General features: G+C 44.9%; 51 protein-coding genes (1 of these 51 running past the window's edge). 25 read left to right on the forward strand and 26 right to left on the reverse strand.

Going from position 1 to position 57,671, the window contains the following annotated elements; genetic code table 11:
- Positions 1-58: 58 nt before the first annotated feature.
- Genes H5073_RS10585 through H5073_RS10600 form a run of 4 tightly spaced genes read right to left on the reverse strand, consistent with a single transcriptional unit; the run spans position 59 to position 3,627 of the window.
- Positions 59-604: a hypothetical protein gene (locus tag H5073_RS10585; RefSeq protein WP_259394877.1), complete on the reverse strand. Its 546-nt coding sequence runs from the start codon at positions 602-604 to the stop codon at positions 59-61.
- Positions 605-653: 49 nt separating this feature from the next.
- Positions 654-1,040, reverse strand: a complete 387-nt coding sequence (locus H5073_RS10590) for a DUF2750 domain-containing protein (RefSeq protein WP_182679554.1) — start codon at positions 1,038-1,040, stop codon at positions 654-656.
- 47 nt (positions 1,041-1,087) lie between these two features.
- A complete protein-coding gene (locus H5073_RS10595) occupies positions 1,088-2,200 on the reverse strand; it encodes an anhydro-N-acetylmuramic acid kinase (RefSeq protein WP_182679555.1) in 1,113 nt (370 codons plus the stop codon).
- A gap of 8 nt (positions 2,201-2,208) precedes the next feature.
- The gene (locus tag H5073_RS10600; protein ID WP_182679556.1) at positions 2,209-3,627 is read right to left on the reverse strand and encodes a peptidoglycan DD-metalloendopeptidase family protein; all 1,419 of its coding nucleotides are present in this window, start codon (positions 3,625-3,627) and stop codon (positions 2,209-2,211) included.
- Between the two features lie 215 nt (positions 3,628-3,842).
- On the opposite strand from H5073_RS10600, the gene tyrS reads away from it, so the two are divergent.
- The gene (tyrS, locus tag H5073_RS10605) at positions 3,843-5,039 is read left to right on the forward strand and encodes a tyrosine--tRNA ligase (RefSeq protein ID WP_182679557.1); all 1,197 of its coding nucleotides are present in this window, start codon (positions 3,843-3,845) and stop codon (positions 5,037-5,039) included.
- A gap of 665 nt (positions 5,040-5,704) precedes the next feature.
- Here the strand turns inward: tyrS and H5073_RS10610 are convergent.
- The 13 genes from H5073_RS10610 to H5073_RS10670 form a co-directional block, all read right to left on the reverse strand.
- Positions 5,705-5,872 carry a hypothetical protein gene (locus tag H5073_RS10610; RefSeq protein ID WP_182679558.1) on the reverse strand — a complete coding sequence of 56 codons (168 nt, stop codon included), beginning with the start codon at positions 5,870-5,872 and terminating at the stop codon, positions 5,705-5,707.
- Positions 5,873-6,660: 788 nt separating this feature from the next.
- The gene (locus H5073_RS10615) at positions 6,661-7,134 is read right to left on the reverse strand and encodes a nuclear transport factor 2 family protein (protein WP_182679559.1); all 474 of its coding nucleotides are present in this window, start codon (positions 7,132-7,134) and stop codon (positions 6,661-6,663) included.
- A 1-nt stretch (position 7,135) separates the two neighbouring features.
- Complete coding sequence (locus tag H5073_RS10620) at positions 7,136-7,762, reverse strand: trimeric intracellular cation channel family protein (RefSeq protein ID WP_182679560.1); 627 nt, start codon at positions 7,760-7,762, stop codon at positions 7,136-7,138.
- A gap of 1 nt (position 7,763) precedes the next feature.
- Positions 7,764-8,153: a DUF2721 domain-containing protein gene (locus tag H5073_RS10625; RefSeq protein WP_182679561.1), complete on the reverse strand. Its 390-nt coding sequence runs from the start codon at positions 8,151-8,153 to the stop codon at positions 7,764-7,766.
- A 92-nt stretch (positions 8,154-8,245) separates the two neighbouring features.
- Positions 8,246-9,244 carry a cobalamin biosynthesis protein gene (locus H5073_RS10630; protein ID WP_182679562.1) on the reverse strand — a complete coding sequence of 333 codons (999 nt, stop codon included), beginning with the start codon at positions 9,242-9,244 and terminating at the stop codon, positions 8,246-8,248.
- A gap of 125 nt (positions 9,245-9,369) precedes the next feature.
- A complete protein-coding gene (locus tag H5073_RS10635) occupies positions 9,370-10,062 on the reverse strand; it encodes a 5'-methylthioadenosine/adenosylhomocysteine nucleosidase (RefSeq protein ID WP_182679563.1) in 693 nt (230 codons plus the stop codon).
- 99 nt (positions 10,063-10,161) lie between these two features.
- Positions 10,162-10,974, reverse strand: coding sequence for a sterol desaturase family protein (locus H5073_RS10640; protein WP_182679564.1), 813 nt, complete (start codon positions 10,972-10,974; stop codon positions 10,162-10,164).
- A complete protein-coding gene (locus H5073_RS10645; RefSeq protein ID WP_182679565.1) occupies positions 10,971-11,648 on the reverse strand; it encodes a CDP-alcohol phosphatidyltransferase family protein in 678 nt (225 codons plus the stop codon). Before H5073_RS10645 ends, H5073_RS10640 begins: the two co-directional genes overlap by 4 nt.
- 69 nt (positions 11,649-11,717) lie before the next feature.
- Positions 11,718-12,386 carry an ATP-binding cassette domain-containing protein gene (locus tag H5073_RS10650; protein ID WP_404948391.1) on the reverse strand — a complete coding sequence of 223 codons (669 nt, stop codon included), beginning with the start codon at positions 12,384-12,386 and terminating at the stop codon, positions 11,718-11,720.
- Between the two features lie 50 nt (positions 12,387-12,436).
- Complete coding sequence (locus tag H5073_RS10655; RefSeq protein ID WP_182679566.1) at positions 12,437-14,143, reverse strand: ABC transporter permease; 1,707 nt, start codon at positions 14,141-14,143, stop codon at positions 12,437-12,439.
- A 2-nt stretch (positions 14,144-14,145) separates the two neighbouring features.
- Positions 14,146-15,348 (reverse strand): ABC transporter substrate-binding protein, encoded by a 1,203-nt coding sequence (locus H5073_RS10660; RefSeq protein ID WP_182679604.1) that lies wholly within the window; start codon positions 15,346-15,348, stop codon positions 14,146-14,148.
- 164 nt (positions 15,349-15,512) lie between these two features.
- Positions 15,513-17,666, reverse strand: coding sequence for an FAD-dependent oxidoreductase (locus tag H5073_RS10665; protein ID WP_182679567.1), 2,154 nt, complete (start codon positions 17,664-17,666; stop codon positions 15,513-15,515).
- An 11-nt stretch (positions 17,667-17,677) separates the two neighbouring features.
- Positions 17,678-20,038, reverse strand: coding sequence for a TonB-dependent siderophore receptor (locus H5073_RS10670; protein WP_182679568.1), 2,361 nt, complete (start codon positions 20,036-20,038; stop codon positions 17,678-17,680).
- A gap of 236 nt (positions 20,039-20,274) precedes the next feature.
- Between H5073_RS10670 and H5073_RS10675 the strand changes: the two genes are divergently transcribed.
- On the forward strand, positions 20,275-20,688 hold the full coding sequence (locus tag H5073_RS10675) for a hypothetical protein (protein ID WP_182679569.1): 414 nt from the start codon (positions 20,275-20,277) through the stop codon (positions 20,686-20,688).
- 76 nt (positions 20,689-20,764) lie between these two features.
- On the opposite strand, the gene H5073_RS10680 is transcribed toward H5073_RS10675, so the two are convergent.
- Both H5073_RS10680 and H5073_RS18605 read right to left on the reverse strand, forming a co-directional pair.
- Positions 20,765-22,684: a cytochrome c/FTR1 family iron permease gene (locus H5073_RS10680; RefSeq protein ID WP_182679570.1), complete on the reverse strand. Its 1,920-nt coding sequence runs from the start codon at positions 22,682-22,684 to the stop codon at positions 20,765-20,767.
- A gap of 264 nt (positions 22,685-22,948) precedes the next feature.
- Positions 22,949-23,164 carry a DCC1-like thiol-disulfide oxidoreductase family protein gene (locus H5073_RS18605; protein ID WP_182679571.1) on the reverse strand — a complete coding sequence of 72 codons (216 nt, stop codon included), beginning with the start codon at positions 23,162-23,164 and terminating at the stop codon, positions 22,949-22,951.
- 173 nt (positions 23,165-23,337) lie between these two features.
- Here H5073_RS18605 and H5073_RS10690 point away from each other — a divergent pair, with 173 nt between their 5' ends.
- The 3 genes from H5073_RS10690 (at position 23,338) to H5073_RS10700 (ending at position 25,128) form a co-directional block, all read left to right on the forward strand.
- The gene (locus tag H5073_RS10690; RefSeq protein WP_182679572.1) at positions 23,338-23,628 is read left to right on the forward strand and encodes a putative quinol monooxygenase; all 291 of its coding nucleotides are present in this window, start codon (positions 23,338-23,340) and stop codon (positions 23,626-23,628) included.
- Between the two features lie 87 nt (positions 23,629-23,715).
- Positions 23,716-24,372, forward strand: coding sequence for a nitroreductase family protein (locus tag H5073_RS10695; protein ID WP_182679573.1), 657 nt, complete (start codon positions 23,716-23,718; stop codon positions 24,370-24,372).
- A 273-nt stretch (positions 24,373-24,645) separates the two neighbouring features.
- A complete protein-coding gene (locus H5073_RS10700; RefSeq protein WP_182679574.1) occupies positions 24,646-25,128 on the forward strand; it encodes a hypothetical protein in 483 nt (160 codons plus the stop codon).
- A gap of 79 nt (positions 25,129-25,207) precedes the next feature.
- Here the strand turns inward: H5073_RS10700 and H5073_RS10705 are convergent, their stop codons facing one another.
- From H5073_RS10705 to gltB, 3 genes are all read right to left on the reverse strand, one after another.
- Entirely contained in the window at positions 25,208-26,059 is an 852-nt protein-coding gene (locus tag H5073_RS10705) for a class I SAM-dependent methyltransferase (protein ID WP_220488037.1), read from the reverse strand.
- Positions 26,060-26,216: 157 nt separating this feature from the next.
- A complete protein-coding gene (locus tag H5073_RS10710; RefSeq protein WP_182679575.1) occupies positions 26,217-27,674 on the reverse strand; it encodes an FAD-dependent oxidoreductase in 1,458 nt (485 codons plus the stop codon).
- 4 nt (positions 27,675-27,678) lie between these two features.
- Positions 27,679-32,127, reverse strand: coding sequence for a glutamate synthase large subunit (gene gltB, locus H5073_RS10715; RefSeq protein WP_182679576.1), 4,449 nt, complete (start codon positions 32,125-32,127; stop codon positions 27,679-27,681).
- 628 nt (positions 32,128-32,755) lie between these two features.
- Here gltB and H5073_RS10720 point away from each other — a divergent pair.
- Positions 32,756-33,118 (forward strand): Hpt domain-containing protein, encoded by a 363-nt coding sequence (locus H5073_RS10720; protein ID WP_182679577.1) that lies wholly within the window; start codon positions 32,756-32,758, stop codon positions 33,116-33,118.
- 252 nt (positions 33,119-33,370) lie between these two features.
- The gene (gene oxyR / locus H5073_RS10725; RefSeq protein WP_182679578.1) at positions 33,371-34,276 is read left to right on the forward strand and encodes a hydrogen peroxide-inducible genes transcriptional activator OxyR; all 906 of its coding nucleotides are present in this window, start codon (positions 33,371-33,373) and stop codon (positions 34,274-34,276) included.
- A gap of 339 nt (positions 34,277-34,615) precedes the next feature.
- Here the strand turns inward: oxyR and H5073_RS10730 are convergent, their stop codons facing one another.
- The 3 genes from H5073_RS10730 to mutH form a co-directional block, all read right to left on the reverse strand.
- Entirely contained in the window at positions 34,616-36,415 is a 1,800-nt protein-coding gene (locus tag H5073_RS10730) for a P-loop NTPase fold protein (protein WP_182679579.1), read from the reverse strand.
- A gap of 589 nt (positions 36,416-37,004) precedes the next feature.
- On the reverse strand, positions 37,005-38,081 hold the full coding sequence (locus tag H5073_RS10735) for an adenylate/guanylate cyclase domain-containing protein (RefSeq protein ID WP_404948392.1): 1,077 nt from the start codon (positions 38,079-38,081) through the stop codon (positions 37,005-37,007).
- Positions 38,082-38,231: 150 nt separating this feature from the next.
- Entirely contained in the window at positions 38,232-38,903 is a 672-nt protein-coding gene (mutH, locus tag H5073_RS10740; RefSeq protein ID WP_259394878.1) for a DNA mismatch repair endonuclease MutH, read from the reverse strand.
- A gap of 730 nt (positions 38,904-39,633) precedes the next feature.
- On the opposite strand from mutH, the gene rppH reads away from it, so the two are divergent.
- The 9 genes from rppH (at position 39,634) to H5073_RS10785 (ending at position 47,693) form a co-directional block, all read left to right on the forward strand.
- Positions 39,634-40,152: an RNA pyrophosphohydrolase gene (gene rppH, locus H5073_RS10745; protein WP_182679608.1), complete on the forward strand. Its 519-nt coding sequence runs from the start codon at positions 39,634-39,636 to the stop codon at positions 40,150-40,152.
- A 29-nt stretch (positions 40,153-40,181) separates the two neighbouring features.
- Positions 40,182-42,506 carry a phosphoenolpyruvate--protein phosphotransferase gene (gene ptsP, locus H5073_RS10750; protein ID WP_182679580.1) on the forward strand — a complete coding sequence of 775 codons (2,325 nt, stop codon included), beginning with the start codon at positions 40,182-40,184 and terminating at the stop codon, positions 42,504-42,506.
- 33 nt (positions 42,507-42,539) lie between these two features.
- Positions 42,540-43,334, forward strand: coding sequence for a sulfite exporter TauE/SafE family protein (locus H5073_RS10755; RefSeq protein ID WP_182679581.1), 795 nt, complete (start codon positions 42,540-42,542; stop codon positions 43,332-43,334).
- 126 nt (positions 43,335-43,460) lie between these two features.
- Entirely contained in the window at positions 43,461-44,255 is a 795-nt protein-coding gene (gene thyA, locus H5073_RS10760; RefSeq protein ID WP_182679582.1) for a thymidylate synthase, read from the forward strand.
- Between the two features lie 126 nt (positions 44,256-44,381).
- A complete protein-coding gene (gene nhaA, locus H5073_RS10765; RefSeq protein WP_182679583.1) occupies positions 44,382-45,557 on the forward strand; it encodes a Na+/H+ antiporter NhaA in 1,176 nt (391 codons plus the stop codon).
- Position 45,558: 1 nt separating this feature from the next.
- Positions 45,559-45,939, forward strand: a complete 381-nt coding sequence (locus tag H5073_RS10770) for a hypothetical protein (protein ID WP_182679584.1) — start codon at positions 45,559-45,561, stop codon at positions 45,937-45,939.
- A gap of 26 nt (positions 45,940-45,965) precedes the next feature.
- Positions 45,966-46,874, forward strand: a complete 909-nt coding sequence (nhaR, locus tag H5073_RS10775; protein ID WP_182679585.1) for a transcriptional activator NhaR — start codon at positions 45,966-45,968, stop codon at positions 46,872-46,874.
- Between the two features lie 71 nt (positions 46,875-46,945).
- Positions 46,946-47,194 carry a succinate dehydrogenase assembly factor 2 gene (locus H5073_RS10780; RefSeq protein ID WP_182679586.1) on the forward strand — a complete coding sequence of 83 codons (249 nt, stop codon included), beginning with the start codon at positions 46,946-46,948 and terminating at the stop codon, positions 47,192-47,194.
- 43 nt (positions 47,195-47,237) lie between these two features.
- Complete coding sequence (locus tag H5073_RS10785) at positions 47,238-47,693, forward strand: protein YgfX (RefSeq protein ID WP_310734247.1); 456 nt, start codon at positions 47,238-47,240, stop codon at positions 47,691-47,693.
- 39 nt (positions 47,694-47,732) lie between these two features.
- Here H5073_RS10785 and nadB read toward each other — a convergent pair whose 3' ends face one another.
- Positions 47,733-49,346 (reverse strand): L-aspartate oxidase, encoded by a 1,614-nt coding sequence (nadB, locus tag H5073_RS10790; protein WP_182679588.1) that lies wholly within the window; start codon positions 49,344-49,346, stop codon positions 47,733-47,735.
- 214 nt (positions 49,347-49,560) lie between these two features.
- Here nadB and rpoE point away from each other — a divergent pair, with 214 nt between their 5' ends.
- From rpoE to recO, 9 genes are all read left to right on the forward strand, one after another.
- On the forward strand, positions 49,561-50,139 hold the full coding sequence (gene rpoE, locus H5073_RS10795) for an RNA polymerase sigma factor RpoE (protein ID WP_182679589.1): 579 nt from the start codon (positions 49,561-49,563) through the stop codon (positions 50,137-50,139).
- 24 nt (positions 50,140-50,163) lie between these two features.
- Complete coding sequence (locus tag H5073_RS10800; protein WP_182679590.1) at positions 50,164-50,787, forward strand: sigma-E factor negative regulatory protein; 624 nt, start codon at positions 50,164-50,166, stop codon at positions 50,785-50,787.
- A 102-nt stretch (positions 50,788-50,889) separates the two neighbouring features.
- Positions 50,890-51,822 carry a MucB/RseB C-terminal domain-containing protein gene (locus H5073_RS10805; protein ID WP_182679591.1) on the forward strand — a complete coding sequence of 311 codons (933 nt, stop codon included), beginning with the start codon at positions 50,890-50,892 and terminating at the stop codon, positions 51,820-51,822.
- 7 nt (positions 51,823-51,829) lie between these two features.
- Complete coding sequence (locus tag H5073_RS10810; protein WP_182679592.1) at positions 51,830-52,363, forward strand: SoxR reducing system RseC family protein; 534 nt, start codon at positions 51,830-51,832, stop codon at positions 52,361-52,363.
- Between the two features lie 127 nt (positions 52,364-52,490).
- On the forward strand, positions 52,491-54,281 hold the full coding sequence (lepA, locus tag H5073_RS10815) for a translation elongation factor 4 (RefSeq protein WP_182679593.1): 1,791 nt from the start codon (positions 52,491-52,493) through the stop codon (positions 54,279-54,281).
- 279 nt (positions 54,282-54,560) lie between these two features.
- Entirely contained in the window at positions 54,561-55,475 is a 915-nt protein-coding gene (gene lepB / locus H5073_RS10820; protein WP_182679594.1) for a signal peptidase I, read from the forward strand.
- A complete protein-coding gene (gene rnc / locus H5073_RS10825; RefSeq protein WP_182679595.1) occupies positions 55,475-56,155 on the forward strand; it encodes a ribonuclease III in 681 nt (226 codons plus the stop codon). The genes lepB and rnc overlap by 1 nt, the downstream gene beginning before the upstream one ends.
- Positions 56,152-57,156: a GTPase Era gene (era, locus tag H5073_RS10830; RefSeq protein WP_182679596.1), complete on the forward strand. Its 1,005-nt coding sequence runs from the start codon at positions 56,152-56,154 to the stop codon at positions 57,154-57,156. The genes rnc and era overlap by 4 nt, the downstream gene beginning before the upstream one ends.
- Before the next feature lie 63 nt (positions 57,157-57,219).
- Positions 57,220-57,671, forward strand: partial view of a DNA repair protein RecO gene (recO, locus tag H5073_RS10835; RefSeq protein WP_182679597.1) — the 5' portion only. The gene runs 265 nt beyond the window's last position; only the first 452 of its 717 coding nucleotides appear in the window; the start codon lies at positions 57,220-57,222; its stop codon lies beyond the right edge, outside the window.

Raw genomic sequence — 57,671 nt, forward strand, 5'->3', positions numbered from 1 at the left:
CATTAACCATTAACCATTAACCATTAACAACTATAGGTGCCGCCCTAAAAACTTGCGCTTAACTCATGATGTTAAAGTTCATTCTAGGTTTGAACCAAGCCTTCACTTTAGCATCAAAGCTTACCCATACCTGCAATAACGCTAGGCTGATCAATATACTAAATATCATCCAATCTGGTAGCTTAAGTTGCAATAGTCCTAAATCCACCAGTGTTGGTCCAACAATCAAGTTGTCGGGATCATACAAGAGCACGGGTAACGCACTCACCAAAGCAAGCTGACTGATGGTATATAAGCGTAATAGATACAGGGCCGAGCGCTGGCGGCCAAACACGGCTAACACCATCAACAAGGTCAAGATGCAAAACAGCACCCCTTGCTTAGCAATCAAGCCGCTCACCGAAATCACAGTGAAAAATACCATCAAAGCAATCAGGCGTTTAGCCAATACAGGCTTTGGCTGGCTGGCCGCTTGTTGTTCAAGCGTGGACAGCTGAGCTGCAGTTGCTGTCGTCAGCGCTGCAGCCGTACTGTTTAAGTTGTTGTCAGCGCTGCTGGCCGAGTCGCTGTCTGTGGCACGGGGGGAGGTACTTTCTGGTTTCATTGCAGCTTCTCTTTGCTCGTGCTCAACATTGGGTAAGTCTTAGCAGGTTTTAGTGCTGTGGCTTAGCTCTAGGCGTTAAGCGCTCGTTGAATTCAAACGGTGGGATAACCACGCCTAAGTCATCTTGAACAGGGAACACGGCCACAAATAAGTCATCATCGCCCATGCCGGGTACCCAGCGCTCTTGAAACTCATCGAGTGGAATCGCCAGTGGCTCACAATCGCTCCACTCATCAACAGCCCATAAAGAGGCGGCTTCTTCAGATGACCACATAGGGATGCAATCTTCATCATCAGTGGTTAGCATTACGCAACCGTCTTGATCTTGAAGTGTCCACAGGTGTTTTTCAGTTTTGATTTGCTCAACCAAAAAGTCATATCTGGCTTCTGGAGTCATATTGACTTGCTCTGAAATCGATTTTTTTGCATTACTCATGGATACGTTCTCATTGTTTAAATAGTTAATACTAATAGAAATTTCTGTTATTTAGCGCTATAGCGGCCACCAAGTACCGCAGGCCTTGAAGCGCCGGTTACTGCAGGTAAATTAGCAGGTAAATTATGCTGGTGGCGCATAGCAAGCCAGGCAAAGGCTATGCCTTCGACCCATTTAGCATCGACCCCTAAGGCCGATGTTGTTTGCAGCTGATAGCCAGGTACAAGTAGTGCTAGGCGTTTCATTAGTGCACCATTTAAGGCACCGCCACCGCAGACAAATAACTGGCCGTTAGGGGATAGTTTGTTAATGTCATTGGCTATGCTGTGACAGGTTAAATCAAGCAAGGTCGATTGAATATCTGCAGCATCTAAATGACTAAAGTTTGCAAGTTGTTGCTCAAGCCAGGCTTGGTTAAATAATTCTCTGCCGGTACTTTTGGGGTAGTGCAGTGAAAAATAGGGATGTGACAGCATTTGAGTCAGTAGTGCTTGGTTGCTGTTACCAGACTCCGCCCACTGGCCGTCTTCATCGAAAGCTTGTTCAAGATTTTGTAAAATAAAGGCATCGATTAGAGTGTTGCCAGGACCAGTATCAAAACCGAGTACTTGTTCACTATTGCCAGGTAGAAAAGTCACATTAGCGATCCCGCCAATATTCAAAATGACCCGGATCTGATTTTTTTCGGCAAACACTTGTTGGTGAAAAGCTGGGACTAATGGTGCGCCTTGGCCACCTAAGGCAATGTCTTTACGGCGAAAATCAGCGATGACATCAATGCCAGTTTCAACGGCGATAGTATTTGGATCGCCAATTTGCAGGGTAAAACCCACTTCTAAGTTTGGCATGTGGCGCACAGTCTGTCCGTGGCTACCTATGGCGATTATTTGCTCTTTGGGTATGTTGGTTTTTTCAAGCAAGGCATTGACTGCATCGGCAAATAAGCTGCCAACGGTGCGGTCTAAGCGGCCAAGACGGTTAATTTCATCGGCGGCAGGATTACATAATCGCTGTAGTCCTTTGAGTAAATGACTTGGGATTGCTTGGGTGTGGCCAGCGATTAGCTGAGGTTTAGGCTGAGAAAAATCCACCAACACAGCATCAACGCCATCCATGCTGGTGCCAGACATAAGGCCAATAAAGTATTCAGGCTTGCTCATAGGGATGCTCAGTTGCTGGCAAGTTGCACTTGCTGATTTTTCTTAAGCTTAGCCATTAAATCTTGACTCAGCCTTTGGAATTTTTGTTTTTCGCTGCGGGCAATAGGCTCAGACTTGGGCAGGCTGACTGTTCTTGGATTGCGGTGTACGCCATTGACGATAAATTCATAATGCAAATGAGCACCGGTAACTCGGCCTGTACGCCCAAGAGTACCTATGATCTGCCCTTGTTTAACGCTATCGCCGCGGCTGACATTGCGTTTAGTTAAATGCAGATATTTAGTGGTATAGGTGCCATTGTGTCTAATAAACACATAGTTACCGTTAAACTGATTGTAACCCGCCTCGATAACTTTACCGCGCCCAGCAGCCTTGATAGGCGTACCAATGGCGGCGACATAATCCACCCCTCTATGGGCTTTGACTTGCCCTGTCACAGGGTGCAAGCGACGTGGATTAAAGTTAGAACTTACGTATTTGAAGTCAACTGGTGAGCGTAAGAAAGCTTTACGCAAGCTGTTGCCTGCTTCTGAATAATATTCACCATCAGAGTAACGCACCGCAGTATGCCGCTCACCTTGGTTAACAAATTCGGCCGCTAAAATATTGCCATTACGTAAAAACTCACCATCGGCAAACTCTTGCTCTACGATAAGGGTGAAATGATCGTTACGACGCAAATCTAAGGCAAAGTCCACATCCCAAGCGAAGATGTTAGCGAGTTGCATAATATGGTTAGCAGAAAGTCCAGCATCAGCTGCGGCATTCCAAAAGTTACTTTTGATTTTTGCGCTAACAAATTGGCTACGGATCTCAATTTTTTTGGTGTTAACTTTCTCAATATAACCTGAGTTATTTTTGCTTATCACTAAAGTTGAGACTTTATCGATTCGATAACTGACTTCTGAGAGTTCTCCCTCAGGGGTTTTAGTGATAGCTATTTCTTCACCAGGAATAATTTTTAATAGGTTTTTCTTTGCTAGCGGCAAGTTGGCGATATCGAAAACATCTTTGGCGCTTAACCCTGCGCGGCTAAATAGCCCACCTAAAGTGTCACCGTTGGCAACTTCATAATATTCGATATCTTTTTGTTCATCATTGGCCGCCCTAATTTGTTTCTTTTGAGCTTTTATTGCAGCTTGAGTGCTATCGAGTAATAAATCTTGATTGCTTAAAGTCTCGGTATCGGCTTCGATTGATTCAGATTGACTGTCTTCAAGAGCTAAAGGCGAGGGATTACTGCGGGCAAACAATAAATCATCTTCGGTGAAATCGATATTGGCTTTAGTATTGGTTGGTGTCTGTTTAGAGGCCAGCGCATCTTCCGATGGCAGCATCAGAATCACCAATGTAAATAGGCTTAACATAGTTAGCGCTAGTTGATGTGCTTTTGGCAGCAATTTAAATAAAGTTATAAGCTTTGCCATTGACCCTGATACCAATATTTCACGTTCATTATTATCCCCTTAGTGTACACACTTTCATTTGCCGTGGCTAACAAGTAACATAGACCTCTTTATTTTTTTGTATTCAAACCCACAGTTAGTCCATAAAACTTATTCAACATCTATGCCAGTAACTAATAGGCGACCAGAATAAGCGTGACTGAAACCATGGGAATGCCCTAGGAGTCGCAGTAAAGATGGCCGATTTAGCCCAAATATTAGCAGAGATTAAACGCGGTACCGACGAGATTTTGCTCGAAGCGGATCTGCTGGAAAAACTAAAGGAAGGCCGTCCTTTAAGGATAAAATTGGGCGCTGATCCAACCGCGCCTGATATCCACTTAGGTCATACTGTCATTTTGAATAAAATGCGCACATTCCAAGAGTTAGGCCATGAAGTGATCTTTTTAATTGGCGACTTTACCGGCATGGTTGGCGACCCAAGTGGTAAAAACAGCACCCGTCCTCCGCTAACGCGCGAGCAAGTGCTGGCTAACGCCGAAACCTATAAAGAGCAGGTCTACAAGATTTTAGACCCTGCTAAAACCCGCATCGAGTTTAACTCAAGTTGGCTTGAGCCTCTGGGCGCAGCGGGCATGATACGCTTAGCATCACAGCAAACTGTGGCGCGGATGATGGAACGTGATGATTTTAAGAAGCGTTATACTACTGGCCAGTCGATTGCTATCCATGAATTTATGTATCCACTACTGCAAGGTTATGATTCAGTAGCCTTAAAAGCCGATGTGGAATTGGGTGGCACGGATCAAAAGTTTAACTTACTTATGGGTCGTGAGCTGCAAAAAGCCGAAGGTCAGAAGCCGCAGACGGTTATCATGATGCCCTTGCTTGAAGGCCTAGACGGTGTCAAGAAAATGTCAAAATCTGCCCATAACTATATTGGAGTCAGTGAACCTGCTAACGAGATGTTCGGTAAGATAATGTCGATTTCAGACGATCTTATGTGGCGCTACCTTGAATTGTTGTCATTCCGTCCCTTAACCGAGCTTGCACAATTTAAGCTAGATGTCGAAAACGGCACTAATCCACGTGACATCAAGATTTTGTTGGCAAAAGAGATCATCGCCCGTTTTCATGATGAAGCACAGGCGCAATCTGCACACCAAGCCTTTATCGACCGCTTCCAAAAGGGCGCTATTCCTGATGATATCGAAGAAATCAGCCTAGAAGCAGGTGAAGGCTTAGGGGTGGCAAACTTACTTAAAGATGCAGGCCTTGTTAGCTCCACCTCAGAAGCCATGCGGATGATAAAGCAAGGCGCGGTGAAGATGGATGGCGAGAAACTTGAAGACAGCCGTCAGGCATTCGAAGCCGGCCTTGAAGCCGTATTCCAAGTGGGAAAACGTAAGTTTGCCAAAGTGACGCTTAAGTAATACCAACGCGACGCATAAGCTCACTTAAGTCATTGCTTGCAATAAAAACGGCGCCTGAATAGGCGCTATTTTTATGCGAGTTTTTGATCACTTAATTGTACATCCAGCCCAAGTGACATTAAGGTTCCTACTCGTGTTGTGAACACGACTGATACCAATGACCCAATCAGCATTTACTCACTTATGCCCCAAAGTTTGGTAGATGTACTGTAATTATCTTCAAGGTGAACTCGGCCATTGGACTAACGTTCCGAGTGATGCGGTCAACACGTCCCTGTGGGCTCGGTCGCTGCATCCCTGCTGCTCACGCACTCGAGCCATTTAGTCCAACACCCTCTCATTAGCATCAGTATTACCTTTCTGCTTTTATCAACAGGCATTAATTGAGCTACTCATTGTTAAATTTTGGCTTGAATTCAATCCCGTTTATGTCCAAAAACGTGTTAAATCTGCTCGCGGTGGATACTTATCGATCGCTAAAGTTAGGCTGGTCATTGTTAAGGTTAACAGGTACGCCAATGCTGAAAAGGTGAGCCATGAGTGTTTGCAAGACGACCGTCCATCCCATGGATGGGATGTTCGAGCATCCACGGATGGACTTGCTGCGTGTCGTAGAGCGACTGCCATGGCAAGCCTTAATGCTGGAGTTTCAGTGACCAGCTTTTCTAAGTTTCGCCATTTTGCACAAACTCTATATCGAATAGCTGTTTAAAGGTGTTTTGATTATGCTCGATAGGTGATTTCGGCCATTGGACTAACAACACGAGTGACGCCGTCAACACGTCCCTGTGGGCTCGGGCGCAGCATCCCTGCTGCTCACGCACTCGAGCCATTTAGTCCAACACCCTCCCATTAGCATCGGAGTTGCCATTTCGATCTACAATCAGCATGTTTCTGTATTTGCATCATGATTAAGTCCTAATACATTTTTGTCCAAACAATAACATCCTTATTAAAAAGCCAGTTCGGCGTCCTTGCCTCTCGTTTATAAGCACAATCACCAAAGGTGATTATTTACCGTTTGGATCAAAGTCGAAAATTAATAGTGCCAGCCATGTTTATGGAGCCTTAACCATCATCCCGATGGTCGCACGGTATTTTAATCGTCGTATTTCGACTCGGGCATCCTGCTTCGTTCTACCTCCTGCATCCATGCAGTCGTCGGCAACTTCGAGGGGAGTTGGTGCAGTCTTTGACTGTACTGTTAAAAGTGAACATAGGAATGGTTCTGGATTTTAAAAATTAGAAGGTTACATTCAAATTTATGAGGTGAGCCATGAGTGTTTGCGAGACGACCGTCTACTCCTTGTTTAGGAAACAGGACGTCGAAGCGAGCTACAGGGACGCTTTTGGCACGTGTGTCGATGAGTAAATTACATGGCCAGCCTGTACTCGCAACACTGGAGTTAAGTTATTTTGGTGTATAACAAACTTCTGTCCCAAAACGAGTTTGAGCTGATGCCTAGGTGGAGCTTACCGATAGCCAAAGGTAGATTTGCAAGCTTTAAGGCTAGATAGATACAACAAATACTTAAAAGGTGAACCATGACGCTACACCAAGAGAGAGGCGAGAAGACCGTCCATCCCATGGCCGCTATCTGGCATTACTTAACGCTTAAGATTACTGGGATTGCAGTTGATCTGACATGGTTTGATAGTCCATCAAATCCACTTGTTCTGTGAGCCTTTGGGTATTGGGATCGAACCTTAAAGTAGTAACGCCGGGGACGGCGATGTCGATGATTTTGCCGGGTTTGCCAAATTGCTCCCCTGGGCCGCGAAGGTGATAGTTGCCTATCATCACCACTAAGGGGCCGGTGTTAAACATGTGCTCAATATTGAAGTCGAACTCTAACACGCCCTCGTGAGAGCGCTGTAAGAAGGCGATGATACTGCGGGTGCCTATGTATTTTGTGTCGGCGGTTTTGTCATAAAATACACTGTCACGATTGTAAAAACGTCTTAAAGCTTGGTAGTCATGATCTGTCAGCGCCTTGATATAGCCCAGCGCCAATTGTTGTTCAATGGGTCTATCACCTACTTTGGCAGAGACGTGAAAACTGACTAAAAAAAGAATAAGACAGAATATTCGCACATTAGGCTCTCTTGGTTTTTAGGTCGAATGCAGGCAAAGATAAATGCCACCTAATCGCACTTAATCTTATGGTTAACGTGCTTAACATAGCAATGGCTAATGCAGCCATACTATCCATTCCCACTTGTAAGCTCAAGGTGTATCCGATGCCGCCTAAAATTGAGGCCGTGGCATAGATTTCTGTGCGCAGGATCATAGGCACTTGACGGCAAAGTAAGTCACGAATAATGCCGCCACCGACACCTGTTAACAGCCCCATGATGACCGCGACTATGCCTGATGTACCCAGTAACAAGGCTTTTTCGGCGCCAATAATGGTAAACAGGGCTAACCCTAAGGCATCGGCAATGGGTAAGCTCTTATTTGGCAGTCGGTGCGGCTTACGCACTAAGACTAAGAAGGCGGCTGTGGTGGCCAGAATAACCAGAATATAATTAGGGTCGCGGATCCAAAATACCGGCGTTGCCCCCAGCAATGCATCCCTGATGCTGCCGCCACCTATGGCGGTGACCGACGCAAGTACTAGCACCCCAAAGGCATCCATACGGTATTTCCCCGCCGCCATTGCGCCCGTTAGAGCAAACACAGCTGTACCGCAAAGATCGAAGAAGTAAATCCACTGGCTCATGCTATTTACTCAACTCTTTGAGGTGGATATTCAGCGCGTCAACAGAGATGCGAATTTCGACCACAGATAGCAGCAGTGAATACAGCAGTAGTAATAAACTAAAACCAAACACAATAGAGCCAAAGTGATTGAAACCTGCGTAAATTAAAATCATACACACCACACACAAGGCAAAGCTGATAACGCCTGCTTCTTGCATTTTTTTGATTAACGTAATGCGCTGCTTAAGGTTTTTGATTTGATCGCTATGCACAGGTTTAAGCTCGGGGCTTAGGCTACGAATAAGCGCCGCTAAAGCAAAAAAGCGATTGGTGTAAGCTAATAACAGCAATGAAATTGCCGGAAACAACAGCGCCGGTGTGGTCAGTGATATTTGTAAGTTATCCAGCAAGATGCAGCACCTAATTTAAGTTAAACAGGGAATATGCCCATGGGTTCACAGGGTTTTATAATGCGCATAATGATACTCGTTTTCAAAACAATTTACATGCTTTGTAGCCACCTTAATCCGCTCCAAATAAGTGGGATTAACAAGCTAAAGCTTATCCAAAAATGACTGGCACGGCGAGTTAATATAATCGCGAGATTAATATCTTGATAATTAGGCAGTTTTCCGCATTTTATCTTGTCGAGTTCGAGACGGTATTCGCCGCGGCCCAAGGGGATTTTTTGTGGGCCACCAAGTTCAACCTTAAGTAATTTAGCGCCAAGATAAAGGCTTGGGAACTCGTTCAAGGCGTGACGATATGTCGGCGGTGACAGTAGCGCATTAAATCCGACTTTACCTCCTTGAATGGCGAGCGAGAAATTCCATAGCCAGTTAGGCAGCCAAAAGATGACTCGATTGAGGCGATAAATAAAACGGCTAAAATGACGATTAGCAGGGAAATAGGGCGGCCAACTCAGCTCTAATTGTCTCAACATGCACGCTGCTAGCACCAAAGGCGCGCCGCCTATGGCAAAAAATAATATACAACTCACTGTGCCATAACTTGGGCGAGTTAATAGCTGGCTAATGCAGGCTTTGCTTAAACCCACTTCAGATAAGCCTTGAGTATCATGGCTGACCCAATCTTTGAGTAAGTTCTTAGCGGTTTGTTTATCCTGTTTTTTAAGTGCAGCGGTTATGTCCTCTGCTGTAGGTGTAAAACTTGTGGCGCTTAGGCAGACATACAAAACTAATAGTTCGAAAAACCAAGGGAAAGCCGCTATCACCAATAGAAAACTTATGATAGCCCAGAAAGGAAACATGAGTAATAAACTGGCTAAGGTGCCCGCGATTAGCTGTTGTACCTGGCTTCTGTTGCTATGATTGACTTTAGTGGCCAATTGCTTAGCCAGTAAATGCAGCGCTATAAATGGCTGATAGCCTTTGACTAAAGGGAATTTATGGGCAAGGAATAGCGCTGTAAACAGGATTAAGCTACTGAGAAAGAAGCCGGGATCGGCCTGTAGCAATTGTTGAATAAATGGGCTTTCCATCCAGTGTCCACCTATGAACTGAGTATAGAATCTCAATCATGCTAGATTGAGCTTAGCAGTTGCAAACTTAGGTAATCATAAGGCTCAGGATGAGCCTAAAGAATACCTAAGTGTTACTTCGCCGTTTAAAGTTCAACTAATAGTGCCAGTACCATCATGGCTGAGTGGTGACCAGCTTTAATGATGTAGGAATCAAAATCCACTGGAGAATCGTTATTGGCGTTATCAGATAAGGAGCGAATAACCACAAATGGCACGCTAAACTGATGACATACTTGAGCAATTGCAGCGCCTTCCATTTCACAAGCCGCCATAGTCGGGAAGTTTTTACGCATCACTTTAGTGCGCTCAGGATCGCAAATAAAGCTGTCGCCAGTGCAAATCAAACCTTCGATAGCCTGAACTTCACCTAAGGCTGAAACGGCTTTTTTGGCAGCTTCCACTAAGGCGGGATCTGGAATAAAGGCGGCTGGCTGCTGCGCCATCTGACCCATTTCATAGCCAAAAGCGGTCACGTCCACATCGTGATGACGCACTTCTGATGAAATCACAATATCGCCAATCTTTAAGCTATCGACAAAACCACCGGCTGAGCCTGTGTTGACGACTTGTGTTACAGCAAATTTCTCAATTAACAAGGTGGTGGCAATACTGGCAGCCACTTTACCTATGCCAGAGCGAGTCACAACCACCTCTTTGCCTGCTATTTGACCGCTGACAAATTCTATTCCGGCAATAACCGTATGAACCGGCGCCGTAATTGAATGAATTAAGTGAATAACCTCTGGCTCCATAGCGCCAATAATACCAATTTTCATCTCTAACCTTAACTGAATGACTGAAATCTACTGGGCGATAATATATCACGGGCAAGATAAATTAGTAAAAACCACAATGATTTATTGAGGGGATAGGATTTATTTTTTACCTGTAAAGGGCAGCCATAATAATCCTGTTAACCAAGCATTTTGTTTTACATCGGGATAATCGCTTAGTCCTATGTTAATTTTGTCATCGGCTTTGCTGGCGGCGCGGGCGTAAGTGCTAAATAGTCGGTCCCACCAAATAATGCTAAAACCAAAATTAGTGTTACTTTCGGCCATAATCTGGCTGTGATGAATACGGTGTAATGCTTGTGTCACCAGCAAATAGCGCGCCGCTTTTTCGATGCGCAGAGGTAGGCGTATATTGGCGTGATTAAAAATGGCAAAACCATTGAGTAGTATTTCAAACAGTACTACCGCTTCAGCGGGCACGCCGATCACGACAATGGCTAACGCCTTAATGCCTATGCTAATGATAATTTCCAAGGGGTGAAATCGCAGCGCGGTACTGCTATCGACATGGCGATCGGCATGGTGCACTTTGTGCAAGCGCCACAGTAACGGAATACGGTGAAAGAGTCTGTGTTGCCAGTAAATCAGCATATCCAATAGCAATATACTGATGCCGATATTGGCCCACAAGGGCAGGTCTATGGCAGGTAATAATCCCCATTGCATCTGGCTGGTATACACAGCAAACCCCGCGAGTCCTAATGGTAAAAGCAATCGCGCCATGACAGAGGCAATGATCAATAAACCAAAATTACCTAACCAGCGGGTTGCCATATTGGCCGTTTGCGGATTTTTGGCTAACCGTCTTGCAGGAAATAGTGACTCTAGGCCCATCATCAATGCCAAAATGGTCAAAAACACCCCCAGTCGAATAGCTGCGATTTCATCTATCATCTTGTTGGCTCCTCGAATGTACTTTCACTCTTGGCTTTTTCATTATTAGCCTTATTAACGCCTTGATGCTTTAGGGTCTGATAGCCGCCGTGTATACGGGTAAAAATAGTAATAGCCGCTAACAAAGCAAAGCTGTAGGCAAGCTGTGGAAAGTAAGCCGGCCACAAACAAAAGGCGACGAAAAAGGCGATGGTTTCTGTGCCTTCGGTTAAGCCATTTAAAAAGTAAAAGCTCTTATTGGCAAATTGTGGTCGAGGCAGATTTAACTTTTGGGCCGGTATGGCAAAGGCTAAAAAGCTCGAGCCTGTACCGATAAATACGGTTAGCAACACTGCTGCGGCCAGGGCGTTTTCATTCGGGTTGGCCAAGGCGAACCCGAGCACAATGGCGGCATAAAATAGAAAGTCGAGGCAAATATCTAGATAGCCACCGGCGTCGCTAGTGTGATTTTGATGGCGAGCAAGGGCGCCATCGAGCCCGTCGATAATTCGATTCAGTGCGATACAAAATAACGCGCCATACCAAAGCTCTAATGCCAATAAAGGCACGGCCAAGATGCCGAAACCGAAACCCACTAAGGTGAGCTGATCGGGTTGGACATTTTTTTTGTCGAGTAACAGCACAACTGGCGCTAACAGTGGCTTTATTATTGGGGTGATAAATCTATCTAGCATAAGGAATTATTCCAATTAATCTATCAGTTATCAGTTATCAGTTATCAGTTACCAGTGTCATTCATATTATCAAAGCGAAATAACCTCACCTTGGGCGGCATCGGCATCAGTTTGGTCGTGAGTCACCATAATGGCGGGTAGCTGATGCTCACGTATTTGATCAAAAACAAGTTGTCTGGTTTCTTGGCGCAATTGGCTATCGAGCTTGCTAAAGGGTTCATCTAATAATATGGCTTTGGGTTGACTCAGTAAAACCCGCAGCAATGCCACTCTGGCTTGCTGACCGCCAGATAAACTCTGTGGACTGCGTTGCTCTAACCCGCCAAGACCCACTTGGGCTAAGGCCTCACTAATTGCGGCTTGTCGCTGTGCTTTAGGGCTTGGCGGCATAGCAAAGCCGATGTTGCCTGCCACAGATAAATGCGGAAATAATAATGGGTCCTGGTAGAGCAAACCAATATGGCGTAAGTGACTGGCCGTTGTGGTGATATTTTGGCCGTTCAAATGCAATTGACCTTCAGCACTAAAGCCCGGGGGCAACATGCCTGTTAACCAATTTAATAACGTTGATTTTCCGCTGCCAGATGGCCCCATAATGGTTAATATTTCGCCGCCACGAATAGTCGCGCTTAATGATAATAAGCTTTGCTGCTGGCGACGTAAGATCAGCCCATCAATGGTGAGCATCGATGTTGCGGCGCTATTGTAACCCTTGGCAGAACTGGCGATTTTTTGCATTATTATCCTTGTTGCTGACGCTTAACTAATATTTCGGCAATCATTTTTGGTCATCTTTTTTGGCGATGATTTTTGACAATGATCTTTGGCAATAGCCAAGCCAGTAAAAAACCTAAAGCGGGCAGGATCATTTGCATTAGCGCATAGACGGCACTGATCCTGCGACTTGCACCATTGGCGAGCGAAACCGCTTCGGTGGTAATGGTGTTAATACGCCCACCACCAGTAAGCAAAGTGGGTAAGTATTGACTAAAGCTAATGGCTAAACCGAGTGCGCAAGCGATGAATATCGGCCCAATTAGCATGGGCAGTTTAATACGGAAAAAGATTTTAGCTTTGCTGGCACCAAGGCTTGCCGCCACAATGCTAAAGCGTGGGTCTAAACGGCGATAGCTACTGGCCAGGGATAAAAACACATAAGGCAATACAAATAACACATGGGCCAGTACCACATTAATAAAGGTATGTTGGCTGTTAATTTGCTCAAGTAACCAGACCAAACCAAATAAAAACGCGATGCTTGGAATAAGCAAAGGCAGATAAATTAACACACTGCCCAGCAGCGATAGGGATTTTCCGCTGTGCTGCTCCGCCTCTAGGGTGAGCAAGGTTAAGGTTATCGAAAGAGCGGTGGCATTGATGGCAATCAGCACCGTATCGATAAGCGGCTTGTGCATTTGTTGCAACGCACTTTGCCAGTGCAATATCACAAATTGTTGCGGCAAGGCATCAGGAAAATGCCAGAAACCAGCAAAAGACCACAACAGCATCCCCACTAATGATAATCCTATAAAAGTTAACAGTAAGGCGGTGATGACATGGGTAATTTTTTGGATGATGACGCCGTATTCGCGCTTACCATTGGTTAACATAGGGCTAGCGCACCTAATCACTAAGCGTTCGAACAACCACCAGCAGGCTAATACTAATAACGTCAGTTGAATTTGTAATATTGCCCCCGCAGACGCTTTAATGCGCAGACTTAAGTCTACGTCATGAAACCACTGCATAATTGCTACAGCCAATGTCGGTGGATTGTTAGGACCCAAAATTAAAGGGATTTCGACGCTGGCACTGGCGTAGGCCAATACTGCCAATATCGGCAAGCGTAAATGGGGATAAAGGCTGGGTAACACCACTTTGAAAAATGCCGTCATCGGGCAATAACCTAAGCTTAATGCCACTTTATGCTGGGCCCGTAATGTTTGCCCAAGGTCAGGCTGCGCTAATACCCCCAACGCCATCAGCAATAAAAAAGGCAGTTCTTTTAAGGTCAGCCCAAGAATAATACTCAGCCCCATCGCATCGTGTGGATATAGCCAATCGGGCGGCGCATCCCAGCCACTTAACCAAGGTGATACCAAGCGAGACAACATGCCCGACGGGGTAATGAGAAATCCAATCGCAATGGCCGCTGCAGCATGGGGGATAACCAGAATCGGTCCTAAAAGCCGTTGAATATAACCGAGCCACGGGCTGGTAAAGTAACTCGCTAGAATCAATATGGTGATGATAAAGGCCAACAAGGTACTCACCAAGCTGGTGGTGATACTCAATAACGCCATGTGGCCAATGCCCGGCGTTTGCCATAATTGCTGAAAACCATTCAGGCTAAAATGAGTTTGATCGAGTGCTGGGATCCAACCAAGCGCAGGCAGAATAACGCCAATTAACCCACCCAATACTGGGATCAGTAACAAAGCCATCATAATAAACGGGCTGAAACGAACAATAGCATTGAACAGCTTGGCTAGCATGATCACTCCATCACGCCATAGCGTTGTAACCAAAGCGCTGTAATCACTTTACTCCAACTTGGATCGGGCTCGCTTAATGCGGGGCTAATTGCTTGGTTAGCTATGGTGGCACTGGGATGTGACTGTTTAGGCGGGGCAAACCAAGTTTGCTGCTCGGCAGTCAGCTTAGAGAGTGCCAGCACGCTAGTGTCGCCCCATACATTGGCTTGCTGTTTGTGGGCTTGAGCTTGTGGGCTGAGTAAAAAGTTGACCACCAGTTTAGCGCCGTCCCGATGAGCGGCATTATAGGGAATAGCGATAAAATGAATATTGCTCAAACTGCCATCTTGCATGCGATAACTACGGCTGCTGCCCGGTAATTCGAAGCGTGCCACGGCCGCGGGAATGTCGGCGGCTGAAAAGGTAAATGCTAGGGCAAGTTCACCATCACCCATTAAACGACGCAGCGCCATGCCGCTGGACATAAAGTGGCGACCTTTGCGCCATAAATGCGGATGTAGCTCATCTAAATATTGCCACAATACCGGCAACAACAAGGCCTGGCTCTGCGTCGTAGCAGCTTGATAAAGTAGACTTTTAATTGCTTCAGGCTGTGAGCTATTCAAAACAATTAAGGCGTACTTTAAAAAGCTGGTGGCTAAAAAGTCAGGAGGCTTAGGGTAGGTAAATCGGCCCGGGTGTTGTTTGGCCCACAAGCTTAATTGTTGCAAGGTTTGCGGCGGAGATTGCGTCACTAAATTATCGTAATAAAACGTCAGTGCAGTTTTACCCCATGGCGCTTCCATCCCTTGTGTTGGCACACCAAAGTCGCGGGTCATCGCCGGATTGTTATCTGGATCCGTTAGGCTAAAATTGGGCAATTGCAGGGCCCAATGGGGTTCAAGCAGTTGATGCTTGGCCATGGCGGCAAAGTTTTCACCGTTAATCCACACTAAATCCACTTGACCTTGATGATTATTGTTAGCCGATTTTTCGGCTAACACACGGCTGACGGCTTCACTGGTATCGGTGAGTTTTACATGGTGTAAATTTATCTGATACTGCTGTTTAACTTGCTTCGCCGCCCACTGAATATAGCGATTTATTTGCGGATCGCCGCCCCAAGCATGAAAGTACACATCTTGATTAGCGCCTCGAAACTCAATCTCTGGCCATGAATCTTTATACTCAAGGAGGCCACTTTGACCTTGAACTATCGGCAGCATATGCTGCCCGTTGTTATCTAGGGAAACTGGAGTCAGGGCTGATGTGTGAGTGTCAGCCCCTAAGCCCATTGGACTAAATTGCAGGCTGAGCATGATTATTCCAGCTGACAACACTCGTATTACCATGCTCATCATGTGTTCATTTCCCATTATTAGCTATTTAGTTAGCCGCGGCGCCAAGTGTGGTATTTCTCTAACCATCGCAGCACAGTTTCCGGCGCATGGTTGCGCTTCCATGCACCCGCGGCGTACTTGTTGCCTTCGGCCCATGTTGGGTAACTGTGAATTGTGCCTAAAATCTTGTTGAGCCCTAAGCCGTGTTTCATTGCCAATACAAATTCAGCAATTAAATCGCCAGCGTGTTCTGATACGACAGTCACACCTAAGATTTTATCTTTGCCTCTTGGGGTGATGACTTTAATAAACCCTTCGGTGGCACTGTCGGTAATGGCGCGATCAAGCTCGGCAAAATCAAAGCGAGTGACCTCATAATCAATCCCTTGCTGCTGGGCTTCATATTCATTGATACCCACACGAGCCACTTCTGGATCGATAAAGGTGGTCCATGGAATGACGCGATAATCGACTTTAAACTTTTTCAAGTGACCAAACAGGCCGTTGACTGCCGCGTACCAGCCTTGATGTGCCGCTACGTGAGTAAATTGATAAGGCCCAACAATGTCACCTGCCGCATAGATATTTGGGTATAAGGTTTCTAAATATTCATTAGTTTGGATCGTACGGTTGGTTTCAATGCCAAGCTCTTCTAAGCCGTAACCGCTTAAGCGGGCGCTTCGACCGACGGCGCATAATAGCTGGTCGTACTCTAACGCTAACTCTTGCTCTTGATGCTTAACGATAAGGTATTTTTTACCGTCCCGCAGTTCGCAGCGCAGCGCTTGGTGTGAGGTTAAAATATTCACGCCACTTTTTTGCAAGGCTTGGGTGGCAAACTCAGACACTTCAAGATCTTCTTTGATCATGATGCGCTCAGCCATTTCAACTTGAGTCACTTGCGATCCTAAACGGGCAAAGCTTTGCGCCAGCTCTGAGCCAATTGGGCCGCCGCCTAGTACCACTAATTTTTGTGGCGCAGTGTCGAGTTTGGCAAATTCATCCCACAAGGTATCACTGGTGACATAACCGACGTCTTCTATGCCTGGTAACGGTGGCACAAACGGGCGAGCACCTGTGGCAATAACAATACTTCGGGCGGTTAAGCGGCGGGTACTGCCGTCTGGGTGGCTAATTTCAACTGTCCATGGGTCAACTAATTTTGCATAGCCTTTGACTACGTCGACACCTAAGTTGGTGTAACGCTCAACACTGTCGTGGGGAGCAATATCGGCCACCACTTGATGCACGCGCGCCATGACTTTTTTAAATGAAAATTCAGGTGTGCCGTCTTCTAAGCCGTAATGATGGGCGTTTCTTATTTGCTGGGCTATTTTAGCACTTTTAATGATGGCTTTACTTGGCACACAGCCATAGTTTAAGCAGTCGCCGCCCATTTCGCCGGCCTCAATTAAGGTGACCTTGGCTTTTACTGCGGCGGCAATATAGCTGGTGACAAGACCACCGGCACCTGCGCCAATGACTATCATGTTGCGATCAAATTTAGCTGGCTTAGTCCACTTGCTGTACACCCGATGTTTTTTGATCATGTTAACAATGGCTTTTGCAATAAGCGGGAATAAACCTAATAGTGCAAACGACAGGATAAGGTTAAACGATAAAATGTTCGATAAGCTGTCAATTTGCGCCAGCTGAGTACCGGCATTGACGTACACAAAAGTGCCTAAAAACATACCCAGTTGGCTTACCCAGTAAAAGGTCCAAGATTTAAAGGCGGTTACGCCCATCAGCATATTGATTAAAAAGAACGGGAATATTGGTACCAAACGTAGGGTAAATAAGTAAAAGCCGCCTTCTTTTTCAATGCCTGCATCAATAGCGGCTAAGCGCTCTGGAAAACGCTGTTTAATGGAGTCACGTAATAGATAACGCGACACTAAAAATGCCAGTGTTGCGCCGATACTCGAGGCAAACGAAGCGATAATTAATCCTTCAACTATGCCAAATAAGGCGCCCGATGCGATGGTGAGAATAGCGGCGCCGGGTAAGGACAAGGCGGTTACCGCGACATACAATAAAAAGAACCCGCCTATAACTAATAACGGTGATGCTTCACGTAATTGACTAAAGTCATTCATCGAGCCTTTTAGGCCAGCTAAGGTCAGTAATTGATGCAAGTCAAAGTGGAAAAACAAGCCCACTAATACTGCCGCAATCAGTAATAACACAATTTTTTTAAACATAATTTATCGCCTTAAAATGAATGCTGTAAGGTCAGGGTGGCGTTAAGGGGGAGTTCAGGGAAAACCAAGGTTGATCCGAAATAACCGCCTTCAAACACCGGGCGCCAGTTCTTTTGGTTTGTGACGTTATTGATGCCCAGCCTTAAGCTTGTTTGCTCGGTAAAGTCATAGCGAGTGTTAATGCTGAGCGTGTATTGATCGCGAATAGACACAGTCGCCAAATAGTCCAATGGGTAACTCTGGGTGAATAGACCGGAGAAACCCGCTTGCCATTGCTCAGTTATGGCAAATCCGCCATTTAATGTGAACGTTTGTTCAGGCAAGCCCTGTACACGGCGGTTCGACGGGGCAAATGAAGCGAAATTTGGTGCGCCAATACTAGTGCCTGCAATGATATCTGGACGTGAGTTATCAAAGGTGTCGCTAACTTGCAGCGTATCTTGGCTACTGGCTGAATCATCATAGCGAGCGTCTAAGTAGCTGTAGCCCGCGCTTAACCAAAAGGGATCAGCATCATAAAAAGCTTGGGCTTCAAAGCCCTTGGTGCGAATGCCGGTATTGCTGCCATCACGATTACGTAGGCTACGTGTTTGATCAAACACTGCAGCGTCAACATACCAAGCACTGCCCGCTGGCGAATATTTTATGCCTACTTCGGTTAAGGTGTTTTCGGTAGCAAAGTGTTGGCGACTAATTTGGTTGTTGGCACCTAACGTGGTGCCGCCAGCCATGCTGTTTGAAGTCGACTCGTTATAACTGGCGCTCGCATAGGTGGTGACATCACCTGTAACGCGGTAGCTCAAACTGATTTGGCCAGACTCAAGCATTTCACTTATTGAATCGCTGGCTGCAACTTGTCCTTGGGGGGCAAGGGCATCCCGGGCTTTGACATCATAAAAATCGGCTCGATAACCTAGGCTGGTGGCGAACTTATCTGTCCATTGGCTGTTATGTTGAATGGCTAAACCTGTTTGCCAACTGCTTGAGTCTGTGGTGTCTGACAATAAAAAGTCGCCGCTGCCATCGCCGTTGGTATCGTATTGGGCGCCGGGCGACACAAACACGCCTGGTCGAAGTTCAACTAATCGGCCCTGTTGCTGGGTGGTGAGCGGAATACGGCGGTTTTCAATGGGGCCGGATAAGTCGATAGGTAAGTCTGCCTCGGTAGTAAATTGGCTATAACCTAATACCTTGTTATAACGAATATCGGCGGCAGTAATGGTGCTTTGGCTATCATTCCACTGATAAGCAAGCTCAATGCGATTTTGCGCGGTATCTGCACCATCAATAATTTCCACAAAACTGTTTTGAGCGATTTCTTCACGTTCTAAATGCTGGTAATAGCTAATGTTTTTAAAGGTGGCTTTATCGCTTAGCTCGCGCACATAGGTGCTGTGCAGTAAAAAGGTTTGCGCGTTATTGATGTTGTCTGGATCTGTGAGTACTTGGCTGCGATCTATCTCAACTAACCCCGTTGGCGACACTATGGCATTGGCGCCGGCAATCGTGCTGCCATTTGGCTGAACGCCTTGGCCAGTCACGTATAAACCGTCATCGATTAATGCTTGGGTCGGGCGGTTAATGCCTGCGTTGTCGGTAAATTCAACATCATAATATTCAACATTAATGTCCCAGCTGCTGGCATCGTCTGGCAATAAGCGAAATGCGACAAAAATACTGTCGCTTTTAAAGCCTGAGTAATCATAAAAACTGCCATTATCGATATGTTCTGCACTTAAGCGTATGCCGCTTTGGCTAGCAGCTATGTCACTGCCGACATCGAGTTGAGCACGGTAATGATCCCAACTGCCGCCCGATAAGGTGAGCTGAGTGAATTGCTCGTCAGTTGGCGCGACTTTGGAATGCAAGTTAACAAAACCGCCATTACGTTGGCTGGTGCCCAGTAGCACTGGCGGCGCACCCTTTACCACATCAATTTGCTCGACAGCGTTAAACGACATAGGCACACCAAAGCCATTGTTGCCGGCTTGGCGACGCACACCGTCTTGGTATAGTTCGCCTAATTGACCTCGAATCGTCGGCAGGCTTGATGCGCCAAAGCCGCTGGCGGAATAACTGTTTGGACTGACTTTTTGAATGTCAGATAAGTCAGTGATATTAAGCTGTTCAATCATTTCACTGGTGATAGGCGTGACTGAGCGGGCAATGTCTTTGAGTTCAATACCATCACCAAAGGGGCCGTTGACCTTAGTGTTTTTAGGTGACATGCCTTTATCATTAATCGCTTTGCCCGACACTTGAATGACTTCGATAGATGAGGTGTCATCAGCTGCTAAAGTTAAGGATGAATACAGGGCTAAGCTAATGGCTAGCGCAGTAACGGAGCGATTGGGAGCGTAATAAATAGGCATAGTGTCTTCTGCAATAAGGCGATAGTGAAACAGACCCTGTGACTCTGTGGGTTATTTCAATGAAGTTATGCCTATTTGTGTTCGTTTATAACTTAATGGCATAAGAGAGCCTGCAACAGGGCATGAATTTACTCGGTCAATTGGCGGCTGATGAAATTTTCAGTAAAAAATCAGTGTAGCCTAATTGAGAAGGTCAGCAGATTTAACTTTTATTTTTATACTTTTAAGGAATTATGATGCAAACAGCACTGAGTGGTGATATCCAACGTAAACTGCAATGGTCGTTACTTTCTTTACGTTTAGGGGTGTTTTTGGTGATGCTAGTGTGGACCTTGGATAAGTTTGTGAATCCTGGTCACAGCATGAAAATTTTCGAGAAATTCTATGGCATTGGTGGTGTGAGTGAAGTCGCAGCATACATTATGGGTAGCTTGCAATTGTTATTGGTGTTTGCCTTTGTGCTTGGGATTAAAAAACGCATCACTTATGGGGTTATCTTTCTAATGCATGGTGGGTCAACGTTATCGGCGTTTAATCAGTATTTCGATGCATTCAACAACTTGCTATTCTTTGCCGCATGGCCAATGTGGGCCGCGTGCTTTGCCTTATACATGTTAAGAGATGCAGATACCAAGTTTACTGTGAAGTAACTTGTTAAGCGATTTTTTCATATAAAAGGCCGGCTAACTATTATATTTAGCCGGCCTTTTTATTGGGCGCTATGGATTATTTGGCGTAACGATTACGCATAACCATAACGCTAAATAACACCACTATCAGCATTTGTATGCTTAAGCCCTGCCATGTTGAGGCAATGCCAAGCCAGCTTACTGACACATCGATAGGGAAAGGGGTTAGATTGATGATTGCAGCTTCTTGCAAGGCGGAAATACCTTTGCCCGCCAGAATGAATGCCAGAAATAGCATAAAGTAAGCGCTCACGGCAAAAAAACGTGCTAAAGGCAATTTAACCGAGTAGCGCATCATGAGCCAAGCAATCACGGCTAAAATAGCCATACCTACTAGCAAACCGTAAACCAAATAACTGATTTGCTCATTGCTGCTGGCCGAGCCAATGGCTTGAGTTAGCAATGACTGATAGAACAAAATAGTTTCAAAGACTTCACGGTAAACTGAGATAAATGCAAGCCCAGTCAGGCCCCATAAGGTGCCAGCATTTAAATGACGGTCGACATTATTTTTTATGTAACTCTGCCATTTTGAACCTTGGGTTTTGCTGTGCATCCAATAGCCAACATAGAACAATACTAAAGCCGCCAGTAATGCCGCGCCGCCTTCCATTAATTCCCTTGAGGCGCCGCTGATGCTGATCAGATTATCTGCCGCCCACCAAGTCAATACGCCAGCAATGAGAGCAGATATCCAGCCAAAATGGACAAATTTAATCGCATCATGGCGCTCTGTCTTAATTAATACTGTCATCAGGGCGATGATAACCAGCAAGGCTTCTAATCCTTCCCGTAACAGAATAATGAGCGCCGCTGAAAACATGGCGTTATTTGATAACGACTGCCCAGTTAATACCGTATCGGCTTGGTCTAGTTGGGTGAGTATGCTGGCAAGCTCTTGATTGACTAGCGTGTCTTGTCCCGTGGTTTTTAGCAGGTTTCTAAAATTAAGCAGCTGCCCTTCAATTGATTTACGCAGTCCACTGTCGTGGGCATCTAGATTGTTTTCGATTAATTCAAAGCCATCTAAATAGGCACTGACGGCCAAGGTTTGTGCTTGTGTTAATTGGTCGTTTTGGTATGCCTTAACTGCAGCCTGCAAGTTTATGCGGGTCGTTGAAATCGGCGACAATGCAGCTTGAAACAATAAATGCGGTTGTGAGCGCAGTAAGGTTAACTGAGCGTCATCAATCTGGGCATTATGCTGCATCAACTGAGTAGGGTTGCTATTGACCCATTGTTGTAATTCAATGCTGTTATCTTTCTTGGTGTGAGCCGCTGTGGCTACTATAGGTTCCGCTGTTGATTCAAAAGCTAAGCTGCCCACATAGAAAGCTAATGACCAACGCTGCTGATCATTTAATTCACTGAACGCCCGCATGGCACTGCCGTCTAAACCATCGGATATGGCATCATATAAACCCAATAACGAGCGGTTTAATGCCCGTTCTTTATCGGTAAAGTTGGTCGGTTCCGGTGACATTGATTTGGCCAGTGGCCCATCGCCTTGGCCTAGAGTCCCATGACAGCTCGAGCAATTTTCGATAAACAGCTGCTTAACATTATTTGTCGCCAACAAGCGTGTGGGTAACACTAACGCAGGGGATTGGCTTAATACTTGTTTGCGAATTTTTTGGCTAAGTTTTTGGATCACTTCAAGGGAGGATTTTTGCTCAATGGCTTGCTGTAATTGCAATGCATCGGCCATGATCGAATCGGGCTCACCATTGGAGAGTAGTTTGATTTTTTCAATTATGATGCTGGAAAATTGCTGCATCTCAGCAAATTCATCGGCATTAGTTACCTGCCCCTGAGTGATGGCTTCAGCATAATCAACACCAATATATTCAGCTAATTGCAGTATTTGCCGTGTCTGCTTAAGTACTTCTTGGTTTGCAGGCAATGGCCCTTGAGCCAATAGGTTTGCTGAAAATAGTGTGCTAAGGCTGAGTAACATCAGTTTCGTAGAGACAGATGTCGATGCAGTGTTTAAAAGTGAACTTAAAAAATGCAAGAAAGTATTCAAGGTATAACCTTAATAGTGTAAAGAAGAGGTGATCCTGCAAGACAGAATGCCGCAAATGATAATCGTTGTCATTTTACTTTTTTACCTATGGTATATCAATCATTGTGGGGCAGAGATTGAATGATGCAGCTGCAAAGTCCAACTTATCTTATGCTGACAGAATGCAATTCGATGAGTTTAATGACTTTAGGGCAGTCACCGTTGCCTGGTAGCTGGCGTTGGCAGTAAGCATAATGGCCGTTTGCCAAATAGGCGATAGATGTAGCGATCAATGAGACGATAAAGCCCGTCCCTAATGGGGCGTAGGATGATGCTTAAATATGCCAAATAGGGCCAAAATCCAGTTAATTGAGCGCAGATCTTGAGGGCTGCATCACTTCGCAGGTAATAACGACCGCGGTCAATGAGCACAAAGCTCCCCGTTTGAGCACATGCCTTAGCCTCATGATAAAAGTTGCTGGTTCATTATCAAATATATTTTGACAATGTTTCTGCTATTACCCTGTGTAAACTTGAGTGTCATAGGGCTATTATTTCGCTATCGAATGCCAAGTGATTAAGTTCACATTCAGAGGAAAGATAGCATGACTCAGTTAACCATAGTTGCCAACATTATCGCCAAAGCCAATAAAGTCGAATTAGTTAAAGCTGAACTCGTTAAGCTTATCGAAACGACTCGTAAAGAAACGGGTTGTGTTAACTACGACTTACATCAAGATAATGCCAACCCAGCGCATTTTATGTTTTATGAAAACTGGCAAACCCGTGAATTATGGCAGGTCCATATGGGCAATCAACATTTGAAAGATTATATGGCAGCGACCGATGGCGCTGTTGATGTGTTCACCTTAAATGAAATGACCTTAGTTGGCTAATCTCGGGCTAAAATTGACCCGATAGCCTTGCTTTACCTTGAATCGAATAGCCTTGAATTATATTAACCTAGCTAAATGGAGCTTCACATGACCCACCCAATTATTGCTGATTTAGAAAAGCGTTATACCACCAAAAAATACGATCCAAGTCAGCGTGTATCCCAAGAAGATCTGGCTGTGATCTGTGAAGCCATGCGCTTGTCTGCGTCATCGATTAACTCACAACCGTGGAAGTTTATTGTTATTGAAAGTGATGCCGCTAAGCAGCGCATGCATGACACTTTTGCTAACAAGTTTCAGTTTAACCAGCCACACATTAAAGCCTGCTCTCATGTGATCCTATTTGCCCATAACCCTAAATATAGCCGCGAAGATTACGCTAAAGTGATAGATAAGGGCATAGAAGATCGTCGCACTAAGCCTGAAGATCGCGAAAATGCTTTCGGTGGTTTTGCATTTGTAGATTTAAATACTGATGAGCAAGGTAACAACGCCAATTGGACTCGCTCACAGGTATACTTAGCCTTGGGCAATACCATGCACACAGTTGCCCGTTTAGGCATAGATTCAACCCCGATGGAAGGCGTTGACAGTGAAATGATTTCTGATATTTTTGCTGAAGAATTAGGTGGTTATGAATGTGCGGTTGCATTAGTTATCGGTTATCACCACAGCGATGAAGATTATAATGCCAAGTTGCCAAAATCACGCTTAGCAACGAAAGAGGTTATCCAAATACTGTAAAGCTCATCTAAGAAAATTTAGATTAAATAAAGGGCAAGCGCTAGCAATAGCGTTTGCCCTTTTTGCTGTTTTAATTTTATCAATCATGGGTTTCTCCATTTTTTAAGCTAAAAGCGTTGCTCGCCTCTGAATCAGTGATTATAGTGATAAAGTATATAAATCAGTTTGTTAATAATGCTTTCAATGGGCATCCTTGCTTGATCTCAAGTATTGAGGTGAACATGCAGTAGAAATCAGTATCCTAAATGGTTGTACTTAAAGTGGAGTATATAGATGTATCAAAATAAGCAGGCGATCGCATTGGGTACGTTAGTTTTTTTAATTCTTTTTGGGTTTGCTTCAATCATTTTTGCTTTTTGGGCTTGGCCCCAGTACAACGTCTACAAGATGGAACTTAACGGCCAGGCTTCACTGAAAGAAGCCCAATGGTCAAAGCAAATTCTTATCGAAGAAGCCAAAGCGAGAGAGCAAGCGGCGTTGATGCAAGCCAAAGCCAGAGTCACTCTTGCAGAAGCTGAAGGTAGAGCAAAGATAGTACAAGCTAAGGCTGAAGGTGTTGCTGATATTGAGCGCGCCAAAGCGGCAGCTGAAGCAAACAAAATCATTGGTGAGTCACTTAAAGATAATGAAGCCTACCTTAGATATATCTGGATAAAGGGGCTCCAAGAAGGCAATGGCGAGCGTATTTATATTCCAACAGAAGCTGGACTGCCTATTCTTGAGGCAGGCAAAGCCGGTAAAAAAAATAAGAGTTGATTGTTAGGATGTATTGAAGTTGTGTAATCAAGCTTGGATGCACAGTGCTGAGCGCTGTGCATTCAAATATCTAGCAGGGTTAGCGCGGCTTTTTAATGCAGGCGAAAATGGCATTGCCAGAGTGGCCATTCCAAGGGACTAATTTGTCATAGTCATGCTCAAAAATGTGCACTTCAAAATAGGGTGCCAACAGTTGCTGCATACGCGTAAAGTTTACTGCCACCATGGGGTGTTGGTCTTGCCAAGATTGAGTATGGCTGCCATCACGCTTATCTATGCTCAAGTTAAGCGCTTGCTTGTCACCTTCACCGCTGTAATACCAACCAGATTGAAACTCAAAATATTGGTTATCCTTCACTAGGCTATGACTCACCTGCAAACGGTTGTCTATGCTGTCTTTATCGACACTGTTAAAGCAAAACATACCGCCAACCGCCAATGCCGCGTGAATACTGGCAAGGCAAGTGTTGAGCTTAGCTATGCCATCATTGTAATGAATCGAATACAAAAAACAGCTGATTAAATCCACTGGGGTTGCTAGGCTGAATTCACTCATGTCACCTTGGCTAAAGTGCGCCTCGGGGCAGCGACTCTGAGCAATGTCTAGCATTGGCTGGTTGATGTCTAAGCCACTGCATTGGTAGCCCAAATCGATGAAATGACGCACATGGGGACCCGTGCCGCAGGCTAAGTCCAAATATTGGTTATTGCCATTACCAAAGATCTGATGCAGGCGTTTTACATAGGCGCTTTGGGCTTGGTAATCGATATCGGCGCACATCAAGTCGTAGTAACAAGACAGGTCAGTGTAGAGCGCGTTGACATGAGAAACCGTGAGATCTGGATCATTGGCAGGCACGGCTAAAGCCGTGGCATCTAGTGCTAAGGCATCGAGAGAGAAAGCATCTAAAGGTGTGGCGACTAATGACATAACGACCTAATAAAAAAATAGCTGAGATTTTGACCGGCGCGGAGTATATAGCGAGTCAGCTCTGATGCCTAATTAAGTTTTCAGCATCGAAAAAAAAAGCCAGACCAAGTTGACCTTGAGTCTGGCTGTTACTTTAGTTCGCGAGCTAACCAGAGTGTTAGCTACAAGCGGCTATTTGCACTTCATCCTTTTGCAGCGCTGCTTGCTCGCCAAGGTAAGTCAATATCCCAAGTGCAGCGTCGCGGCCTTCGGCAATGGCGGTCACTACAAGATCAGAGCCCCGCACCATATCGCCGCCGGCAAACACTTTAGGGTTAGTGGTTTGAAAGGCAATATCATCTTGTTTGCAGGCTTTGACTAGACCCCATTCGTTGGTGTCTATGCCAAAATCCTTAAACCAAGGAGCAGGGCTTGCTTGAAAACCAAAGGCGATAATAATGGCATCGGCTTTAAGGATTTTCTCACTGCCAGGAATAATCTCGGCGCTTTGGCGACCACTGGTGTCAGTAGCGCCCATTTGGGTTTCAACGCATTCAATGCCCACAACCACAGCGTTCTTAGTGTGGATCGCCACAGGCTGTTGGTTAAATAAGAATTCAACTCCTTCCTCTTTGGCGTTTTGCACTTCACGGCGAGAACCTGGCATATTGGCTTCATCGCGGCGGTAGACGCAGCTGACCTTTGCCGCCCCTTGCCGCACTGCGGTGCGCACGCAATCCATGGCGGTATCACCACCGCCCAGCACCACCACATTCTTGCCCGCAAGATCTATGTAAGGCGTATCGGCGCATTGGCTGCCCATCAGCTGATGAGTGTTGCCGATAAGGTAGGGCAGGGCTTGAATAACGCCTTTGGCATCTTCATTGGCAAGCCTTGCTTTCATGGCAGTGTAAGTGCCCATACCAAGAAAAACTGCATCGTATTCATCAAGCAGGCTTTGAAAGCTTACGTCTTTGCCGACCGTGGTATTAAGCTTAAATTCGATGCCCATGCCTTCAAGCACAGTGCGGCGGGTGGCCAGTACGGATTTATCCAGCTTAAAGGAGGGAATACCGTAAGTGAGCAAGCCGCCAATTTGTGGGTACTTGTCATAAACCACAGCTTTGACGCCATTGCGGGCTAAGACATCGGCGCAGCCAAGGCCTGCAGGCCCCGCACCGATAATCGCCACTCGCTCAGTCCTGCCCTTCGGAGCATGGCTTAAGTCTGGGCGCCAACCTTGGGCGAGAGCGGCATCTGTGATGTATTTTTCGATATTGCCTATGGTGACGGCGCCAAATTCATCATTCAGAGTACAAGCACCTTCACACAATCTGTCTTGAGGACAAACTCGGCCACAAATTTCTGGCAAGGTATTGGTTTCGTGCATCAAGGTGGCCGCTTCCATTACCCGGCCTTCCTCGGCAAGCTTGAGCCAGTTAGGAATGTAATTGTGCAGCGGGCATTTCCACTCACAATAAGGATTGCCGCAATCGAGGCAGCGATCCGCTTGTGCTTTTACCTCTGGGGCTGAAAACTCTTGGTAAATCTCAATAAACTGGGTTTTACGCAGTGGCGTATCATGCTTTTTAGGGTCGTGGCGACCCACTTGGATAAATTGAAAATCATTACTCATGCTATTACCCCACTTTCACGGCAAGTTCGGGACTTTTTTGCTCTATGTTGAGCAAGTCGTTCACGGCAATATTCTTGGGCTTGATAAGCACAAAGCAATCTAACCAGTTATTGAAATCGCTTAAAATCATTTTGGCGTGCTCACTGCCAGTTTCGCTGACATGGCTCTCGATTAAGCGTTTCAGGTGTTGCTGCATAATGGGCGAGTCGAGCTTGTGGGTATCCACTAATTCTGTGTTGACGCGGCGATTAAAGCGGCCAAATTGGTCGAACACATAGGCAAAGCCGCCCGTCATACCTGCGCCAAAGTTAACCCCAGTTTTACCTAGCACTAACACTATGCCGCCTGTCATGTATTCACAGCCGTTATCACCCACCCCTTCCACCACGGCAATGGCGCCTGAGTTTCGCACCGCAAAACGCTCGCCCGCTTGGCCTGCAGCATAAAGTTTGCCGCCAGTGGCACCATAGAGGCAAGTGTTACCAATAATGGCGCTGCGCTCACTTTGAAATGGGCTGCCAAGTGGTGGGTGAATGACAATCTTGCCGCCAGACATGCCTTTACCGACATAATCGTTGGCATCACCGCACAGGCTTAAATCAAGCCCCGGGCTATTCCATACCCCAAAACTTTGGCCCGCACTGCCAGTAAAGTTCAGAGCTATGGGCGCCAGCGCCCCTTTGGCACCGTGCATTTTGGCAATATGACCAGATAATGCTGCGCCCACTGAGCGGTCGGTATTGTTTATGCTGTACTGACCGCTAAAGGCGCTAGACTCATCCACGGCTTGGCGGCATTGTCCCAGCAAGGTTTGGTTCAGCTTACCTTTATCTTCTGGCGGATTGAGTTCTTGCCAGGTGAGCGCCGTACTGGTGGGCAATTTAGGCTTGAACAGAATAGGGCTAAGATCAAGGCCGCGCTGTTTATCGGTTTGACCTTCAAGCGCTACTAGCCAATCGCTGCGGCCCACTAGCTCGTCAAATTGACTCACCCCAAGCACAGACATCCACTCACGGACTTCTTGTGCCACAAACTCAAAATAGGTCATCACTCGCTCTGGTAAGCCGTGATAATGCTTATCGCGCAGGTTTTTGTCTTGGGTGGCAACGCCGGTGGCACAGTTGTTCAGATGACAAATACGCAGGTACTTACACCCGAGCGCTATCATGGGCACAGTGCCAAAACCGAAGCTCTCGGCCCCAAGCAGCGCAGCCTTGATAACATCTGTGCCGGTTTTTAGGCCGCCGTCGACTTGTAGGCGAATTTTATGCCTAAGGCCATTGGTGACTAAGGATTGATGCACCTCAGCAAGGCCAAGCTCCCAAGGAGAGCCTGCATACTTAACCGAGGTGATAGGGCTTGCCCCAGTACCGCCATCATAGCCCGAGATAGTTATCATATCCGCGTAGGCTTTAGCTACACCGGTGGCGATAGTGCCGACACCAGGTTCTGACACTAATTTAACTGAAATCAGTGCTTTAGGGTTTATTTGTTTTAAATCGAAAATCAGCTGGGCTAAATCTTCGATAGAATAAATATCGTGATGCGGCGGCGGTGAGATTAAAGTGACGCCAGGGCGTGCATGACGCAGAGCGGCAATCTCAACACTGACTTTGTGCCCAGGCAGTTGCCCGCCTTCGCCGGGTTTAGCCCCCTGGGCGACTTTAATTTGCAGTACTTCGGCATTGACTAAATAATTAGCCGTAACCCCAAAGCGGCCGGAGGCCACTTGCTTAATGGCGGAGTTGCGCTCGCTGTTGAAACGCTTGGCATCCTCACCGCCTTCACCAGAATTTGAGCGGCCGCCTAAACGGTTCATCGCAACCGCTAAGGCTTCGTGAGCTTCTGGGCTAAGGGCGCCAATACTCATGGCGGCGCTGTCAAAGCGTGAGTAGAGTTTATCGGCAGCTTCCACTTTGTTGATATCGATGGCGTTTTGCTGGGTCGTGATGCCAATTAAGTCTCTTAAGGTCGCGACGGGGCGGTTATCGACCAATTTAGCGAAGCTTTTGTACTTGGCGTAATCTTTATCTTTAAGGGAGGCTTGCAGTGTATTGACCACATCTGGATTAAAGCTGTGGTACTCGCCGCCTTCGACGTACTTTAACAACCCACCTTGGGGCAGCGGCAAGTGCGGCCGATTCGCACTGGTATGCAATAAGCGTTGGTCGGCTTCAATGCCCTCAAAACTGACCCCTTCAATACGGCTTATCACTCCATTAAAGCACAGCTTAATTACATCACTTGCAAGGCCGATGGCCTCAAATTGTTGGCTACAGCGGTAGGAGCCCACAGTGCTAATGCCCATTTTAGACATGATTTTACGCAAGCCTTTTTCGATGCCATAACGGTAGTTAAGCATCAAAATATCCGTGTCGGTGACGCCACGGGTACTAGCAAGGGCTGATATTGATTCATACACCAAGTAGGGGTAAATCGCAGTCGCGCCAAAACCTAACAGCACAGCAAAGTGGTGAGGGTCTCTTGCTGATGCGGTTTCAACTATGATGTTGGTATCGCAGCGAAGGCTTTGATCTACAAGCCGTTGCTGTATTGCACCCACGGCCATGGCTGCCGGTATGGTAAGGGTTTTCTCACCTATGGCTCTGTCTGACAGCACCAATAAGGTGGTGCCGCTGCGCGCCAAGCGCTCGGCTTGATCCACTATGGTGCGGATGGCTTGCTCTAGACCGATCTCTTGGCCGTAGTTAAGATCAACTCTATCGGCGCGGTAGTTTTTGCTGTCTAAATGCCATAACTGATCGATATCACTGAATAATAAAATCGGTGAGTTAAACATCACTCGATAGGCATTGCCTGTGGTTTCGTTAAACAGGTTTTGCTCACGGCCAACACAAGTGGCCAGTGACATGACATGTTTTTCCCGCAGCGGATCAATCGGTGGATTGGTCACTTGAGCAAATTTTTGCCTGAAATAATCGTACAGAGAGCGTGATTTTTTCGACAATACCGCCATAGGGGTATCATCACCCATGGAGCCAATGGCTTCTTCGCCTTGGCTTGCCAGCACCCAAATCACTTGTTCTAACTCTTCGCGAGTGAAGCCAAATTGCTGTTGGTATTTAAGCAAGGTTTTGGCAGAAAAATCACTGTTGCCTTTTTTGTTGGTGTCCACGTTTTCGGCGGGGATCAAGGTTTGGCTGTTTTTGGCCATCCACTCTTTGTAGGGGTGGCGGCGCTTTAAGTCATCATCGATTTCAAATGACTGGTACAGACGGCCATTTAAGGTGTCTAGCACTAACAATTCACCCGGACCGACGCGACCTTTTTCGATGACTTCATCGGCGGCGTAATCCCAAATGCCCACTTCTGAGGCCAAGGTCAAGATGCGGTCCTTGGTTATCACATAGCGCGATGGGCGCAGGCCGTTTCTGTCCACGGCGCAGGCGGCATGGCGGCCGTTGGTCATCACTATGCCCGCAGGGCCATCCCAAGGCTCCATGTGCATAGAGTTAAAGTCGTAGAAGGCTTTTAGCTCATCGTCCATCTCAGGATTGGACTGCCATGCTGGTGGAATAAGCAGGCGCATGGCGCGGTACAAATCCATGCCGCCACTTAATAACATTTCTAGCATGTTATCCAGTGATGATGAATCTGAGCCTGTTTCATTAACAAAAGGCGCCGCTTGTTGTAAGTCAGGCAGCAAAGGCGAGTTAAATTTATAGGCGCGGGCGCGGGCCCACTGACGGTTACCTGTGATGGTATTGATTTCACCATTGTGAGCTAAGAAGCGAAACGGCTGGGCTAAGGGCCACTTAGGTGAGGTGTTGGTTGAAAAACGCTGGTGGAACAAGCAAATGGCGCTTTTAAGGCGAATGTCAGCCAAGTCGGTATAAAACGATGGCAGATCAGCCGGCATCATCAGGCCTTTGTAAACGATGACTTGGCCAGAAAGGCTGGCGACATAGAAATCATCATCATTAACAATTTGCTGCTCTAAACGGCGGCGTGCCATATAAAGGCGGCGCTCTAAGTCTTTTTCACGCCAACCGGCAGGCGAGTTGATCAACACTTGGTAAATTTGCGGCAAGCTGTTGCGGCCAATCTCACCCAAGACAGAAGGGTCAATAGGGACTTTACGCCAGCCTGCAACGCTTAAGGTTTCACGCTGTAATTCTTTTTCTAATATTTGCTTAGCGTGTTCTGCAAGGGTTTCATCTTGGCTTAAAAACAGCATGCCAACCGCAAATTTACGGCTAAGGTGCCAATCATTCTCTGCAGCTATGGCTTCAAAAAAGGCACTGGGCATCTGCATCAATAGACCACAACCGTCTCCGGTACGGCCATCGGAGGCAATACCACCACGGTGCTTCATCCTGTCTAGGCCGTGGATCGCTGTACGTACTATTCTGTGGCTGGCTTCACCATCCATTTGCGCTATAAGCCCAAAGCCACAATTATCTCGCTCAAAACTGGGGTGATACAAACTCATACGGGGCTCCCTGATCTTTACTGGTTACGGCTCGGTAGATATGTGTGAGGGATATCCCATAGATATGCATCCGAATCAACCAAATTAGCCTGAGAATGAATAAAGGTCAAACCATAAAATCAGGGGGGATATGTGATTTAGGTATCATTTTGTTTAAAAACTTACAATCTTTACGTTAACGTAAGCTGATTAAGTGGCGCTATAAGCTTATGAATAAAAAGAATTTCAAATTTCAACCAATGACTCGGTTAACTTTAGCTTAACATTTTTGAGTTTGAACTCTATTATTTGTACACGTAAAATTCATTTAGTTGAGTCAATATTTCATTACCCATTATTAGTGACTAAGTATTCACTTTGGTTTTTGTTGCTATGAAGCCAATCGTCATAAACTTCAGTTTCATTTTTAACGACGATGGCTTTGTTTGTTGTGAAAGAAGATTGGTATGAAATGTATCCAGGGTTGCTGGTTTTATGAGCTCAAGTAAAGCTGGTGAAAGTGAATTGTTGCTCGAATGTTGTTTTTCGATTTAATTTGGCTTCAAGGGATTTCAAGAGTTGCATAGCCGAGTTTACTGGGTATTATGTTGCTAATTTTATTTTATCCTGAATCATTAGAGGTGCACAAATGACGGCGCAATTAGAAACAATATTGGATCTAAATACCCTTGATCAATACTGTAGTGCAATTGGTGCGGCGACGTTACTTAAAAGCGTGGTCTTGTTTGAGCAGTTGATGCCTGAATATGTAGGCAGTCTAGTGAAAGCAGGTGAGGCGAACGACAAAGACACCTTGTGTGCCGAAGCGCACAAATTTAAAGGTGCTGCAGGTTCGGTCGGATTAAAACGTATTCAGCAATTTGCCCAGCTATTACAGCACGGCGAAGAAGCTGGTTGGGATGCAGGTCACAAGACGTGGCTTTCGGCAATTGTCGAGCATGCCAGTGCAGATCTACAACAGCTTAAATCATTCCTTGAAGCTAAAGTGTAATTTCAGGGAACATCGCAGAACTTAATTTAAACACACTTGGTAATTCAAATGTATTTTTTGTAACCTTTTGAATTTTAAGGTGATACCCCATTAAGTCGGCTGTATAAAAAAGTTGTTAACGCCCTCATTGGTGATGCTATGAGGGCGTTTTTTTATTGCCTGAGCTACCGGTCTAGGAACTTGCTATCTGCCAATTGTTAATTCATTATATGAATTAGTTTATTAGACATCAATCGAAGACCTGAAACGACTATGAAAAGCCTTCCCAGCCTAAAGAATTTATATTATTTGGTGAACCTTCATCAAGAGCAGCATTTTAATCGTGCCGCTAAAGTCTGCTTTGTCAGTCAATCCACGCTATCTAGCGGTATTCAAAATCTTGAAGAGCAGTTGGGTTATCAGTTGATTGAGCGGGATCATAAGTCGTTTATGTTTACTGCCATAGGTGAAGAAGTTGTCGAGCGGGCGAGGGCGATTCTGACCGATGTGGATGATTTAGTCGAGCTGGTCAAAAACCAAGGTGAGCCGATGACCGGAGAAATCCGCCTAGGTTGCATTCCCACCATAGCGCCATTCCTGTTAAGCCCGGTCGTGAAGGGCTGCCAAAGTTTATACCCTAAGTTGACCTTGCTATTAAAAGAGGACACCACAGAGCGTTTGCTCGATGCCCTTGCAAAAGGAGAGCTAGATTTATTGATTTTAGCCTTGCCTGCCGATGTCAGTGGTTTTCACAGCATGAAGGTCGGTGTCGACCCTTTTAAAATGGTAGCTCATGAGAGTTTATCTAGTGTTATTCCCTTGCCCGTTGATTATAAAACCTTACCCGATGAGAGTATTTTTTTGCTGCAAAATGAGCATTGCATTACCGGCCATGCTATCAGCGCCTGCCAGTTGGCCGACACAACTAAGATAAACCCCTTCGCCGCCACCAGCTTGCATACCTTAGTGCAGATGGTGAACAGCAAGTTAGGCACTACTTTCTTGCCGCAGATGGCTATAGACGCAGGAATATTAAAAGATACCGAATTGACCGTCATGACGCCCCCTGGCGAAGCGCCCTATCGCGACATCGGCTTAGTGTGGCGCCAAACCAGCAGCAGATTAACCACCTTTAGAACCTTAGGCTTAATGCTAGAGAAACTGCTCACGCGGCCGTAGTGGTATTGGGTGTTATTAGGATATTTCACAAGTTTGGGTAGAAATGAGTCGGACTTAGCGCTGAACTTGCCTGAAAAAATCAGTTGCTGAAGGCTTGAAACCTGTCACTGAAATTTCTGTATACAGGCTCGCCATGGCATTCGCTCTACGACACGCAGCAAGTCCATCCGTGGATGCTCGAACATCCCGTCCATGGGATGGACGGTCTTCTCGCGAACACTCATGGTTCGCCTTTTCAGCATTTATGTAACTAGTTGACTTAAAAGACTACACTCAAAATTTAACAATGGGTGCCACCGTTAAATTCTCCACTTTGTTCTGGTCTAATTCCATCAAACTTCAATTTCGATTATAGTTTTCTGCCTTTTCAATGAGCTTAACCCCCTTATCCAAAAAATTTTTTATCAGCAAATTAAGGCAGCCTTTTAATCTGGAGGCTGGCATTGAAACGACTTTTGATGCGAGGTGTTCTTTAAGTTGACGGACAAACTCAAACTCATCTTGTAAGTATTCATGAATATTACTAATTGTGTATCTACTTTCGATAAACTGGCCGAACTCTATAATGTCTCTCAACGTCCAATGATCGAATGCTTGGCAGGCTTCTTTTGCATCAAACAGGTGTAAAAAGGGTTTCATATCATAATTCTGGGAAATTTCACTACTAGCTGTAGACCAGCAATCTAGAAATTGTTTTTTAAGCTCGCTCTGCTTAATATCAATAAATAACCTATCATTTGAGGGCTTAGCAAGACGATAAAGTGCGTCTACTTTGGGGTGCATATCCTGAAAAAACACAGAGTGATAGTGAAGCGGGGATTCTGGCTTAAGAGCTTTTGGGTCATCAAGCATATCTTTAGCTCTTTTATACTCATCGTTAACATTTCCTTGTATGTACTCATTTTCAACAAGAAAAAAGTAAGCATTAAGTACTCTAAACCAATCGTAAAAGTGCTTAGGTTCTACTGTGCTGTCAAACAGGAAATTTTTCGTTTCCTCCACAGCTGCATCAAATTGCTCATCAATTAGGTCATAAAAATTAAAAGATTTGATTCTATCAAGGAGTTTACCTTGTATTGGGAGGTTAAAATCTTTGGCTAGCTCTACTGGCATCGGAGTTATATTAAGGCAATAACTGATCAAGGCTGGTGTAACATCGTCTGTAGAAGCTGAAATACAGTGACGAATGTTTTTCAAACGTAAACAAGCCAACCTCTCCTCTGGACTCTCTACTGCATTTTTAGGTGTATCTTCTGAATCAAACACTTTGTCCCTGTCAGATGAATGCCTTGTTGACTCCTGACAAATCTCGTCAAAACTAGCTCCATACTCATAATGAGCATAAGTGATTGCAAACACTTGCTTTATAACATTTGAAAGTGCAACTTTTTTATCAACGTCATGAAGTATTTCTATCTGAGCTTTAATAGGCACAAATCGCTGCATGGCTCGAAGTACGATTCGATAATTAGATATTTTTAGTCTAGAAATAACTTCTTTAGCTGAAGCTGAAATTGCATCATCCAAATGCCTGCCATATTTTTCTCTAATAACATCAACAATTTCGTCTGGTGAAGAGGTTAGTATAACCTTATTGTTGAAGGTTTTTTCGAGAATAGACTTGTCTTCAATATGCTCCTCATTAGTTAAAACTAGCATGGCAACATTGATATTATTTTCGACCAGATTTAAACATTCACCCAGTACCTCTGAAGCGAGTGTTTTACTTGAGACTCGCTCCAAGTCATCGATGACGAAAGCACTATTACTTATCTTAGAGAGCAGTTTATGCTTAATTGGCTGAGCAAGAGAATTTGCAAGTGCTAGTGTAGCGCCTTTATCTCCGAATCCTTTTGCTACATTGCCAATAACATTTTTAATCATTGAAGAGTTGTTAATGGAGTGTTTGCTATTGAAGTAACTTAATGACACCAACTTATCTCTAAAGTCATCTAAACTAGACACCCCGTATAAAGAGATATAATGAGCTTGGTCATATTTATTCATCAACTCAGGCACTACTTTATTCTTCGCGAGATGTGTTTTACCACACCCCCACTTGCCACTTAAAAGCAGTATAGACGGAAAGCTATCATCATTTAGATTATCAATGATTTGTTGCGTCGTATTTTTAGACATATAGAAATAGCTCATTTAAAGATATTTAATAGCAGAGTACATCATCTTGCTTAAATGACGGTAGCCCCAAAAGCTCCAAAAAATGGGGCAAGCATAACTTCTAGACTATGCAAAACCCTTTCACATTAGCTTTTCTATAGCCAGAGCTTTATTCACCCTATTTAGCTTTTGAACTGCGAAACTCATATTTGGGCAAAAGTGCCAGCACTTAATCATCATGCATATATACAAACATGCTGATTTTTTATCTAAATGGCAACTCTGATGCTAATGAGAGGGTGTTGGACTAAATGGTTCGAGTCTATCTCTTGAATGAGGCAGCAGGCATGCTGCGCCCGAGCCCACAGGGACCCTTTTTACCGTTAAACTTTTTACAGTGAGAGGCGGCGTCACTCGGGAGGTTAAGATCACCTTGCTATTTATCTCTATATTTATCTCTATATTTATCCCTGAATTCCAAACGCACAATGGAGCCAAATCGTGTCAACACTTAATCATCCTGCACTTACCGAAATAGGCCGATTTTAAAACTAAACGATAACACTGTAGCGAATTGGAGGGGGGGCTTAATCTTTCTTAATTTTGGGAGCTAATCTTTAGCGCTTAGCGCGGCGGCAAAAACGTCGATGGGGTATTGTTTACCCTTGAGTTGAATTGGGCCTAAGGGGGTGATTTGGTATTTTTTGTACTTATTCTTAAGCTTGCAAGCCACATCGCCTGACAACAGTATGCGCTGTCCTAGTGGGTTACATTGATCTTGCAGCCTAGCTAAGGTGTTGACCACATCGCTGAAATAGCTGATTTCTTGTTTATGCACGCCGACGACTGCTGCGACCACTTGTCCGCCATGTATTGCGGCTTTGAATTTAGGCACAAAACCGTATTTTTTTTCAAAGTATGCCCGCTGCCAATTAAGCTGTTCGCAGAATTCAAAATAAATATTCAAGCAGCGCTCACGCTTTAAGCCTTCTTTAAGTGGCCAGTGAATTAATACTGCATCACCCATATAACGGTAAATCTCTGCATCGTTCTTGTTGACGGTTTCTGCTAGTAGACTAAAGCTGTCTTGGATCAAACGACTAAATTTAACATCGCCCAAGGTCTCCGCATGGGCCGTAGATGACACCATGTCGATGAATAAAAATAATCTTTCTTCATATCTAGGCCTATGGTATTTGCCTAGGCCAATATTGACTAAGACTCTGGGCCCAACCAATAAGGCCACTTGTTCGATAAATGCCAATCCGACACGGACTATCACTAAGTAGACCACCACAGCTTGAAAAGAGGTGTTCTTGATGATTTCACTATTTAGCATATTTCTTAGGGTGACCATTTGATGCTCAGTAGCCCACATGTCTAAAAATTGAGTCATTAACGCCAATGTTAGCGCCCCGAGGAATAAAAAGGCACCTTTAAACACTACAGAAAATAGATAAGGTAAACGGCTAATGTTACTGATGTCGGCGAGTAAGTTGGAAATCCAGTGCAAGCTACCAAACACAGTACCGAGGAAGATGGCGAGGGTGACTAAGTCAGCGTTGCTTTTGGCCCAAAGGGGCAATTCTGGCAGTTGGCTGTAGCGAAAAAAAACAAAAGATGCCATGGCAAGGCACCAAGCAAAAATGGCAAAAAGTAAGCTTTTTATCTGACGGCTGGCTTTCACTTTTGATTTGCTATCCAAGTTGATGTGTTTAAAAGAGGCTGTAGTGTATAGAAAAGCGCTTCACTGTGTTACCGCTAAATGTGATCTAAATCAACTTAAGCTCAAGTTTTTAAACCTAAAGACTGATTAATCTTGAGTAGAGGCCAGTGGCTAACTAAAAGCTTGGGTCAAAATTCCTTGAGTGAAGGCAATTTTAAGATAAAACCCTCTCGGGTTAGATAATCCCATGGTGCCATCGACGGCTATGCTCTGAGTCAGTGCTTGGCTATTGGCTGCCTTTGGTCTTAGTTGTAACACTTCTCCGTGGCGCGCTGTGATGCTGTCGACTTTACCTAGAGCAATAAGCTCCATAATTTCTTCCCAGTCTTGCTTTAGTAGTGCTTGCTGCTCTGTGCTTGGTTGCCAAAGTACTGGAGTGCCAATACGCCGCTGGGCAATGGGGATGCTACGATGCCCTTCAACAGGGATCCACAGTACTTGCTGCAATTTATGGCACACCAAACTTGTCTCCCAAGTATGGCCTTGGATATTTGATAGCGGCGCGACACAAACATAAGTTGTTTCAAGGGGTTTGCCGCTTGGCGCTATGGGAATGGTTTTAAGCTCTACCCCAAGGTGAAGAAAATCTTGCTCAGGTTTGGAACCTGCCATGGCGCCTAGTTCAGTTTCGATAAGTTGCCCGACCCAACCTTTGTCACGCTTTAAGTTTTCAGGTACGCGAAGGTTCAGCTCTTGGGCGATATCACCTAAGGTGACTCCGGCCATATTATGGGCGCGTGCCATGAGTTCTTGAAGGTTTTTAGGTTCTTGAGGGAGTATCAATGTCGCGCCTATCTTTGGTCTTGAGTTAGCCAGTAGAATTTTACCTTAAATTATCCACTAAACCTATTAGATGCAAAGTGAGTGAAAAATGTACTGCGATTTGGTTGGGATAGATATTTTAAAAAGCTAACAGGTTAACTGATTGAATTATAGTTATTTTAATTGGTTTGGTTTAGTTTATCTCAATCTTGTCCCAAGTTACTCTCCTTTTGCCCTTATATTTCACACATAGTTATCCACAGTTTAGATGGACAACTTTATAATACCGGCTCCCTAACCGATGAAAACCACCAAGTCAACGAAGAAATTAACGAATAAATAGTTATTTCTATAATAAAGGACTTGTTATTTGTGTATAACTTATCTGATCAGATAGTCATTTACTAACAGATTTAGGTGCGCACAAAAAGTAATCAATTTTGTTTTTATATGATATCTAATCGAGTGTGTTTTTATTATTTCATTGTTTTTAAATGATTATTTGTTTGGTTTGTTTATTTTTTACAAGCTTGGGTTTTGTTGTTTTTTTCAGCTTATAAATGGTTTACTGGAGTTTCGAACAGAGATATCCACAGAAAATGTGGATAATCCCTCGGTTCACTTCTTCCGTCTGTTGATAAATATCCTTGTTAGTTAAAATTATCCAATGCTGATCGTTAAATAGAGGTTTGCCCACTGGCGAGCTTTGTGAAACAATCAGATGATTAATATTAGTGAATTTGGAGTCCATGTGATTGATAGCGACGGCTTTCGCGCAAATGTGGGCATTATAATCTGTAACCAATTTGGCCAAGTCATGTGGGCTAGGCGTTTTGGACAACATTCTTGGCAATTCCCCCAAGGTGGACTCGATGACGGTGAATCGGCTGAACAAGCCATGTATCGAGAACTCTATGAAGAAGTGGGGCTAAGACCTGAGCAAGTGAACATTCTCACCTCGACGCGTTCTTGGTTAAGGTATCGTTTACCTAAACGCTTAGTACGTCAAGACAGTAAGCCTGTGTGCATAGGTCAGAAACAGAAATGGTTTCTGCTGCAGCTTAATGGTAATGATAACAGCATCAATTTAAACTCATCTGGTCATCCAGAATTCGATGATTGGCGCTGGGTTAGTTATTGGTATCCAGTGCGTCAAGTGGTGTCCTTTAAGCGCGATGTGTATCGTAAGGTAATGAAAGAGTTCGCCTTAACCACGTTGGCATTTCAAGTTAATGACACTGGCCGTAAACGCAATAGGTCAAAATATTAATTCATCTATATAAGACGGAGGCAGCTTAAGTGTTAAAAACATTAAGGGATATAACCCAAGCTGTCGCCGCTGCTACGAGTCTAAAAACGGCCTTGAGTCTGTTGGTATCGCAAACGCGCTTAGCCATGTCGACTCAGTGCTGCTCGATTTATCTGGTGGAATACCAGCCTAAGCCTAATAGCGCAGAACAAGTTCCCGCTGAATCATCCTCTTTATACCCCAGCGTTACACCGCATCACGGCAAGTCTCATGAGCCTGTGTTGGTGCTATCTGCTACTGAAGGCCTAGCATTAGAGGCTGTGGGCAGAGTAAGTATGCCTATAACCCAAGGTTTGGTAGGGCTAGCTGCCGAACGTGAAGAGGCTATCAATCTTGCTGATGCTAGATTACACCCAAGGTTTAAACTGTTTCCCGAAGTCGAAGAGGAAGAGTATCGCGCCTTTTTAGCTGTGCCTATTATTTATCAGCAGCAAGTGCTGGGCGTTATTGTGGTACAGCAAGCCGACTTACGGCAATTTGATGAAGGCGAAGAAGCTTTTCTGATGACCTTGGCGGCTCAATTAGCCGTGGTACTTCGCGGACTTAAGAATAAGGCTGAGGTGACCAATGTGCAGCAGCAAGTGGTGTTTAAAGGCACCATGGCTTCAAGTGGGATTGCCATTGCTCATGCTTATGTACTTGGCGGAGCAATACCGTTAGAACAACCTCAACTTCGCTGCCAAGACCCAGTGGTTGAATCCCTGCGCCTTAATAGCGCAATTTTGCGTTGCCGAGATTCTATTCGCTCCTTATCGCAGAAATTTGAGCGCGAGCAAGCCGATGAAGTCTCGTCAATTTTCTCTGCACTATTGTCATTACTCGATAACGAAAGTCTCGCTGGCGAATACCTCAAAGAAGTCTCCCAAGGCTGGCAAGCTGAAGCTGCGGTAAGCCGAGTATCGATAAATTATATTCAACAGTTTATGGCCATGGCAGATCCTTACCTTAAGGAGCGGGCCAACGATATCCGTGAATTAGGTCAGCGAATACTTAGGCTATTAATTGAACCCGGCCGCTTGGCCCTAGAGCCAGACAAACCCGTTATCTTAGTGGCTAAAGAGATAGATGCCACCTTGCTTGCAGAATTCCCCAGACAAAAACTTGCAGGCATAGTTACAGAGCTTGGTGGGGTGAACGCCCATGCCGCTATCTTGGCGCGGGCATTAGGTGTGCCAGCCATGATTGGGGTGGAACAAGTGCTTGGTACTGATATTGACTCTCAGTTATTAGTGCTTAATGCCACGCGTGGTCAACTCTTGGTGGCGCCGTCTGTGGCTATCATCAATGAATATCACAACCTAATTTCCATCGACAAAGCTAAGCAAAAACAGTTCCAAGATGAATTATCTAAGCCGTGTGAAACCCTTGATGGTTATAAAATCCAGCTATTTTTAAACGCAGGGCTTTTGAGCGGCTTAGCCGATGATGTGGTGCAGGGTGCCGATGGTATCGGGCTTTATCGCACCGAAATACTGTTTATGCTGCATCAGAGATTCCCCAGCGAGCAAGAGCAAATAAAGGTTTATCGTCAAGTGCTAGAGGCTGCGGGAACAAGGCCTGTGGTGATGCGAACCTTAGATGTGGGCGGCGATAAACCGCTGCCTTACTTTCCCATTAATGAAGATAACCCGTTTCTTGGTTGGCGCGGTATTCGGTTGTCTTTGGATCACCCTGAGCTGCTATTGATGCAATTAAGAGCCATGATCCAAGCTGGGGGAGCGAGCCTACAGCTACAGATCTTATTGCCTATGGTGAGTAATCTTGATGAGATCGATCAAACCATTGGTTATTTAGAGCAAGCGTATCAAGAGCTTAAAAATGAGTGCGAGGCTCAAATCCTTAAGCCTAAAATAGGCATAATGCTTGAAGTCCCAGCGCTGTTATATCAGCTCGATGATGTGGCAGCTAGGGTCGATTTTGTGTCTGTTGGCAGTAATGATTTAACGCAATACTTGCTGGCAGTGGACAGAAATAACCCCAATGTCAGCGGGTTATTTGACAGTTACCACCCAGGAATATTACGCGCACTTAAGCATGCAGTAGATAATTGCCAGCGCCTTGAGCTTGATATCAGTATTTGCGGCGAGTTAGCGGGTGAGCCATTAGGGGCATTACTGCTAATAGCCATGGGGTATGACAAACTCAGTATGAACTATGCAAGCCTTGGTAAAATTAATTACCTTTTAAGGCGGGTGCAACGTGGTGCACTACAACAAATACTAGAGAGTGTCTTGAAGCTGTCTAGCGGTCAGCAAGTTCGTGCACAACTGTTGGCATTTTTAACTCAACATGAGTTAGCTTGGCTGCTTGATTAAGAGAATAACCCTAAAAGAGGCCGGTGAACTCAGATGTTAAGTGTATTTGCTATTTGTTTAGCCCTTGGGGCTGTTGTGGGCTTTTTAGCTGGATTACTTGGTATTGGTGGCGGATTGATCATAGTGCCTGCGCTATTGTATTTATTGCCTTGGGTTGGCATAGATAGCCTGCAGCTGACCCATGTTGCCATCGCCACGTCTTTAGCCTCGATTATTTTAACTTCAATGTCTGCGGCCAGCGCTCATCATAAAAGAGCGAATATTCCTTGGCCGATATTTAAAACCATTATGCCGGGAATTATTTTTGGGGCGCTGATGGCTGGGTTTATTTCTGAGCAAATATCGTCAGCGGCCTTACAGCAAGCGTTTGCAATATTCGTTATCTTAATGGCGCTGCAAATGGCGTATCCGTTCAAGCCCAAAGCAGGGCGAGACTTACCTAATGGCTGGGTCTTATTTGGTTTAAGTGTGGTGATAGCACTGCTGGCGGGCATGATGGGTATTGGCGGTGGTGTGTTGATGGTACCTATGTTGAGCTACTTTGGTTTATCTATGCGTCAGGGAGTAGGTTTATCTTCTGCGACAGGGTTTCTTATCGCTCTAAGTGGCTCATTGGGATATGTAGTTGCTGGTTTTGATGGCACAGATTTACCGGATTATTCTTTAGGTTATATTTATTTACCTGCACTGCTGGGGATAGTGATGACCTCAATGTTGATCGCGCCTTTGGGTGTAAAAGCAGCAAGCGTCTGGCCGACACCTGTGCTTAAGAAGCTGTTCGCGTTACTATTAGTGTTAGTAGGATTCAAACTTATCAGCGCAGGCTAACGTTTAAACGCAGGTTAGGGTGAGTTACGGTAAATAGCGATTGCATAGGATGTTCGATAGCTATTTTTGAAAATCACTTTTATAAGCACTTATATTCAGTACAGAGTTTAGTTATAGGGCGAAGCAATGAAGCAATATCTAACATTAATGGAACATATTCTAGCCAATGGCGCGGTAAAAACCGATAGAACAGGAACCGGCACTCGTTCAGTTTTTGGCTATCAGATGCGCTTTGATTTGAATCAAGGATTCCCCTTAGTTACCACGAAAAAATGCCACTTACGTTCGATTATTCATGAATTATTGTGGTTCTTACAGGGGGATACCAATGTGGCATACCTCCATGAGCACAATGTAAGTATTTGGGATGAATGGGCCGATGACAATGGCAATCTTGGCCCTGTTTATGGTGCTCAGTGGCGTAGCTGGCCTACTCAGTCAGGTAAGGCTGTGGATCAAATTAGCCAGATCATAGAGCAAATTAAAACTCAGCCAGATTCAAGACGACTTATTGTTTCAGCTTGGAACGTAGGTGAGCTGGATAAGATGGCCTTAGCGCCCTGTCATGCTTTGTTTCAGTTTTACGTGGCCGATGGTAAGTTGTCTTGCCAGCTGTACCAGCGTAGCTGTGATGTGTTCCTTGGTTTACCTTTTAATATCGCAAGTTATGCGCTTTTGACTATGATGGTTGCCCAGCAATGCGACCTTGCCCTAGGGGATTTTGTTTGGACCGGTGGTGATACTCATTTGTACTCTAACCATATGGAGCAAACTCAGTTACAGCTGACCCGCGAGCCTCACGAACTACCTACAATGAATATTTTGCGTAAACCTGATTCTATTTTTGACTATCAAATTGAAGATTTTGAATTGGTCAATTACCAGCCGCATCCACACATTAAAGCTCCAGTTGCTATCTAGCCGCTTATCTTTGTACTGTTAACGTGACGTTTTATCGGTATTTTCGATGAATTGTCACGTTACTTACGATTATCTTTAGTTGTTACCATAGACTAGACTCAAATGATTATTTATTTGAGGTGATTTATGGAACATAAAATCAAAGCGTTTTTTAGCCAAGAATCCAGCGGCGGCATACTTCTTATGCTTGCGGTAGCATTGGCGATGATCTTAGCTAACTCTCCCTTAGCCGTTTTATACCAAGGCTTTCTCGATACCCCTGTTCAAGTTAGATTTGGCCAGCTAGACATTAATAAGCCGTTACTGCTGTGGGTTAATGATGGTTTGATGGCATTATTCTTCTTGCTTATCGGTTTAGAAGTTAAGCGCGAATTGGTCGAAGGGGCCTTATCCAGTGTGTCTAAGGCATCCTTGCCCACCTTTGCAGCCATTGGCGGGATGTTATTTCCAGCTTTGGTATACCTTGGTTTTAATTTAGGTAATGAAGCGACCCAAAATGGTTGGGCCATTCCCGCCGCTACAGATATTGCCTTTGCCTTAGGGGTATTAGCATTACTGGGCAAGCGTGTGCCGGTAGCCCTCAAGGTCTTTCTTTTGGCGCTTGCCATCATAGATGATATCGGCGTTATCGTTATTATTGCCTTGTTTTATAGCTCAGATTTATCTGTAATGAGCCTTGTTATCGCCGCAATCGCCATTGCCAGTATGGTCATATTAAACCTTAAAGGAGTACGTACCTTAACGCCTTATGCGCTGCTCGGTTTGCTGCTGTGGATAGCTGTGCTTAAGTCTGGAGTCCATGCAACGCTAGCTGGAGTGGTGCTTGCCTTCTGCATTCCGTTAAAGGTAAAGCCAGGTGAAGAGTCACCGTCGCGTTATTTAGAACATAGCTTGCACCCTTGGAGCACTTTTATGATATTGCCTCTGTTCGCGTTTGCTAATGCGGGACTGTCTTTAGAAGGGATGAGCTTTGCCTCGCTCGCAGAGCCTGCATCTTTAGGGGTGATGCTCGGGTTGTTACTAGGTAAACCTATGGGAGTGTTGCTGTTTAGCTATCTTGCAGTAAGGCTTAAGTGGGCAAGCTTGCCTAAAGGGATTAATTGGTTGCAAATATCAGCAATTGCTGTGTTATGTGGGGTCGGTTTTACCATGTCGATTTTTATTACCTCTCTGGCTTTTGAGCACTCAGCGGTTGAGGTGGGTAACTATGCAAGGCTAGGTACTTTGGTGGGGTCGATGTTATCTGCAACCATAGCGTATTTTTGGCTATCAAAAGTATTACCAATAATTAAGGAGAAATAGCATGACATTTAAACTTATAGGCATGGTTTTATTATTACTTTCATCCACAGGGCTTGGCGCTCAAGAACTGCCTTTTTGTCAAAAAGGGGCAAATACGCCTGAATGCCAACATTATATTGCTGGTGTGGTGGATGGTGCTCTACTTTATGCACCTAAAGTCGGTGTAATAACCTTAGGAACTGAAGATTTTGAGGCTAGAGCACTTAAATTCCGCGCTGGAAATCGCTATAAAAAAGCTCAGTTAGCGCATTGTAGCCACAGCACGGATGAGGCCTCTGTCATTGCTGCTGCAGTGGAGGAGCAACTAGCGTTAAATACTATTACAAACCTCGAAGAGCTGAAATTGTTTTTAGATACTGTGCTCAAGTGTAATGTGAACTAACGATATTCAGAGGGCTTTGAGTGACAATGCAACACATTAATTACAATCATCTTTATTATTTTTGGATGGTAAAGAAAAAAGGCAGTGTGACCAAAGCCGCCGAAGCCCTTTGTCTTGCACCCCACACGATTTCGGGACAGATAAAAGCCTTGGAGGCACGATTTAATGGTAGTTTATTTAATCGTGTTGGGCGAGGCCTTGAATCAACAGAGCTTGGAGAGTTGGTGTTTCGCTACGCCGACAAGATGTTCGATTTAAGCTATGAAATGCTCGATATTTTGAATTATCAAAAAGACACCGCCATGCTGTTTGAGGTGGGGATTGCCGATGTTTTGTCTAAGACGTTGGCGAGTCGAGTCTTGTTATCGGCATTGCCGAGTGATGGTGCGATGAATTTAGCCTGTATCGAGTCGACCCATGAGAGTTTAATGGCACGGCTAAGGGAGCATAAATTAGATGTTATTTTGTCTGATTGCGCTGGAGACTCGATTAAATACCCTGAAATACTGTCGAAAAAGTTGGGTGAGTGCAGTATCAGTTTCTATGCGGCTAAGGAATTAAACGCTGAGTTTCCGGCTTGCCTTGAAGAACAAGGCTTATTGCTACCCAGTAAAAACACCTCATTGGGGCAGCAATTACACCGCTGGTTTGCAGAGCAAAATTTAAGCGTGCGTATTGCTGGTGAGTTTGATGATGCTGCTATGATGAAGGCTTTTGGTTTGTTCAACAAAGGGATATTTGTTGCGCCATCGATTTATCGCCATGATATACTTTCTCAAGGCATGGTGCTGCTCGGGGAAGCTGCGGATATTAAAGAGGAATATCATCTTATATTTGCAGAACGAATGATACAGCATCCGGGCGTAAAACGCCTGTTAGCCACAGATTTTAGCGACTTATTTAATGGGGTAGCACAACTGCATCAGCAAATTTAATTGTGCTGTGATTGTCATGTTAAGTTTATTCAGCTGACGTAAATGTTGGCTGATTTTTTAGGAGAGTTGCATTGGAATTGATGAATATCGCTAGAGTTCGCTGGGCTTGTCGTCGGGGCATGCTTGAACTTGATGTGTTGTTTCAACCGTTTGTCGAAGCCCATTATCAAGATTTATGCGAGCAAGATAAATTAGATTTCATTCGGTTATTAACCTGTGAAGATCCTGAGTTATTTGCATGGTTTATGGGCCATGAGCCATGTCCTGATCCTGCTTTGGCACAAATCGTCATTAAAGTTCGCGGCCGTGCTGCGCCGTGAACAGCGCATCAGCATAGCCGCACTCGCACTATAATTAACTGAGATGCACTATTCATTTTCCTTCAAAAGCTCCAGGCTACAACAAGGTTCCTTGCTGGGATTTGCGGGACTTTGTTTAGCCAGTTTATGGTGTTGGCCAAGGGTTGACAGCTCGGTATATCTTGGGATTAACATCCTTACTGGGCTAGTTATGCTTAGTGTGTTTGCCTACCAAGCCTATGCGTTATCTCAATGGGGCTGGGAGCTGCGTTTAAATAGCCGTGGAGAAGGTGAGCTTAAACGTATTTTAGCGGTTGATTCACAATCCTTTATTCAAGATAAGCCTGCAATTGTCACCCCCATTATGTGCGTGCTATTCCTAACCCTGGCATCAGACTCTGTTAACAGTGAAAATACGCCAAAATCCCGCACTCTTATGATATTTGTAGATATGCTGAACGACACAGATTACCGTCATCTGTGTCGTCTTTTGTCGCAGCCTTTTAATTCCAATGCTTAATAAAAAAGCCTCAAGCCTTAATCTTTACTCAATAATAAATCAACGATCTGGTTCGAGTACTGTGGGTTGAGAGTTTTCAATAAGTTCAGGGTAATCAATATTATAATGTAAACCGCGACTTTCTTTACGGGCCATAGCGCAGCGAATGATAAGCTCTGCAACTTGGACCAAATTACGCAGCTCCAACAAGTTATTGCTGACTCTGAAATTGCTGTAGTACTCTTGAATTTCCTGCTGCAACATAGCGCAGCGGCGTAACGCCCGCTCTAAGCGTTTGTCTGTTCGGACAATGCCGACGTAATCCCACATAAATAAGCGTAATTCATGCCAGTTATGGGCGATGACCACTTCTTCATCTGAATTACAGACTTTGCTTTCATCCCAGAGGGGGAGCTCTCCAGGCATAGGTATTTTAGCTAATTGACTTTCGATATCTTGGGCGGCGGCCCTTGCAAACACTAAGCATTCCAGCAGTGAATTACTGGCTAGGCGGTTGGCGCCATGAAGTCCTGTATAGGCCACTTCACCAATAGCATACAGACCGTTTAAATCTGTTTGACCGTGTAAATCAGTCATCACGCCGCCACAGGTATAATGGGCAGCTGGCACTACTGGAATAGGATCTGAGGTGATATCTATGCCAAATTCTAAACAGCGACTATAGATGGTGGGGAAGTGTTTGATGATGAAATCTTTTGGTTTATGGCTAATGTCTAAATAGACGCAATCGGCACCTAAACGCTTCATCTCAAAATCTATCGCCCGTGCGACTATGTCCCTTGGGGCTAATTCGGCTCTTTCATCAAATTCTGGCATAAAGCGGCTGCCATCTGGACGGCGTAAATATGCGCCTTCGCCTCGCAGCGCTTCAGTGAGCAAAAAATTACGCGCATCGGCGTGATACAGGCAAGTGGGGTGAAACTGGTTAAATTCCATGTTGGCAACTCGGCAGCCAGCGCGCCAAGCCATGGCAATACCATCGCCACTGGCAATATCTGGATTTGAGGTGTACTGATACACTTTAGAGCAGCCACCGGTAGCTAATGCGATAAATCGCGCTTTAACAGTTTCTACGTGCTCTTGGTCTCGATTCCATACATAAGCCCCTAAGACTCGATTACCTGAACGCTGTAATTTACGGCTGGTGATCAAATCGATGGCGTTGTAGCGCTCTAATATCTGAATGTTTGGATGATCTATCGCCCTTTGCTGTAAGGTGGTTTGCACAGCCTTGCCTGTAGCATCAGCGGCATGGAGGATCCGCCTGTGGCTGTGACCGCCTTCACGAGTAAGGTGATAAGGGGCTTTACTGCTATCGCCATCTGGAGTTTCTTCTTTATCAAACTCAACCCCAGAGTGGATTAGCCACTCCATGGCATTCTTGGCGTTTTCGGCGGTAAAGGTTACCACTTGTTCATCACATAGACCTGCGCCAGCGATTAAGGTGTCACTGACATGGGAGCCTATGGTGTCTGTTTCATCAAACACTGAAGCGATGCCACCCTGGGCATACATGGTTGAACCTTCGGAGAGTGGGCCTTTAGATAAGAGTATTACCTTAGATTTTTCAGCAAGATGCAATGCAAGTGTTAAGCCTGCAGCACCGCTTCCTATGACTAATATGTCAGATTGGTGTTCAACTGCTTGTTTCATCAGGTATCATGACGTGGCAAATGTGTCCCTCAATGGTAAAACAAATATAAAATATTGGGTACAGCTGCAAAGTGATAAATAGTGATTAATCATCAATAAATGAACTTTTTTTAATCCCAAGCCGAACTTTTCCTATGAGCGTCAGTCTACATAGTGTGAATTGAATTCGAGCGACTGAGAAATCAGCAATTAGATTTAGGAGTAGTCGGCTCGGATGAGTGGACAAATAAGTGATCAACAATTAGTTGAGCGTGTACAGCAAGGTGATAAAAACGCCTTCAATCTGTTAGTGCAAAAGTACCAGAGTAAAGTGATGAGTTTGATTTCCCGTTATATACGCAATCAAGCTGATGTGTCCGATGTTGCTCAAGAAGCGTTTATTAAAGCTTACCGTGCTTTGCCAAATTTCAGAGGTGAAAGTGCCTTTTATACTTGGTTGTACCGAATAGCCGTCAATTCTGCAAAGAATCATCTGGTCGCCCAAAGCCGTAAGTCTCCGGCCAATAGTGTGGATGTAGAAGATGCAGAATATTATGAAGGTAATGACGCATTAAAAGAGTTTGCGACCCCAGAGCGGTTGGTCTTGTCAGAGGAAATCAATAAAGTGATTTTTGAGACGTTAGAAGGCTTACCAGAAGAACTTAGAATGGCAATTTCATTACGAGAGCTCGATGGTATGAGTTATGAAGAGATTGCTAACGTGATGGAGTGTCCAGTAGGCACGGTGCGTTCTAGGATTTTCAGGGCTCGTGAAGCCATAGATAAAATGCTTCAACCTTTGTTGGAAAATTAATAGCCTTAATTTAATGGGTGAAAAATGATTAAATCAGGTCAAGAATGGGTGTCAGCAGCAGCAGATGGCGAAGTCGATACACAGACTATCGCTGAGTTAGCAGCAGATAAAGCCTCACATGGTAAGTGGAAAAACTACCATATGATAGGTGATGCCATGCGCGGCGAGTTGCCCAAAACTTTTGATTTGGACTTGTCGGCCAGCATAGCTGCAGCTATTGAGCTAGAGCCTGCGATCCTTGCGCCTCAGACTTCTCAAATCAAAGCACAGCAGACTGAAACGCCAAATCAAGCCATTAAACCTGCAAATAATGTCAGTAATTTAGTGCCATTATTTAAACAGCTGGGTCAATATGCGATTGCTGCATCGGTTGCATTAGTTGCGGTTGTTGGTGTGCAGAACTATAACCAACAGCAGGACGCTCAGGCACCTATGTCAGTGTTAACCACTCGACCTTTAGTGGGCAGTGTTTCTCCAGTGAGCCTGCAAACTGGTGGCCAGCAATCGAATGCTCAAGGCGTGAGTAATGAGCAAATGGTAGAGCAGCGCCGCCGTATCAATGCTTATATTCAAGATCATATGTTACAGCAGAGGTTGAATCCTGGTGTAATATCAGCTGATAATAGTCAGCAAGAATCAAGTCAATAATCAACTCTAGGCTAATGTCCATAACGAGTTAACACTAGTGATAGGTTCGATTAAACTAAGGCTCTGCATGGCAGGGCCTCTTTGTAAATTTGAGGAGTTAGCTTGCGTCTAGTCCTGTTAGCACTGTTGGTATTGGCTGTTCCCTGTGCTGCCGAAGAAGAGTTGTCCGCCAAAGCATGGCTTGAAACCATGAGCCAAGCCCTCAAAGAAAAAGAATTCAAATCCTCCATTATTCATGTGCAATCGGATCATATTCGGCCCCTTGTCTATTTACATGGCAAAGTTGAAGGCGAAGAAATTGCGTTTCTTGAGTACTTAAATGGCCCGCCAAAAAATGCGGTACGAGTTGGTAAAACTGTGACTTTTATTGAGCACGATCAGCCCGCATATAGTGTCAAGGCAAGTCGTATTCAAGGTGTTTGGCCATCGGCATTTGCTGGTGACATAGCATTATTAGAAGAAGGCTATCAGTTTGTGCTTGGTGGCCGAAGTCGGATTGCTGGCCGTCCCGGTCAAATGGTAAGAATTATTCCTACAGATAATGACAGATACGCCACCCAAGTCTGGATAGACATGAGTACTTATCTGCCACTGCGTTATGACATTCTCAATAAAGAGAAACAGTTACTAGAACAAGTGATGGTGATAGAGTTAATTGAACTTAAAGAGCCGGCACATATTTTAGTTGAAGCGAAAAAGCAACCGTGGCCCGCGGTGGTTGAGCAAGCTAAGCGCCCAGATGGTCATACATGGACCTTCTCTTGGTTGCCCAAGGGCTTTATTGTTGCCGTACGTGATAACCACAGGCTTATAGGTAGCCACGAACCGGTCGAATACTTAGCCTTAACCGATGGCTTAGCCAATATTTCAGTGTATGTTTCAAAGCCAGGTGAGCAGCCCTTACCTGAGGAGTTAATGACTCGTAACGGGTTATCTATGGTGGTTGAGAAACTGGCAGAACATGAAGTGGTCGCTGTTGGTAAAGTGCCTCATGAGACCTTAAAGCGTATTGCAAAAGGTTTAGTATTAAAGTGAACTTAAAATGAGCCATTCAGTAAATCAGCAGAATACTCAGGATGCGGACAACTTACTCGAAGAAGTTGGCCGCATTGTTGCTTATGATGATAAAGGCTGGGTTCGAGTTGAAGTCGAATTAAAAAGTGCCTGCAATCATTGTAGTAATAGTGATAGCTGCGGCACGTCAGCTGTCGCAAAAGCGTTTTCGGTGAAAACTCAGCAATTTTCATTGCCCTGTGATACTCAATACCCCATAGGTGATTTGGTTAAGTTGGGTTTACCCGCGAGCGTATTATTAAAAGCTGCAGCCTTAGTGTATTTATTACCACTAAGTGGCTTATTTTTGGGTGCTGTACTTGGGCAAATACTGAGTCAAAATGTCGTTAGTACCAGCAGTGACCTGCCTGCGATAGCATGTGGTGCCATCGGTGCTTTTTCCGCATGGGTATTAGGTAGGCGCTATGCTCATCAATTAGAGCAAGGTGCCCAACCTGTAATCATCGCGCATTTAGGTCGTGAAATTGGCATGAAAATTAGCGCCGAAACAAGCAATAACTAAAGCCTATAAACTGGCCTCTATATTCACCTTCATGGGCAAATGTCGAATCTGATTGGTATTGCCCCCCTAATCAGGTACAATTTGCCACCTCGTTTTTCTCCTTTTTAGTATTAATCACAGCAGCATAATGAAACACATTAGAAACTTCTCGATTATTGCCCATATTGACCATGGGAAATCCACCCTATCAGATCGCCTTATTCAAGTGTGTGGAGGTCTTAGTGACCGTGAAATGGCTGCACAGGTTCTTGATTCTATGGATCTTGAACGTGAACGTGGCATTACTATTAAAGCCCAGAGTGTGACGCTTGATTATCACGCCAAAGACGGCAATACATACCAACTAAACTTTATTGACACCCCAGGGCACGTCGACTTCTCATACGAAGTGTCGCGTTCACTAGCCGCTTGTGAAGGTGCGCTTTTGGTGGTTGATGCGGGGCAAGGGGTTGAAGCCCAGACATTAGCCAACTGTTATACCGCATTAGAAATGAACTTGGACGTAGTGCCAGTTCTCAATAAAATCGATTTACCTCAAGCTGAACCTGAGCGCGTCGCACTAGAAATTGAAGACATTGTTGGCATTGAAGCCATCAATGCCGTGCGCTGCTCTGCCAAAACCGGTATCGGCGTTGAAGATGTGTTAGAAGAAATCGTCGCTAAAATTCCACCACCTGTGGGGGATGAGACTGCACCTTTACAAGCCCTTATCATCGATTCTTGGTTCGATGCATACTTAGGTGTAGTGTCTTTAGTGCGTATTAAGCATGGCGTGCTTAAAAAAGGCGATAAGTTTAAAGTGATGTCTACAGGGCAGAACTATAACGCCGATCGCGTGGGTATTTTTACCCCGAAAGAAAAAGACAAATTAGAGCTACGTGCCGGTGAAGTGGGTTATGTGATTTCTGGTATTAAAGAAATTCACGGCGCGCCCGTGGGCGATACCTTGACTCATGCTAAACATGGCGCTGATAAGCCGTTACCTGGATTCAAAAAGGTTAAACCTCAGGTTTATGCTGGTGTATTCCCAATTTCTACCGATGAATATGAAAACTTCCGTGATGCACTTAATAAATTAAGTCTCAACGATGCGTCATTATTCTTCGAGCCTGAAACCTCAAGCGCGTTAGGTTTTGGTTTCCGTATCGGTTACTTAGGTCTACTCCACATGGAGATCGTTCAAGAGCGTCTAGAACGTGAATACAACCTTGATTTGATTACCACAGCACCAACAGTTGTCTATGAAGTGGTAATGACTAATGGGGATATCGTTTACGTCGATAATCCATCAGACTTACCTGCACTAAATAATATTGATGAAATTCATGAGCCTATCGTAGAGGCTAATATTTTAGTGCCAAAAGAATACCTAGGTAACGTGATTACCTTATGTATTGAAAAGCGCGGTTCGCAAACTAATATGGTATACCACGGCAACCAAGTGGCAGTGACTTATCACTTGCCAATGGCCGAAGTGGTTATGGACTTTTTCGATCGACTTAAGTCGACAAGTCGTGGCTATGCGTCATTAGAATATAACTTTATTCGATTCGATCCCGCTGACATGGTGCGCTTAGACATCTTGATCAATGGCGACAGAGTTGATGCGTTAGCTATGATTATTCACCGCAGTAATATTCGTCACCGTGGTTTAGCCTTAGTTGAAAAAATGAAAGAGCTTATTCCAAGACAGATGTTCGATATTGCTATTCAGGCCGCCGTAGGCAGTCAGATCATCGCCCGTTCTACCATTAAAGCGCTGCGTAAAGACGTAACGGCTAAATGTTATGGCGGCGACGTTTCTCGTAAGAAGAAACTGTTGAATAAGCAGAAAGAAGGTAAGAAGCGCATGAAGCAGGTTGGTAATGTGGAAGTTCCACAGGAAGCCTTCTTAGCTGTATTGAAGCTTAACGATTAATTGATGGCACGGGTATGCAGTTAACAAGCTTATCCGTGATAGAGATTGAACGTCATGTTATACCTAACGCCGCACTTTGCGGCGTTATCTTTGACAGCGATTAACGTAACAGCAGTAAAACTGCAATGGCTATACTTTGTAACAGTTTAGCGCTGTGAAGTTGTGTGAAAAAACGATACTTTTCGTCATGTTAGCCCATAAAGGATTAACACTGGATATGGCGCTAAGAGCTTACTTTATCTTAGTTATCATTTATTAAAGGCAGGAGTTTAATCAGTAATGGCAGCTTATTTTTCCCTTATTTTAGTGCTCATCACTTTAACCACTGGCATCATTTGGTTAATCGATGCCAGCATGTTTGCCCCTAAGCGCCGCGAAAAGTTGGCCCTATTGCAAACCAGTAATGCCGAGCTAACCGATGAGGCTATCGATAAGATTATTCGTGAACCCGCCTTGGTTGAGACGGCTCACTCGGTGTTTCCTGTTATTGCTTTTGTGCTTATACTGCGCTCATTTATTTATGAGCCATTTCAAATTCCATCAGGCTCTATGATGCCAACTTTATTAGTCGGCGACTTTATCTTAGTTGAGAAGTTCAGCTATGGGCTTAGGGATCCGGTATGGCGCTCTAAACTGGTTGAAACTGGCCAGCCTGAACGTGGTGATGTATTTGTGTTTAAGTATCCACAAGAGCCAAAAATGGATTACATCAAGCGAGTGATTGGTTTGCCAGGCGATAAAGTCATCTATAAAAATAAAGGTATTATTATAGAGCCAGCCTGTAACGGTCAGTCAGTTTGCCCAGAGCCTATGATTATCGACATGTTGGAAGTTAATCGGGGTCAATTTAATCAAGCGGGAGTGGCGTTAACTCGCCTAACTGAGCAGCTCGATGGCGTTGAACACGATGTACTTATTAACCCATCAAAGCCAGATTACAGTGCCCATTTTTATCCGCAGCCAGGGCTTAATCGTGGTGAGTTTTTAGTGCCACAAGGCATGTATTTCGCCATGGGCGATAACCGCGACAACAGCACCGATAGCCGCTTTTGGGGCTTTGTTCCTGAAGAAAATTTAGTGGGTAAAGCGGTTGCCATTTGGATTAGTTTTGAATTTGATCGTAGCCCGAGTTCTTGGTTGCCCACTTGGGTGCCAACTGGGGTGCGTTTTGACAGAGTAGGTGGGATTCAGTAATGGAACCGGTAAAGAATTTAGCGCGTTTAAGCCGTGTGTTAGGTTATGAATTCACTAATCAAGAGTTATTAGTACAAGCGTTAACGCATCGAAGTGCTGCCAATAAGCACAATGAAAGATTAGAGTTTTTAGGCGACTCTATTCTTTCTATTGTGATTTCAGATGCTTTATACCATCAGTTTCCTAAGGCAACTGAAGGGGATTTAAGCCGCATGCGCGCCACCTTGGTTAAGGGTGAAACTTTAACCTTGATTGCTAAAGAATTTAAACTTGGTGATTACTTATTTTTGGGCCCAGGCGAGCTTAAAAGTGGTGGCTTTAGACGTGAATCTATCCTTGCGGATGCGGTAGAGGCCATTATTGGCGCCGTTTACTTAGATGCCAACATTCAAGCGTGTGAGAAGCTATTATTGACTTGGTATAAGCACCGTCTTGCTGAGATAAAACCAGGGATTAACCAGAAAGATCCTAAAACGATTTTACAAGAATACCTGCAAGGCTTTAAAAAACCTTTGCCAGATTATCAAGTCGTACAAGTAGATGGTGAAGCGCATGATCAGACGTTTACCGTTGAATGTAGCATCCAAGGTTTAGATGAAGTGGTCACAGGTGTGGGCAGTTCGAGAAGAAAAGCTGAGCAGCTTGCTGCGGCTCAGATATTGGAGTTAATTAAGAAATGACCAAAAAAACAGACTTGCCAGCAAGCGAGGCTCAGCAGCCGAGCTTAGACGAACTCTTGGCAAGGATGAACCAAGCAGCCCCTAAAGCCAAATCACAATTCGAAGTGACCTATTGTGGCATGGTGGCGATTGTTGGCCGCCCGAACGTGGGTAAATCAACGTTGCTGAATAAGCTGTTGGGTCAAAAAGTGAGTATCACGTCTAAGAAGCCTCAGACCACACGTCACCGCATCATGGGGATTCATACCGATGGTCCTAGTCAGGTTGTCTTCATCGATACACCTGGTTTGCATATTGATGAGCAACGCGCCATTAACCGCTTGATGAACCGCGCAGCCGCCAGCTCTCTTGCCGATGTGTCTATGGTTATTTTCGTTGTCGATGGTATGAACTGGACCCCAGATGATGAAATGGTGCTAAAGAAGATTGGTTACAGCGACCAAGTACGCAAAGTGGTGCTGGCAATTAACAAGGTGGATAACATCAAGGATAAGGAAGCGCTATTCCCTTATCTTAATGAGATAGCAAAGAAGTTTAACTTCGATGAAATTTTGCCGATTTCAGCGACTAAGGGCACCAATATCCAGCGTATTTTGGATATGGCCCGTGAAAGTTTGCCAGCAGGTGATTTCTACTTCCCAGAAGATTATGTCACCGATCGCTCGCAGCGTTTTATGGCCTCAGAAATCGTCCGTGAAAAATTGATGCGTTTCTTAGGTGATGAACTGCCTTATGATTGCACGGTTGAAATCGAACAGTTTAAGATGATGGAAAACGGCGTTTATCAGATTAACGCGCTTATTTTGGTTGAGCGTGAAGGTCAAAAACGCATGGTCATAGGCAATAAGGGTGAGCGCATTCGCACTATTGCAACCCAAGCTCGCTTGGACATGGAAACCCTATTCGATAACAAGGTGTTTCTTGAAGTCTGGGTGAAAGTGAAATCGGGTTGGGCCGATGATGAACGTGCCTTACGTAGCCTTGGCTATGGCGAAGATTAATGCTTGTTCTATTAAAAAGGCTGCATTTGCAGCCTTTTTTTGCTTTTTAAATAAGGGATAAGCATGCAGCGCGCTTATATCTTACACCACCGTCGTTATCGTGAATCTAGCGTTATTCTCAATATGCTGGTTGATGGTGTTGGTCGAGTCGATGCCATGACCCGCCTTGGTAATGGTAAGCGATCCATCAAAAGCATAGTTCAGCCATTTCAGCCGTTACTGGTGCAATTTAGCAGTCAAAGCGAACACAAATCTCAGGGGCTGAGCTACATTAAGCAGCTTGAAGCCGCGGCTCCTGCGATGCCATTAACTGGGGACAGTTTGTACTCAGGTTTTTATCTTAATGAACTATTGGTGCGCCTGCTTTCTGTGGAGCATCAAGGCGAAAGCTTGTTTGTTGAGTATCATCGCGCCTTAATGGCGCTTGCTGGTGAGTTCAACTCCGCGACCTTGCGCTATTTTGAGTTAGCATTATTAAAAGAATTAGGGGCGCTGCCATCCTTAGCCGTGGATGT

The organism is Shewanella sp. SR44-3 (assembly GCF_014163735.1).
Taxonomy (GTDB): Bacteria; Pseudomonadota; Gammaproteobacteria; order Enterobacterales; family Shewanellaceae; genus Shewanella.

Coding starts and splice junctions, on each gene's coding strand:
- H5073_RS10585 (WP_259394877.1), bottom strand. CDS start 604: ATGAAACCAGAAAGTACCTCCCCCCGTGCCACAGACAGCGACTCGGCC.
- H5073_RS10590 (WP_182679554.1), bottom strand. CDS start 1,040: ATGAGTAATGCAAAAAAATCGATTTCAGAGCAAGTCAATATGACTCCA.
- H5073_RS10595 (WP_182679555.1), bottom strand. CDS start 2,200: ATGAGCAAGCCTGAATACTTTATTGGCCTTATGTCTGGCACCAGCATG.
- H5073_RS10600 (WP_182679556.1), bottom strand. CDS start 3,627: ATGGCAAAGCTTATAACTTTATTTAAATTGCTGCCAAAAGCACATCAA.
- tyrS (WP_182679557.1), top strand. CDS start 3,843: ATGGCCGATTTAGCCCAAATATTAGCAGAGATTAAACGCGGTACCGAC.
- H5073_RS10610 (WP_182679558.1), bottom strand. CDS start 5,872: ATGGCTCGAGTGCGTGAGCAGCAGGGATGCTGCGCCCGAGCCCACAGG.
- H5073_RS10620 (WP_182679560.1), bottom strand. CDS start 7,762: ATGAGCCAGTGGATTTACTTCTTCGATCTTTGCGGTACAGCTGTGTTT.
- H5073_RS10630 (WP_182679562.1), bottom strand. CDS start 9,244: ATGGAAAGCCCATTTATTCAACAATTGCTACAGGCCGATCCCGGCTTC.
- H5073_RS10635 (WP_182679563.1), bottom strand. CDS start 10,062: ATGAAAATTGGTATTATTGGCGCTATGGAGCCAGAGGTTATTCACTTA.
- H5073_RS10640 (WP_182679564.1), bottom strand. CDS start 10,974: ATGATAGATGAAATCGCAGCTATTCGACTGGGGGTGTTTTTGACCATT.
- H5073_RS10645 (WP_182679565.1), bottom strand. CDS start 11,648: ATGCTAGATAGATTTATCACCCCAATAATAAAGCCACTGTTAGCGCCA.
- H5073_RS10650 (WP_404948391.1), bottom strand. CDS start 12,386: ATGCAAAAAATCGCCAGTTCTGCCAAGGGTTACAATAGCGCCGCAACA.
- H5073_RS10655 (WP_182679566.1), bottom strand. CDS start 14,143: ATGCTAGCCAAGCTGTTCAATGCTATTGTTCGTTTCAGCCCGTTTATT.
- H5073_RS10660 (WP_182679604.1), bottom strand. CDS start 15,348: ATGCTGCCGATAGTTCAAGGTCAAAGTGGCCTCCTTGAGTATAAAGAT.
- H5073_RS10665 (WP_182679567.1), bottom strand. CDS start 17,666: ATGTTTAAAAAAATTGTGTTATTACTGATTGCGGCAGTATTAGTGGGC.
- H5073_RS10670 (WP_182679568.1), bottom strand. CDS start 20,038: ATGCCTATTTATTACGCTCCCAATCGCTCCGTTACTGCGCTAGCCATT.
- H5073_RS10675 (WP_182679569.1), top strand. CDS start 20,275: ATGCAAACAGCACTGAGTGGTGATATCCAACGTAAACTGCAATGGTCG.
- H5073_RS10680 (WP_182679570.1), bottom strand. CDS start 22,684: ATGTTACTCAGCCTTAGCACACTATTTTCAGCAAACCTATTGGCTCAA.
- H5073_RS10690 (WP_182679572.1), top strand. CDS start 23,338: ATGACTCAGTTAACCATAGTTGCCAACATTATCGCCAAAGCCAATAAA.
- H5073_RS10695 (WP_182679573.1), top strand. CDS start 23,716: ATGACCCACCCAATTATTGCTGATTTAGAAAAGCGTTATACCACCAAA.
- H5073_RS10700 (WP_182679574.1), top strand. CDS start 24,646: ATGTATCAAAATAAGCAGGCGATCGCATTGGGTACGTTAGTTTTTTTA.
- H5073_RS10705 (WP_220488037.1), bottom strand. CDS start 26,059: ATGTCATTAGTCGCCACACCTTTAGATGCTTTCTCTCTCGATGCCTTA.
- H5073_RS10710 (WP_182679575.1), bottom strand. CDS start 27,674: ATGAGTAATGATTTTCAATTTATCCAAGTGGGTCGCCACGACCCTAAA.
- gltB (WP_182679576.1), bottom strand. CDS start 32,127: ATGAGTTTGTATCACCCCAGTTTTGAGCGAGATAATTGTGGCTTTGGG.
- H5073_RS10720 (WP_182679577.1), top strand. CDS start 32,756: ATGACGGCGCAATTAGAAACAATATTGGATCTAAATACCCTTGATCAA.
- oxyR (WP_182679578.1), top strand. CDS start 33,371: ATGAAAAGCCTTCCCAGCCTAAAGAATTTATATTATTTGGTGAACCTT.
- H5073_RS10730 (WP_182679579.1), bottom strand. CDS start 36,415: ATGTCTAAAAATACGACGCAACAAATCATTGATAATCTAAATGATGAT.
- H5073_RS10755 (WP_182679581.1), top strand. CDS start 42,540: ATGTTAAGTGTATTTGCTATTTGTTTAGCCCTTGGGGCTGTTGTGGGC.
- thyA (WP_182679582.1), top strand. CDS start 43,461: ATGAAGCAATATCTAACATTAATGGAACATATTCTAGCCAATGGCGCG.
- nhaA (WP_182679583.1), top strand. CDS start 44,382: ATGGAACATAAAATCAAAGCGTTTTTTAGCCAAGAATCCAGCGGCGGC.
- H5073_RS10770 (WP_182679584.1), top strand. CDS start 45,559: ATGACATTTAAACTTATAGGCATGGTTTTATTATTACTTTCATCCACA.
- nhaR (WP_182679585.1), top strand. CDS start 45,966: ATGCAACACATTAATTACAATCATCTTTATTATTTTTGGATGGTAAAG.
- H5073_RS10785 (WP_310734247.1), top strand. CDS start 47,238: ATGCACTATTCATTTTCCTTCAAAAGCTCCAGGCTACAACAAGGTTCC.
- nadB (WP_182679588.1), bottom strand. CDS start 49,346: ATGAAACAAGCAGTTGAACACCAATCTGACATATTAGTCATAGGAAGC.
- rpoE (WP_182679589.1), top strand. CDS start 49,561: ATGAGTGGACAAATAAGTGATCAACAATTAGTTGAGCGTGTACAGCAA.
- H5073_RS10800 (WP_182679590.1), top strand. CDS start 50,164: ATGATTAAATCAGGTCAAGAATGGGTGTCAGCAGCAGCAGATGGCGAA.
- H5073_RS10810 (WP_182679592.1), top strand. CDS start 51,830: ATGAGCCATTCAGTAAATCAGCAGAATACTCAGGATGCGGACAACTTA.
- lepA (WP_182679593.1), top strand. CDS start 52,491: ATGAAACACATTAGAAACTTCTCGATTATTGCCCATATTGACCATGGG.
- lepB (WP_182679594.1), top strand. CDS start 54,561: ATGGCAGCTTATTTTTCCCTTATTTTAGTGCTCATCACTTTAACCACT.
- rnc (WP_182679595.1), top strand. CDS start 55,475: ATGGAACCGGTAAAGAATTTAGCGCGTTTAAGCCGTGTGTTAGGTTAT.
- era (WP_182679596.1), top strand. CDS start 56,152: ATGACCAAAAAAACAGACTTGCCAGCAAGCGAGGCTCAGCAGCCGAGC.